Raw genomic sequence first — 54,890 nt, 5'->3', positions numbered from 1 at the left:
CGCTGAACGTGCTTGGTTTCCGCATCGTCGGCGGCATGCAGACGCTGCTGTGGCTCGCCTTCTTCGCATCCTTCGCGGTGAAAATGCCGATGTGGCCGGTCCATACCTGGCTGCCGGACGCCCACGTCCAGGCGCCGACCGCGGGCTCGGTCGTGCTGGCGGCGATCCTTCTGAAGATGGGCGGCTACGGCTTCCTGCGCTTCAGCTTGCCGATGTTCCCGATCGCCTCGGACCTTCTCGCCGGTCTCATCTTCTGGATGTCGGCCATCGCGATCGTTTACACCTCGCTCGTGGCGCTGGCGCAGTCGGACATGAAGAAGCTGATCGCCTATTCGTCCGTCGCGCACATGGGCTACGTAACCATGGGCATCTTCGCCGCGAACCAGCAGGGGATCGACGGCGCCATCTTCCAGATGCTGAGCCACGGCTTCATCTCGGGCGCGCTCTTCCTTTGCGTCGGCGTGATCTACGACCGGATGCACACGCGTGAGATCGACGCCTATGGCGGGCTCGTGAACCGGATGCCGGCCTATGCGCTGATCTTCATGTTCTTCACGCTCGCCAATGTCGGCCTGCCGGGGACCTCCGGCTTCGTCGGCGAGTTCCTGACGCTGATGGGCATCTTCCAGGTCAACACCTGGGTTGCAGCGATCGCGACCTCTGGGGTGATCCTGTCGGCGGCCTATGCGCTATGGCTCTATCGCCGGGTGGTGTTCGGCGACCTGATCAAGGAGGGCCTGCGCACGATCACCGACATGACCCGCCGAGAGAAGGCGATCTTCGCGCCCCTGGTCGCGATGACGCTGATCCTCGGCGTCTATCCGAGCCTTGTGACCGACATGATCGGGCCGTCGGTCGCGGCGCTCGTCTCCGACTACCATGCCGCCATCCCCGCCGACGCGGCGGTGCAGCTGGCCAGCCACTGAGGATAACCGCGATGATCGCTTCAGATTTCTCCGCCGTCCTTCCCGAAGTGGTGCTGATCGTCTACGGCATGGCCGCGCTGATTGGCGCGGTCTACACCGGCAAGGACGAATTGACCGGGCTCCTGACCTGGACCACCGCCGCGATCTTCGTCGCGATCGCCGCCTGGATCGGGCTGTCAGCGCCGTCCGACACGATGGCCTTCGGCGGCTCCTTCGCCGATGACGCCTTCGCGCGTTTCGCCAAGGTCACGGTGCTGCTTGCCGCCGCCGCGGTCCTGGTGATGAGCCAGGATTACATGGCGCGCCGCGGGCTCGGCCGGTTCGAGTTCCCGATTCTCGTCGCCTTCGCGGTCGCGGGGATGATGGTCATGGTATCGGCCGGGGATCTCATGTCGCTCTACATGGGGCTCGAGCTGCAGTCGCTGTCGCTCTATGTCGTGGCGAGCTTGCGCCGCGACAGCGTGAAGTCGACCGAGGCGGGCTTGAAGTATTTCGTGCTCGGTGCGCTCTCGTCGGGGCTTCTCCTTTACGGCGCCTCGCTGACTTACGGCTTCACCGGCACGACGCTCTTTTCCGGCATCATCGAGACGATCCAGGGCGGCCAGGTCTCGATCGGCCTCCTGTTCGGCCTCGTCTTCCTGATCACCGGCCTCGCATTCAAGGTCTCGGCGGTGCCGTTCCACATGTGGACGCCCGATGTCTACGAGGGCTCGCCGACGCCGGTCACCGCCTTCTTCGCCACGGCGCCGAAGGTCGCGGCGATGGCACTCTTCGCGCGGCTCGTCCATGACGCTTTCGGCGCGGCCGTCGGCGACTGGAGCCAGGTCATCGCGCTCCTGGCTGTGCTGTCGATGTTCCTCGGTGCGATCGCGGCGATCGGCCAGCGCAACATCAAGCGGCTGATGGCCTATTCCTCGATCGCCCACATGGGCTTCGCGCTGGTGGGCCTCGCCTCGGGAACCGAGGCCGGCGTGCAGGCGATGCTGATCTACATGGCGATCTATGTGACGATGAACGTCGGCACCTTCGCCTTCATCCTATCGATGGAACGCGACGGCCAGCCGGTGACCGACATCAACGCGCTTAACCTCTACTCCAAGCGGGAGCCGGTGAAGGCGCTCGCCATGCTGGTGCTGCTGTTCTCGCTCGCCGGCGTGCCGCCGATGCTCGGGTTCTTCGCGAAGTACGGCGTGCTGCTGGCGGCGGTGAATGCGGGGATGGTCTGGCTCGCGGTGGCAGGCGCGATCGCCTCGGTTATCGGCGCGTTCTACTACATCCGCATCGTCTACTTCATGTATTTCGGCACCGAGACCGACGCGCTCGACGGCCGCATGGTGCCTGTGCAGTGGCTCCTGCTGGTCGGCTCGGCGGTCGTGATGGTCGTGGGCGTCGTCAATCTCTTCGGCATCGAGGGAGCCGCGGCGCTGGCGGCCGAAGTTCTTGTCCGCTGAGCGGGCGGGCGATCCTTCGGCTTGGCCCGAGGGCGTGGCGCGCCACGTCCTCGCCGAGGTTGACAGCACCAACTCCGAGGCCCAGCGGCTCGCACCGGGTCTGACCCAGCCGACGTGGATTCTCGCTCGCCGCCAGACCGCGGCGCGCGGGCGCAGGGGCCGGGAATGGATCAGCCCCGAGGGCAACTTTGCCGCCACGCTGGTGATGCGGCCCGCGGGCGATCCGGCACGGGCCGCGCTCAGAAGCTTCGTCGCAGCGCTGGCGCTCGCCGACGCGCTGGAGACGGTCTGCGGGCCCGGTGCGACGCTGTCGCTCAAATGGCCGAACGACGTGCTCCTGAACGGCGGCAAGGTCGCGGGGATTCTCTTGGAAAGCGCGGGCCGCGGCGCCGATGTCAGCCACCTCGCCGTCGGCATCGGCGTCAACCTCGTCGCCGCCCCGCCGAAGGAGGCGGTCGAGCCCGAGGCGACGCTGCCGGTCTCGGTCCTCGGCGAGACCGGGGTCCGGATCGCGCCCGAGGAGTTCCTCACCTATCTCGCCAACGCCTTCGCCCGCTGGGAGGCCCAACTTGCCACCTACGGCTTCGGACCGATCCGCACCGCCTGGCTCGCCCGCGCGGCGAAGCTCGGCCAAAGGATCACCGCGCGGACCGCGTCCGAAACCATCGAGGGCACGTTCGAGACCATCGCCGAGGACGGCGCGCTTGTCATCGCGACGTCGCAGGGGCGACGCAATATCCCGGCCGCCGAAGTGTTCTTCTGAGGAAGGAGGTTCCCATGCTTCTCTGCATCGACTGCGGCAATACCAACACCGTCTTCTCGGTTTGGGACGGGACGACCTTCCTCTGTACGCTCAGGACCTCGACCGAGCATCAGCGCACGGCGGACCAGTATTTCGTCTGGTTCTCGACGCTGATGGAGCATCGCAAGATCGCCATCGACATCGACGCCTGCATCATCTCCTCGACGGTGCCGCGGGTCGTGTTCAACCTTCGCGTCCTCTGCGACCGCTACTTCGGCTGCCGGCCGCTCGTCGTCGGCAAGCCCGACTGCATGTTGCCGGCGCCGCCCCGGGTCGATCAGGGCACCCAGGTCGGCCCCGACCGCCTGGTCAACGCGGCTGGCGCCTTCGACCGCCACGGCGGCGACCTCGTCGTCGTGGATTTCGGCACAGCCACCACCTTCGACGTGGTTGATACTGACGGCGCCTATGTAGGCGGGGTGATCTCTCCGGGTGTCAACCTCAGCCTTGAGGCGCTGCACATGGCCGCGGCGGCGCTGCCGCATGTCGATGTCTCGATGCCCGAGGCAGTGATCGGCAAGAACACCGTCGCCTGCATGCAGTCGGGCGTCTTCTGGGGCTATATCGGCCTCGTCGAAGGGATATGCGCGCGGATTCGAACGGAGTTCGGTCGGTCGATGAAGATCATCGGCACCGGCGGGCTTACGCCCCTGTTCGCGCAGGCCACCGACGTCTTCGACTGGGTCGAGGACGACCTGACCATGCATGGCCTGACGGTCATCCACGCATTCAACAAGGAAAACGGATGAGCTCCAAAGACCGCCTGATCTATCTGCCGCTCGGCGGCGCCGGCGAGATCGGCATGAACGCCTATGTCTATGGCTACGGGCCAGCGGGCAAGGAACGGCTGATCGTCGTCGATCTCGGCGTGACCTTCCCGGACATGGACACCTCGCCCGGTGTCGACCTGATCATGGCCGACGTCGCTTGGCTCGCCGAGAATGCGGACCGTATCGAGGCGATTTTCATCACCCACGCGCACGAGGACCATGTCGGCGCGCTCGGGCTTCTGTGGCCGCAGATCAAGGCCCCGGTCTATGCCCGTGCCTTCACCGCCGCCATCGCCAATCTGAAGATGGAGGAGCAGGGCAACCCGCTTGACGTGATCCGCGTCGTCAAGCCCCGCCCCGAGACGGTCGAGGCCGGGCCGTTCAAGGTCCAGTTCGTGCCGGTGAGCCACTCGATCCCCGAAAGTGCGGCACTCGTCATCGACACGCCGGCGGGGCGGATCGTCCATTCGGGCGATTTCAAGCTCGACGGAACGCCCATCGTGGGCGAGCCTTTCGACCCCAACCAGTGGCACGAGATCGCCAACGAAGGCGCGGGCGTGAAGGTGCTGACCTGCGATTCGACCAACGTCTTCTCGCCGCTTCCGGGCCGGTCTGAGGCCTCGCTGGCCGCGCCCTTGTCCGAGCTGATCGCGGCGCAGGAGGGGATGGTGGTCGCGACCACCTTCGCCTCGAACGTGGCGCGGTTGAAGACGCTGGCCGAGGCGGGACGTGCGGCGGGCCGCTCGGTCTGCATGCTCGGCCGGGCGATGAAGAAGATGATCACGGCGGCGGCGGAGACCGGCGTGCTGACCGATTTCCCGGCGGTGATCCCGCCCGAGGAGGCCGCGGAAATGCCGCGCCGCAAACTGATGCTGATCGTCACCGGCAGCCAGGGCGAGCGGCGCGCGGCCTCGGCGCAGCTGGCGCGCGGCAAGTACCTTGGTCTGGAGATGAAAGAGGGGGACACGTTCCTCTTTTCCTCCAAGACCATTCCCGGCAACGAGCGTGGCGTGATCCGGGTGATGAACGCGTTTTCCGAGATGGGGGTCGACGTGGTCGACGACCGCGGCGGGCTCTATCACGTCTCGGGCCATGCCAACCGGCCCGACCTCGAGGCGGTGCACGATCTTCTAAGGCCGAAGATCCTGCTGCCGATGCATGGCGAGCACCGCCATCTGAGGGAGCATTGCCGGATCGCCATCGAGAAGGGAATCGCGGCGGAACTCGCGGTGAACGGCACCGTCGTCGACCTGACCGGCGATGAGCCCGAGGTGGTCGAATACATCGAAACCGGTCGGACCTACCTCGATGGCAGCGTGCTGATCGGTGCGCTTGACGGCGTGGTGCGCGACCGGATTCGCATGGCGCTGAACGGCCATGTGATGGCGAGCGTGATCATCGACGAGGATGACGAGCCTCTGGGCGATGCTTGGGTCGAGATCAAGGGTCTCTCGGACAGGACCCGCCGTAACGCCGACTTCGCCGAGATGATAGAGGCGGAGGTGAACGAGTACCTAAGCTCGGCCGCCGACAAGGTGCTTAGGGACGACGACAAGCTGGAGGAGGCGGTCAAGCGCATCGTCCGCCAGGTTGCGCTTGAGGAGATCGGAAAGAAGCCCGAGGTCACGGTCGTCACGAGCCGGCTTGTCGCCGAATAGGCGGCGACAGGTTTTATCCCGCATCCGTCCCGCCTCGCCGCACCCGCGCATCTTGATCGGAGGTAGGGCTTCCGGCGGTCACCTTCGCAGGTGACCCGCCGCAAGGGGAAGAGGCCGGGTCAGGCCTTTTCGCTCTTCAGCCCGCGCATCAGGAAATCGGGCACATGGTCGCCCATGCCGACCACCGGCGCGTCGCGGTCCTCGCGGCGGCCACGGCCCTCGCCCTTGCCCTTGCGGTCGGACCTGCGATCGTCGCGGCGCTCGGCACGCTCGGGGCGCGGTTCAACCGCCGGCTCGGGCCGGGGCTCCGGCCTTGCCTCGGCCTTGGCGGCAGCCAACGGCTGCTCTAGCGGCGCCATCGGAGCCTCTTCGCCATGCGGCTTCACCGGACGCGGCTTGCGGTCCTCGCGGCCGCCACGGCTGCGGCCACGACCCTTGCCCTTGTCGTCGTCCTTGCGCGCGGGGCGCTGCGCGGCCTCGCTGATTTCGAATCCCTCGGGGATCGCGCCGCGCGGGATCGGCTTTTTTACAAGCGCCTCGATCGCGTCCAGATACTTCTGGTCGGCCGGGGTGGCGATGGTGACGGCCACGCCCTTGCGGCCGGCGCGGCCGGTGCGGCCGATCCGGTGGACATAGTCCTCGGCATGGGAGGGCACGTCGAAGTTGAATACATGGGAGACGGCAGGAATGTCGAGGCCGCGCGCGGCGACGTCGGAGGCGACGAGAAAGCGCAAGCTTCCGTCGCGGAAGCCGTCGAGCGTCTTCATCCGCTGGCTCTGGTCGAGGTCGCCGTGGATCGGCGCCGCGTTGTAGCCGTATTTCTTCAGCGATTTCGCGAGGATGTCGACCTCGGTCTTGCGGTTGCAGAAGAGGATCGCGTTGGTGCAGGCCTCGCCCTCGGAGTCGATCACCGCGCGCAGCAGTTCGCGCTTCTGCTTGGCCGACTGGTCCTTGCGGGTAGGCGTCAGCTCGATCAGCCGCTGCTCGATCGTCTCGGAGGTCGTGGCCTGCCGCGCGACCTCGATCTTGGCGGGGTTGTGCAGGAAGGTATTGGTGATCCGCTCGATCTCGGGCGCCATCGTGGCGGAGAAGAAGAGCGTCTGGCGGGTGAAGGGCGTGAGCTGGAAGATCCGCTCGATATCCGGAATGAAGCCCATGTCGAGCATCCGGTCGGCCTCGTCCACCACCATGATCTGGACGCCGGTGAGCAGGAGCTTGCCGCGCTCGAAATGGTCGAGCAGACGGCCCGGCGTCGCGATCAGGACGTCGACGCCGCGGTCGATGAGCCGGTCCTGCTCGGCGAAGCTGACGCCGCCGATGAGGAGCGCCTTCGTGAGCTTGGTGTGCTTCGAATAGGTGTCGAAGTTCTCGGCGACCTGGGCGGCCAGTTCGCGCGTCGGCGCGAGCACGAGGCTGCGCGGCATCCGCGCCCTTGCCCGGCCGCGGCCGAGAAGCGTGATCATCGGCAGCGTGAAAGAGGCGGTCTTGCCGGTCCCCGTCTGGGCGATGCCGAGGACGTCTCGGCCTTCGAGCGCGTGGGGAATGGCACCCGCCTGGATCGGGGTGGGGGTCTCATAGCCGGCTTCGGCAATGGCTTGCAGGACCTTCGGGTCCAGCTTCAGGTCGGAGAATTTGGTCATTGGCGTCCATCGAATGCGGTATGGCACCGCAAGGGTGAAGGGACGCGACTTCCGGGCGCCCCGGCGAGTGCCCGCCGGATGCAGGCACCATCGCCCTACTGCAAAGCCGCCGAAAGGTCAATCAGCGCGAGCCGGTTCTGGCCAATGGTATGAAATGTCTGTTCCAACTTGCCCGGAGGCGGTCTAGGCTGCCGCGATGGTTTCGGCAAAGGGCGGGGTGGATGCTGCCAATCCATGTCATAAACCTTGCCCGGCGGCCGGATCGGCTGGCGCGGATCGGCGCGGAACTCGACGGGCTCGGCCTTTCGTGGCGCCGGGTCGAGGCGATCGACGCAGCAGAGAGCGACCCCGCTCAGCTTGCATCGGCATTTGGCGCCGGAGCGCTCGGGCGGGTGTTCCCGGCGACACTCGGCGACATGGCCTGCTCGCTTACCCACCAGTGCCTCTGGGGCGAGATCGCCGGGGGCGACGCCGAGGTCGCGATCGTGCTCGAGGACGATGCGCGGCTGGCGGCGGGCTTCGCCGCGCTCGCCGACGTCGATCTGGCCGGCCTGATGGGGCGGCACGGGATGGGGGCGCTGAAGCTTGAATTCTGGCCCGGTCCGCAGCGAAGCCGCAGGTTTCCTCTTGGCGAGGCGCTTGGCCAGGTCGAGGGCGAGGCTGGGCTATTCCGGATGCGGAGCAGCTTTCTCGGCACCTGCGGCTATGTTCTGACGCGCGAGGCGGCGGAGCGTCTTCTGACGCGCTATCCGCGGCTTGGCGTTCCGGTCGACCATTTTCTGTTCGGCGCGGAGGCGGGGCGCGGATATCGCTTGCTCAAGCCGGGTTTTGTCAACCCCGCGCCGGTCCTGCACGACGTGGACACTTTCGGCTCCGACATCGGCGCGGAGCGCGAGGCGGGGTTCGTCGGGCCGCGCGGCTGGCGGCGGCGGCTCAGGGACCACCGCCATCGGAAGCGGCAGCAGGCCGAACTCGAGCGCGGCTCGACGGTCCGGGTCGAGATGCGCTTTGCCGGGTAAACCCCCGCTTCAGATCATCATTTCCTTGGTCGCCGACAGCTTCAGCGTCGGGTGGTCACGGGTGATCCGGTCGATGTCCCATTGCAGCCGCGTCAGATAGACGATGTCGCCGTCATGGTCATGGGCGATATGGCCCTTGTTGGCGTTGACGAATTTCTCCACGTCGGCCTTCGGTCCGGTGACCCAGCGCGCGGAGGTGAAGGGCGAGCTTTCGAACCGCACGGGGAGCGAGTATTCGATCTCGATCCGGCTCGCGAGCACGTCGAACTGCAGCGCGCCAACGACGCCGACGATGAAGCCCGAGCCGATGACGGGCTTGAAGACCTTGGCGGCGCCCTCCTCGGCGAACTGCATCAGCGCCTTTTCGAGGTGCTTTGACTTCAGCGGATCGCCCGCACGGACGGTCTGCAGAAGCTCGGGCGCGAAGCTCGGGATGCCGGTGAAGCGCAGCGCCTCGCCCTCGGTCAGCGCGTCGCCGATGCGGAGCTGGCCGTGGTTCGGGATGCCGATGATGTCGCCCGCCCAGGCCTCCTCTGCCAGTTCACGGTCGGCGGCCAGGAAGAGGACCGGGTTCGACACCGCCATCGGCTTCTTGGAACGCACATGCAAGAGTTTCATGCCGCGCTCGAAATGGCCCGAGGCGAGACGGACGAAGGCCACGCGGTCGCGGTGCTTGGGGTCCATGTTGGCCTGCACCTTGAAGACGAAGCCCGCGACCTTGCCCTCCTCGGGCGCGATCTGGCGTTCGGTGGCGGTCTGCGGCTGCGGCTCGGGGCCGTAGTCGCCGATGCCCGACATCAACTCCTTGACGCCGAAGGAGTTGATCGCCGAGCCGAACCAGATCGGGGTCAGATGACCTTCGAGGAACGATTTCCGGTCGAAGGCCGGCAAAAGTTCCTTTGCCATTTCAAGCTCTTCGCGAAGCTTCTTCAGCTGGTCGGCGGGAACGTGCTCGGCCAGTTTCGGATCGTCGAGCCCGTCGATCCGGATCGACTCAGCGACCCGGTTGCGGTCGGCGCGGTCCATCAGCTCGAGCCGGTCGTTCAGGATGTCGTAGCAGCCGAGAAAATCGCGGCCCATGCCGATCGGCCACGAGGCCGGGGTCACGTCGATGGCGAGGTTTTCCTGGATCTCGTCGATGATCTCGAACGTGTCGCGCGCCTCGCGGTCCATCTTGTTGCAGAAGGTCAGGATCGGCAGGTCGCGCAGGCGGCAGACCTCGAAGAGTTTCCGCGTCTGGCTTTCCACGCCCTTGGCCCCGTCGATCACCATGATCGCGGCATCGACGGCGGTCAGCGTGCGGTAAGTGTCCTCGGAGAAGTCCGAGTGGCCCGGCGTGTCGACGAGATTGAACCGGTAGGGGCCGAAGTCGAACGACATGGCCGAGGCCGAGACCGAAATGCCGCGGTCCTGCTCGAGCTTCATGAAATCCGAGCGCGTGCGCCGCGCCTCGCCCTTGGCGCGGACCTGCCCGGCCATCTGGATCGCGCCGCCGAACAGGAGGAATTTCTCGGTCAGCGTGGTCTTGCCCGCATCCGGATGCGAGATGATAGCGAAGGTGCGGCGCCGGGCGATCTCGGCGGGAAGGGCGGGGCGGTTCGACTGGTCCATCATGGCGCGCGATATAGCGGCGGCGCGAGGCCGCCGCAATGGCGCTAGCCGACGCGGGTGATGAGGAGGTCGGTCGGCGCGCTCTGGACCAGCATCGTCGCGAAGCTTCCGAGCAGATGCGTGGCGAGGCCGGCGCGGGAATGGGCCCCGACCGCGATCAGGTCGGCGCCGGAGTTCGCGAGCGCCTCGGCCATTACTTCGGTCGCGGGGCCTTCCGTGATGGTGACCGAACCGAGGCTGTCGGGCAGACGTTCGGTCCGGCGCCATTCCGCCTCTGCCGCGCGCGCCTCGTTGACGAAGGGCAGGGCGCTGTCCTGCGGCATCAGCCCCCTGAACGGGACATGGAGCGCATGAACGGCGACGATCGGCGCATCGGTTGCGATCTCGGATGCCGTCCTCAGCGCGGCGGCGGAGGCGGGCGAGAAATCCGTCGCGGCGAGGACACGGCGATAGGGCTGCCCGACCGGATTGCGGACCAGGAGGACGGGGCAGGACGCCTGGCGCAGGATCCGCTGCATCGTCGTGTCGCGGAACATGTCGGCCACCGGGCGCGGACGGTGCGAGCCGATAATCAGCAGATCGACCGCCTCGCTACTGGCCAGCGTTGCGATGGTCAGGCTGGGATCGCCGCGCAGCACCCGCGTCTCATAGTCCACCGCGGCATGATCAGGGTCGGCGGCCACAATCTGCGCGAGTGATCTTTCCGCTCCGGCGGCAAGCTCGGCGCCGATCGGCGACGGCAGGTCGTCGTCGACGACACTGGCCACGATCAGACGGGCGTTGTGCGACCGGGCCAGCGCGAAGGCGCGCCTCACAGCGCGGTCCCCTCGTGCGGAAAGGTCAGTGGTTACGAGGAAAACGGACATCTGCGCCTCCAAAGCTGTTGGCGTCGCTCCTTGCAGGGGCGACAGATCAAGCGGATTCTAACTAACCTGGCAAGCTACCGGCCTGCGTCAAATCAGGCTGTCGGGATCGTTGTTTTCTGGATGAAGGCGACCCTCCGGAACAATTGGTCTCAGCCAATCTTGCGCATCCGGTCGCCGCGCCTCACGGTGCCGTCCTTTGTCACCCGCCCGTAGATGCCCCGAAGCCGGAGCGTCTTGCCCTCGCCCATGTTCACGAACAGGCAGGCATCGCGGCCATAGCGGTCGATGAAATCCTGACAGCCGTTATGCGGCGTGTCGGTGATGACAAGCTCGACGGTTCCGAGCGCCAGCCGCGTTCCCGGAGGCAGATTGGCGGGTGAGAGGTCCATGTCGATGAACAGGTTGTCTCCCGCGGCCGCCCAGTTCCCGGGCTCTCCCGCAATCGCCTCCATGCAGCGTGCGTTCATCATGCAGATCTGGACGTCGGGATGGGGCTGGCCGTCCTCGGTCGACTTCCAGCAGCCCTTGGCCCAGTGATCGCCGTGGACGCCTCCGGCGAGGCTCAGCTCGGCCTGATCGACGATCCGCCGCTCGCCCGGCGTCGGGCGGATGACGATCGCCTTGATCTCCCCGTCGTCTTTCGGCGCTGCGAGGATGTTCGGCAGCGCTTGCCGAAGCTCCTCCATTGGTCGAGGCGGTACTACGGGAGAGGGGCGGGTCATGCGGGCAATCTCCTCTTCTTCCAGTCGGACAGAACGGATCCTGTGGTCGTGTTTATCCTACAACCGCGGCCGTTCCCTGGCCAGACGGGACGCGGCTCAGAGCTGGCGGTGGCGACCGAGAATCTCGGCCCGCACAGCCTCGTCGAGAAGCTCGCGCCCGGCTTCGGTGCCGAAATGCTGTGTCTGGTTCAGGCCGGGAAAACGGGCGCGGATCTCCTCGGCGAGGTCGGGCGGCAGATGGCCGACCGTGGCCTCGTTGACCATGAGGCTTTCCGCCGGGATCCCTTCGGCATAGATGATCTCGTGGCGGTCGAAGACGAGGCTGTAATAGTCGACGAACCCGCCTTCCTGGCGCAGCACGGACTCTCCGTCGACGAGATGCTTGGCCTGGACGAGGATCTCGGCGGTGCCGCCGACTCGGTTCGCGCCGCGCTGATAGATGAAGACCCGGTGATGCGGGCTGACCACGAGATCGCCCGCATTCCCGAGCGTGCCGGCGGTGATCACGACCGGCGCGAAGCCGCCCTTGGCGCGCATAGTCGACCTGCCGATCCAGCGGATCGGCTGCGGCCCGTGGTCCCGGGTCAGCACCCGGTCGCCGGGGGCGAGGGTTTCGATCGGACGCTGGGAGCCGTCGGGAAGCGTGACCATCGTGCCGGCGCCGAAGGAAACGCACAGGACGTCACCGATCCGAAGGCCGCCGAAGTCGTCGGTCGCGGCCAGAAGCGTGTAGTCGACGCCGGGCGCGATCGGCGAGAGCGGCAGGGCGAAGCCCGCGCCCGAGGCGGCATGGCGCGCGAAAAGGAGTTCCAGCCGCTCGCCGTCCTCGGTCATCAGCGTGAACAGGGACACCAGATCGACCCGGTCGCCCGGCGCGCCGATAGCGGAGCCCTCCGCGATCGCGGCCTGCGGCTGCCGGTCCGTGGGCGGACATAGCATCATCCGCAGAGCCCGCGCCGCGGGATCGAGCCGATAGACGTCGCCGGGCTCGCAGGCGGCCGCCTCCGCGATGGGATCACGAAGATTGACGCCGCGTCTGACGCGCAGCGCCTGCGCCTCGTAAACGTGCACGGCATGGGCCGGAAAGGGCTGCGCGCCGTCGCTCATCGTCTGACCTCGCATGATGTCCCGGGGGCGGGCCGGACAGGCCTATCAAATCGCGGACGCCAGCGTCAACGCGCGTCCCGGCTCCGGGGTGGTCGCTCGGTCGCAGATCCAGTCCGCGACCGCCTGCACGGTGCGTGGAGCGGCCTTGCCCTCGCGCAACGCAAGGAAATAGCCGCGCCCGGAGCTGGCCGAAACCTCCGTCAGCCGGATCAACGCGCCGGTGGCGAGGAAGCTGTCGAGCAGGCCGGGCCAGCACAGGCAGATCCCCTGTCCGGCGAGTGCCGCGCTGACCAGCATCGCATAGGCGCTGAAGTCGAGGGTTCGCGTGCCGGCCGGGCGCGGCACACCGACGGCCTCGAACCAGCTGTCCCAGTCATACCAGTAGCGTCGGCTCGACTCGGTCTTCAGGAGCGTGTGGCCGCCAAGCTCTTTCACGGTTTCGGGGCGGCGCACGCGGCTCAGGTAAAGCGGGCTCGCGGCCGGGAAGACATCCTCTCCGAGGATCTTGGCCTCGTCGGGCTGGGTAGCGTCCGGCGCGCCGAAGCGGATCGCGATGTCACCGCGCCGGCCGGGCTCGTCATGTTCCAGGCTTATGATCCGGATCGTCGTCTCGGGGAACGCAGCCTGCAGGTCGCCGAGCCGGGGAATCAGCCAGTAGGCGACGAAGCCCGAAGGCGCCGAGACGGATACCGTCCGGCCGCTCGCCGCACGGCGGAGGCGGTCGGTCGCGGTCTCGATCATGTCGAAACCGCCCCGCAGCGCGATGGACAGCTCCCGGCCCTGTTCGGTAAGCCGAACGGGCTTGTGCGTCCGGTCGAAGAGCGGACAGCCGAGATCCGCCTCGAGCGCCGCGATGCGGCGACTGATCGCGGGCTGCGAGACGTTAAGCTCGCGTGCCGCTCCGGTCAGCGTGCCGTGCCGGACGGCGGCATAGAAGGCGGTGAGGCCGGAGAAGCTCGGAAGGCGCATCTGAATCATAACCCCAGCGTATAATGAAGATCAGCTTTAGCGCATTGAGGCGGATCGGGGAAGCCGGCTAGATGCGACCGGAAAGAGGAGGAACCCCGCCATGACCGAACCGATGACGATCCCCGATGCCGCCGAAGCGCTGATGATCGGTGCGGCCGACCTGCCGGAAGCGGTAAATTCGCCCGAGCCGCCGGCGGCTCCCGGCTTCTCGGTCGATGCGGCGAAGGTCGCGCCTGAGGGGGGCACCGATCCGGTCTTCGGCAGCGTCGCCTGGCGGACCCTGATCTGCGCTGATCGGACGCCGACGAAGGAGTTCGTGCTCGGCATCGCCGAATTCGGACCCAGGGGCACGCTCAATCCGCACCGGCACGAGCCGGCAGAGTTCTATCTCTGCATCGAGGGGGGCGGCACGGCTACGATCGACGGCATCGCCCATGCGCTGGTGCCGGGCGTGGCCGTCTATATCCCCGGAAATGCCGAGCACGGCGTGGTCGCCGGACCGGAGGGATTGCGCTTCGCATATGGTTTCGCCGAGGCGGCGTTCTCTGGCGTTACCTACCGGTTCTCCTCCGCGGCCGCCTGAACGCGGCCACTGGCCACAGCCCGCGAAATCCCTATTCTCTCTCCGCGAGTGTGGGAGGACAGGATGGATCTGGGAATTCGCGGACGCCGCGCGCTGGTCACGGCCGCATCGAAGGGCCTCGGACGGGGCTGCGCCGAGGCGCTGGCGGCCTCCGGGGTCGATCTCGTGATCAATGCGCGCGGCGCCGATGCCCTGGCGGCGACCGCCGCCGAGATCCGCGCCGCGCATGGCGTCGACGTGACCGAGGTCGCGGCCGACATCACCTCCGAGGCCGGCCGAGCCGCGGTACTCGATGCGGCCGGAGCGGTCGACATCCTCGTCACCAATGCCGGTGGCCCGCCGCCGGGGCACTGGAGCGAGTGGGCGCGCGAGGACTTCATCCGCGCGCTCGACGCCAACATGCTGACGCCGATCGCGCTGATGCAGGCGGTGCTGCCCGGCATGATGGCGCGGCGCTGGGGACGGATCGTCAACATCACCTCGCAGGCGGTGAAGGCGCCAATCGCCAGCCTCGGCCTCTCGAACGCGGCGCGGACCGGCCTCACCGGTTTCGTCGCTGGCACCGCGCGGCAGGTCGCGCCGGACGGCGTCACGATCAACAACCTCCTGCCCGGCATCCACGACACCGAGCGAGCGGCCTCGCTCGATGGCGCCGCCGCCCGCGCCGAGGGCATCAGCCCCGATGAAGCACGCGCCCGCCGCGCCGCCACGATTCCCGCGCGCCGCTACGGCACGGCGGCGGAGTTCGGCGCGGCCTGCGCCTTCCTCTGCTCGGCTCATGCCGGCTTCATCGTCGGCCAGAACCTCCTGCTCGACGGTGGCGCGACGAACACGACCCTGTGACATGTTCCCTTCTTCATTGCCGAAATACCCTGGGGGTCCGGGGGTGAAACCCCCGGTCGGTCGGCCGAGGCGCAGCCGAGGTCGAAACCCGCAATGCTTGCGGCCAGCCGGCCGGACTGCTATCCGGTCCAAAACCTGACCAATTTTCTCGGACACGGGGCATGCGCGACCTGACAGAGACACCGCCGCGACTTGAGGTCCAGAACCTCGTCCGCCACTTTGATGGCCGGACCGTGGTCGATGACGTCTCGCTTACGATTCCGGCCGGGCAGGTCACCTGCCTCCTCGGACCCTCGGGCTGCGGCAAGTCGACGACGCTGCGGATGATCGCCGGGGTCGACATGCAGGACACCGGCCGCATCCTCGTCGACGGGCGGCTGATCTGCGACACCGTGTTCCGGATCCCGCCCGAACGGCGCTCCATCGGGCTGATGTTCCAGGATTTCGCGCTCTTTCCCCATCTCAGCGTCACCGAGAACATCGCCTTCGGCCTAACCCACGGCGATGCGGCCCGGAAGCGGCGGGTCGACGCGCTCCTCGAACGGGTCTCGCTTTCCGGTTTCGGGCCGAAATATCCCCACGAGCTTTCGGGCGGCGAGCAGCAGCGGGTGGCGCTCGCCCGTGCGCTCGCACCCAATCCGCGCATCCTTCTGATGGACGAACCGTTCTCGGGCCTCGACGAGCGGCTCCGCGACGGCATCCGTGACGACACTCTGGCGCTTCTGAAAGAGGAGGGCACGGCGGTCCTTCTCGTCACGCACGAGCCGCACGAGGCGATGCGCATGGCCGACGAGATCGCGCTGATGCGCCGCGGCCGGATCGTCCAGCGCGGCGCGCCCTACAACATCTACAACGCCCCCGTCGACCGAGAGGCGGCCGCTTTCTTCTCTGATATCAACATCCTGCGCGGCGAAGTTCAGGGGGCGCTGACGGCGACCGCCTTCGGCGAATTCCTTGCCCCCGGCGTGCCCGACGGCACCGAGGTCGAGATCGTGATCCGGCCGCAGCATCTCAAGATCGACTTCGACCGGGCCGGGCGCGGCCCGAATCCGACGCCTGCCGACGGTACCCCTGCGCGGGCCGAGGTGGTGCGGGCCCGGTTCCTCGGCCGCGAGAGTCTCGTGGAGTTTCGGCTCGACTACGGCGGCGACATTCTCAAGGCGACGGTGCCCGCGGTGTTCCTGCCCAAGCCCGGAACGGTGATGTGGCTGATGATCCGCCGCGACCGCTGTTTCGTCTTTCCGCGCCGGGGTTGAGGCTCAGGCCGGCGCGATCCGGGCGAGGTAATCCTCGACCGTCTTGCCTGGTTCGGGCAGGAACGCGCCGCCGTCATGCTTGAGAGACGTTACAAGATCGACGCGAAACACTTTGAAAGAATTTGAGTATTCGCACCACGACGTCAGCGTCCAGAGCTTGCCCCAATAATCGAGGTGCAGGGGCCTCACCCTTGTCGCCGGAGCATTGCGGTACGAAAGCGCGAGCGTCAGATGCTCGCGCACGGCACGCCGGATCAGGCCGAGATGCGGCGCAGCCCGCGCCGCCTCGGCGCTCGAGAAGACGAAGGTGTCGGACCCGGTGTCGCCGGCATCGGCGGGCGAAACCGCGGCGATCTTGGCGCGCAGGCTCTCGGCCGCGCGCGCCAGCACCGGATCGGCGGCACCGGCGACCAGCGTGATGCCGAGCCGCAAGACCTCGAACTCGTCCTTGGTGATCGCCATCGGCGGCAGCGTGACCGGGTCGCGCAGGAGATAGCCGATGCCGCGTTCGCCACTGACCGGCAGGCCGCGTTCCATCAGGACGGCCATGTCGCGCCAGATCGTGCGCGGCGAGACCCCGAGCGCCTCGGCGAGGTCTGCGGCACGATGGAGCTTGCCGTCGCGCAGGATGCGCAGAAGCTGGAACAGGCGGTCGTTGCGGCGCATCGGATCCCGGAATGAGGGGGTGCAACTGACAAAATACTGTCAGTTGCGCCGCACCTTCAAGGCCTGAACCGGCCTTTCGGCGCGCGGAAAGGGCTTTGACGGAAGCCCCGGACGGACTACATCGGGCAGGTAGCAGAACGGACGCTGCGGATGCGTCCGATGGGAGACGAACATGCTCAACAATATCGGCATTCCTGGCCTTCTTCTGATCGCTGTCGTCGTGCTGGTGCTTTTCGGTCGCGGCAAGGTCTCCTCGCTGATGGGCGAGGTCGGCAAGGGCATCACCGCCTTCAAGAAGGGCGTGAAGGACGGCACCGAGGAGATCGAGAACGACACCGCCGACGCCGCCCGTGACGTGACGCCGAAACCGAAGAAGGACAAGGCCTGAGCCTTGGCCTTCGCCTGAAGGGGCGGCGCGGACATGTTGGATATCGGCTGGAGTGAGCTTCTGCTCATCGGCATCGTGGCGCTGATCGTGGTTGGTCCGAAGGATCTGCCGCAGATGTTCCGTACGCTCGGGCGCTTTACCGCGAAGGCGCGGGCGATGGGACGCGAGTTCCAGCGCGCCATGGACGACGCGGCGCGCGAGACCGGCGTCAAGGAAACCGCCGACGAGCTGAAGGCGATGACGACGAAGAAAAGCCTCGGGCTCGACAAGCTCGAACAGGCGGCCTCGAAGTTCGAGAAGTGGCAGCCGAACAAGCCCGCGGCGCCGAAGGGGCCGGCGACGCAGGCGCTGGCCGACAAGAAGGCAGCCGAAGCCGCGGCGCGGGCCGAGGCCAAGTCGGACGCACAGCCGGCCGCGACGGCGCCCGCGAAGGCGACGACAGCCGAGGTGAAGGCGGCGGAACCGGCCGCGAAGAAGCCGGCGGCTTCGACCACGAAAAAGCCGGCGGCTCCGGCCACGAAAAAGGCTCCGGCGAAGCCGAAGGCCGCGGTGGAGGCTAAACCGGCCTCCAAGCCGAAGGCGAAGACGGCGGCGGCCAAGGCCAAGCCCGCAACCAAGAAGGGCGAGGCATGATGAAGGACGAGATCGACGACTCGACGGCGCCGCTGATCGAACATCTGACGGAGCTCCGGTCGCGCCTGATCTGGTCGGTGCTGGCCTTCATCGTGGCGATGGTCGCCTGTTTCTCGGTGGCCGACCCGATCTTCACCTTCCTGACCAAGCCGATCTGCGCGGCGCTCGCCGACCGCGGGCAGGACTGCTCGCTTGCGATGATCAAGCTGCAGGAGGGCTTCTTCGTCGCGATCCGGATCTCGTTCCTCGGCGGCTTCGTGCTGTCGTTCCCGTTCATCGGCTACCAGCTCTGGCGCTTTGTCGCGCCCGGCCTCTACAAGTCCGAGAAGAACGCCTTCCTGCCGTTCCTGGTCGCCTCGCCGGGCATGTTCCTCGCGGGCGCGGCCTTCGCATATTATGCGATCCTGCCGCTGGCGTTCTCGTTCTTCCTGGGCTTCCAGAAATCTGGCCCGGTGCCGGCCGAAGGTGCGCTCGACCCGGCGGTCAGCACGGCGGCGGGCATTGCCTTCTTCGGCTCGATCGAGGAATACTTGGCGCTTACGATCAAGTTCGTCCTAGCCTTCGGCCTCTGCTTCCAGCTCCCGGTGCTCCTGACGCTGATGGGCAAGGCGGGGCTGGTGTCGAGCGCGGGGCTGGGCGCGGTGCGCAAATACGCCGTTGTTGGCATCCTCGTCCTCGCCGCGATCGCCACGCCGCCCGATGTGGTGAGCCAAGTGATCCTCTTCGTCGTGGTCTACGGGCTTTACGAAGTGTCGATCTTCCTCGTCGCACGGGTCGAGAAGAAACGCGAGGCGGAACTCAGGGCCCAGGGCTTGTGGTTCGATGACGAGGACGAGGAGGAGGCGTCAGGCGAAGGCGCGGCCAAGGAATGAGCGAGGCGTTTCTGGCCCGCATCGCCGAGGCGCTGGAGCGGATCGCTCCGGCGCCACGACGGTCGCCCGACTTCGCCGCCGCCGAAGCTTTCGCCTGGCATGTGAACCCTGACCGTATGGAGCCTGTCGCGGAGGTGAACCGCGTCGACCTGCCGCTCCTCGTCGGCATCGACCGCTCGCGCGACACGCTTCTGGCCAATACGCTGCAGTTCGCGCGCGGCCTGCCCGCGAACAACGCGCTTCTCTGGGGCGCGCGTGGGATGGGGAAGTCCTCGCTCGTCAAGGCGGTCCATGCCGAGGTGTTGCGTCAGGGCCTGCCGCTCAAGATCGTCGAGCTCAGCCGCGAGGATCTGCCCACGGTCGGCCGGCTCCTGACCCACTTGCGCGCCGCGGGCGGCCACCGCTTCGTGCTCTTCTGCGACGACCTCTCGTTCAGCCATGATGACCAGCACTACAAGAGCCTCAAGGCGGTGCTCGATGGCGGGATCGAGGGGCGGCCGGCGAACGTGGTCTTCTACGCCACCTCGAACCGGCGCCACCTCATGCCGCGCGACATGATCGAGAACGAGCGGTCGAGCGCGATCAACCCGTCGGAGGCGGTGGAGGAGAAGGTCTCGCTTTCGGACCGGTTCGGGCTCTGGCTCGGTTTTCATCCCTGCAATCAGGACGAGTACCTGGAGATGATCCGCGGCTATTGCGACGCTTACGGCGTGGCGATCGACGATGCCAGCTTGCGCGCCGAGGCGATCGAGTGGCAAGCAACGCGGGGGGCGCGGTCAGGGCGCGTGGCTTGGCAGTACTTCACAGATCTTGCCGGGCGGCGGGGCGTCACGCTCTGACGCGCCCTTGCGCCTGCGCAGAATGCGGGCGGCGTACCGATTTCACCCGGAGCCTGCGGCAGCGGCAGCCTGTGCCTCCAGGATCTTGATCTGGTTTTCCCGGACATCCAGCCGCGGTCGCCAATCGTACCGCTTGTCGGCCGCGGGGCGTGACCAGTAGAGTGTGCCACCGTAGCGCCAGGGGTCGAGGATGATCCCGTCGTACAAGGTATCGCCCCGTCGGCTGATGACTGCCGTGTGATGAATGATCCGGAACTGTTTCGGCGGCGACGTGGCCCAGTGCAGCGACAGGGTGCGAAACTGCTCCTGGTTCAGGCGCTTGAGAAGATCCTCGGTCCAGTCATTGCAAAGTCCGCGCTCTCGCTGACCGTGAAGGACCTTGTCATTGTGGATGATCGGCGGGTCGGTGATCTGGTACTCGTAGGCGAGTTGCTGCGAATAGAGGTAGGCGATGCTGGCGGCGCGTTCGGCCTCCTCGGGGGCGACGTCCGGTCCAAGCCTTTTTATTTCAAGCGCCAGTGTGTCTATGTCGTTCTGGGTGACCGTCGGTTTCGCCGCGCAGCCGCCGATCAGCAGGGCCGCCGCCGCAACCAGCAGCGATGCAAGAAACTTCGGCATCCGTTCTCCACACGAGCTTGGCGCGGAGCCAGGCTCCGGCCGGTCTTGCCCCAATATCCGTTATTGCAGATATGGCATCGGGTCGACGCTGTCGAAGCCCTGACGAACCTCGAAATGCAGGAAGGCCGGGTCGGAGGCGCGAACCTTGGCGATCGTCTGGCCGCGCGAGACCTTGGCGCCCTTGGCGACCGCGATCCCGTCGATATTGGCGTAGACGGTGAGCAGGTTGCCCTCGTGGCGGATCACCAGGATCGGCACCTGCTCAGTGTCTTTGGTGATCGCGGCGACGGTGCCATCTCCGGCCGCGGTGACCGACGAGCCGGCGCTCGCGGAAATGTCGATGCCTTCGTTCTTCTTCTTCTGGTAGCCGCGGATGATCTTGCCCTGGACCGGCATCGCCAGCTTCGAGCCCGAGGAGGCCGCGGTCTTCTCGGCGCCGAGATCCGCGGGGGGCGGGGTCTTGACCGGCGCGGCGGCCGGCGTGGTCTTCTCCGCCGGCAACGGTGTGGAAGCCGAGGGAGGCGTCGGCGTCGGCGAGCCTTGGCCGGGTGCCGTCACCGCGACGGGCGCGGGGCGGGTGGCATTCGCGACCGGGATCAGCAGGGTCTGGCCCTCGCGGAGCCCGAGATCGGGGCCGAGCCCGTTCCAGTCGGCAAGCGCCTTGACGTCGACGTTGTAGAGCCGGGCGACGGAATAGGCGGTCTCGCCACGCTGTACGCGGTGGCGAACCGGTTCGGTGCCGCTCACCGGCGCCGGGGCCGGTGCGGCGGCGGGCTGCGGTGCGGGCGTCGCAGAGGCGCGGTCGAGAGCGCCCGAGGCGATCGTGGTCACGTCGATACGGCCGCCGGGGGCGGTCGCCGGAGCGCCCATCACCGGAGCGGCGGTCACCGGCGCGGCGCCCGCGACGCGGCGCGGCAGCGCGACGATTTCGCCCTCGCGGAGCTGCATGCCGGGCTGAAGCGCGTTGTAGCCGGCGAGCTCCGCCGCAGGCAGGCCAACCCGGGCGGCGACGCTTTCAACGGTGTCGCCGCGACGCGCCACCGCGACCTGGTAGTTCGGATACGAGATGATGCCGCGTGCGTCCGGGGCCGGGCGCGCCGCGCTCGCCTGCATGGCGGCGGCGGAGGTATCGAGGCCGATCTGGCTGTAGTTGCGCAGATCCGGATCGAAGCCGCCGCCCGGCTCGCAGGCGGCGAGCGCGACGAGGCTGGTTCCGAGAAGGGCCACGCGGAGCGCGGAGATCGGGCGGGAGGTGGTCATGCTCGCATCCTCAGTTCGCGGGCCCTGTTGACCGGGCCTCGGTGGGTTCGGGCGGCGCCTCAATCCTGCGCCAGCCCCTCGACCAGCGGCACAAAGCGCACCGGCCGAAGCTCGTCGTAATCGTATCCGTGAGGCTGGCGCGTCACCTTGATCAGGCTCTGCACCGTGTCCGACTGCCCCACCGGCACCACCATGATACCGCCGATCCTGAGCTGAGCCAAGAGCGGCCCGGGGGGATCCTCCGGCGCGGCGGTGACGAGAATCCGGTCGAACGGCGCCTGGTCGGGCAGGCCGTGGCTGCCGTCGGCGGCGATCGCGGTGATGTTGGTCAGGCCGAGGCTCTGGAACACCGCCTCGGCCTCGCGCACGAGGCGGCGGTGGCGGTCGACGGTATAGACCCGGCGGGCGAGCTGGCTCAGGATCGCCGCCTGGTAGCCCGAGCCGGTGCCGACTTCGAGCACCTTGTCGCGCGGGCTCACGGCCAGCGCCTGGGTCATCAGCCCGACGACTGTGGGCTGGCTGATGGTCTGGCCGCAAGCGATGGGCAGCGGCATGTCCTCATAGGCGCGCTCGGCAAAGATGCCGCGGACGAAGGCGCCGCGGTCGATCCGCTCCATCGCGGTCAGCACACGGGCGTCGGTCACGCCCTTCGAGCGGAGCCCGTAGAGAAAGCGCATTTTCCGCTCGGCCGGTTCGGTCATGCGAGCCGCGCCTCGAGCTCGGCGAGCGTGTCATGGGCGGTGAGGTCGGCGCGCATCGGCGTGACCGAGATCCAGCCGTCGAGATTGGCCGAGACATCGGTGCCGGGTGCGGTCGGCAGGTGCTGCGGCCCGCCGGTGATCCAGAGGAACTTGCGCCCCGAGGGCGAGATATGCGGCTCGACCCCGAAGAAGGTGTCGGTGCGATAGCCCTGGGCGGTGACCTTCATTCCCTTCACGTCGCGTCCGGCCACGGGCGGGAAGTTGACGTTGTAGAAGAGCCGGTAGTCGCCCTTGTCCCAGATCCCCTTGTCGAGAAGCGCGCGCACAACTGCTATGCCGTGGTCGCGGGCGGCCTCGAACGGGGTTTCCAGGTCCTCGGTCTTCGGCCCCATGAACTGCGACAGCGCGATCGCCGGCAGGCCTTGAAGCGCGGCCTCCATCGCGCCGCCGATGGTGCCGGAATAGAGCACGTTCTCGGCAGCGTTGTTGCCGCGGTTGACGCCTGAAAGGACGAGGTCTGGCCGACCGCCCTGCAAGACGTCGTAGAGCCCGGCAAGGACGCAGTCGGCCGGGCTGCCCTCGGCGGCGTAGCGGCGGGGACCGAGCTTCAGGATCATCATCGGATGGGTGTAGGAGATGCAGTGGCCGACGCCCGACTGCTCGAAGGCCGGCGCGACGGTCCAGACCTCTCCGTCGGGGCCGGCGATCTCCTCGGCGATCGCGGTCAGGATCTCGAGCCCCGGGGCGTTGATGCCGTCGTCATTGGTGATGAGGATGCGCATGCCCGGCCCCGTGCTTCTTTGCCCCTGATTAGACGACGGGCGGCAGGGCGTAAAGCGGCGATGCCGCGACCGTGCCACGCGATACCGCCGCTGGTGCAGCCTTGCCGAAAACGATCAGAGCGCGGCGAGCAGCCGGGCGGCTTCGTCGTGGATGTCGGCGAGGCCCGCGCGATCCTCGCCCGGGAAGAAGCGGGCGCGGGTCGCGGTGGCCATGGGGCGCGGCGTTTCGATCAGGACGCGCGGGCCGATCCTGGCGGTCTCGGCCTGCCAGCTCCGGGCGAGCGCGATCTGGGCCGCCTTGGTCGCGCCGTAGGCGCCGAAGAATTTCTCGCCGCCGCGCGGGTCGTCGAGGAAGAGCGCGGTGCCGTCGCCCGCGCGCAGGAGCGGTTCGAGAAGCGGGATCAGCGTCGCGCTGGCGCCGAGGTTGCATGCGATCGACTTGTCCATGTCCTTGGCCGCAATATGGCCGGCCGGGCTCAGTGGCGCGGCGTGGATCGCGGTATGGGCCCAGAGGCCGAGCTTGCCCCAGCGGTGCGCGATCGAGGCGGCCAGATGCGCCATCGCCTTGTCGTCGGTCACGTCCATTGGCGCGAGCGTGGCGCTGCCGCCGGCGGCCTGGATGCGGTCGTCAAGCTCCTCGAGACCTCCTGAGGTGCGGGCGACGGCAAGCACATGCCAGCCGGCTTCCGAGAGCGCGGCGGCAAGCGCGAAGCCAAGTCCGCGCGAGGCGCCGGTGACGAGGGCGAGCGGTTTGCTCGTGGGATCGGTGGCTACGGTCATGGCGTCCGTTTCGCACCCCGCGCGGGGGCTTGCAACGGATATTGTTGACTTATGGCAGGGTAGGGTCGAGATTCCGGGCGAACAGAACCGGGGAAAGGTCCGATCATGACACTTTCAGACGCTCTCTTCCCGACCCGCTCGCTGCTCGCGCGCGCGCTCATGGTGCTTGGCGGCTCGGTCTTCATCGCCCTCGCCGCGCAGGTTTCGGTGCCTATGGTGCCGACGCCGATGACATTGCAGACATTGGCAATCCTGATCGTGGGTTTCGCCTATGGCGCGCGGATGGGTGCGGTGACGCTTCTGGCCTATCTCGCCGAAGGCGCGGCGGGGTTGCCGGTTTTCGCGAACGGGCTGAACGTCGTGGCCTTCGCCGGGCCGACGGCGGGGTTCCTGATCGGCTTCGTGGGCCTTGCCTGGCTCGCCGGCCTCGCCGCGGATCGCGGCGTGAAGGGCGTGGTCGGCCTCTCGCTCGCGGGCATCGCCGCCTCGGCGCTTCTCTATCTGCCGGGCGTGGCCTGGCCGATGGGCGTTGCCGGCGCCGTCGGGATCGAGGCCGGCTGGGTCGGCCTGCCCGCGGACAAGATCTGGGCGGGTTTCGTGGCACCGTTCCTGATCGGAGACGCGGTCAAGGCGGTGATCGCCGCCCTGGTCGTTACCGGTGGCTGGGCGGCGTTGAAGAACAGCAAGGCCTGATTTCAGGCCTTTTCGCCTTGGCGAATAGTCGTGAGCGCCGCCTTTCGGGGCGGCGTTTTCGTTGGCTGGAGACCCGCAAAACTGCTACGCTTCCGTCGGACAAGGCGTTTCCGTTCCGACCCCGCTGCGCTTCTGTTCTGCGCGCGGTCGTATCATCTTGGTGGCGACGTCCACATTGGGAGATGCGCTCATGCCGACGTCGTTCGTCCTCGTTCATGGTGCCTTCGGATCTCCGGCGGAGCTAGCCCCGGTCGTCCCGTATCTCGAAGCCCGCGGGCATCGCGTGGTCAACGTCGATCTGCCTTGCGAACGCGCCGAGTCGACGCTCGAGGATTATGCGGCCGCGGTCGTGCGCGCGATGGAGGGAACAAGCCGTCCTCGCATCCTAGTCGCCCATTCCGCGGGCGGTGCGACCATCCCCCTTGTCGCGTCCCTGTTACCGGTCGACCGGCTGGTCTTCGCAGCTGCCATTGTACCGGAACCGGGGCTTTCGATTTCGGAGGTCGTGGGGCCGGACGTTGCGGTAACGATCGCTGCGGTCACCATCGACAACGGCGATGGGACGCGGTCGTTCAATTTGGACCTGCTTGCCTCTCTGGCACCGCCGGAGGAACGCGACGCCTATCTCGAGTTCCTGACCCGAACGCAGCGAAGCCAAGGCTGGCTGGCGATCAACCAGCCCTGGCCAGGAGCAGGGATCCCTGAGATCCCGCGCGATTATATCCTTTGCACCGACGATCAGATCATCCCTCCAGACCGGCAGCGGGCCTTCGCGGCCAAGCTGGGGGTTAGTCCGATCGAGATCGCGTCCGTTCACGCGGTCTTCACGTTCATGCCACGTGAACTTGCCGATCTTCTCGTTTCGCTGGCGGGGTGACGGACGCGCGTTGCTCTGGAGTCCGGTGCCGCGAGTGGTGTTGCTTCATGCGTGTGAACCGCCCACCTCCCCAGAGGCAAGAGGTCACTGCGGGGCTGCTCAGCCGGCGTCTGAGTGAAGCCGCCGCAGGGCTGCCTCGCACATGCCGTAGGGCTCCCATTCGCAGCCCTGGCAAAGGGTCTTGAGACTTCCCGGCGGCACGTTGTCGCGGATCCGCGCCTTGGCCTCGCCCCAGGTCAATGTCTCGCGAGGTTCCAGCCTGAGGGCGGCGGCGTGGGCGCGGTCGAGGACCTTGATCTTCGGCTCGTTGGTGCAGGCCCGGCCGCGCCGCTTGGGGCAGGGGCCGCAGATGTCGTCGGTGGCGCCCGTGACCTCGATCTCGGCCGCGTCGCCGTTCTCGGCCCGGAGCCGACCCATGACGATCGCCGTCATGTTCGCGGTGAAGTCGGGCGAGTAGCCCTTGCCCTCGAAGCCGAGCGAGCAGAGGAAATGGTGCGGGCGGTAGCGGATCGGGCTGCCGCTCACTCCGCCGCCTTCATCGCAAATCCCTTGGCGATCTGGTCCGATGGGGCCACCGGATAGTCGCCCGAGAAGCAGGCGTCGCAGTATTGCGGGCATTTGGCATCTCGGCCCCCGGCCTCGCCTGCCGCACGGTAGAGCCCGTCGAGCGAGACGAACTTGAGGCTGTCGACCCCGATCCAGTCGCGCATTTCGTCCTCGCTCATCGTCGCGGCGAGCAGCTTCTCGCGCTCGGGCGTGTCGACGCCGTAGAAGCAGGGCCAGGCGGTCGGGGGCGAAGCGATGCGGAAATGCACCTCGGCGGCGCCGGCATCGAGGATCATGTCCTTGATCTTGCGGCTCGTCGTGCCGCGCACGACGCTGTCATCGACGAGGATAACCCGCTTGCCCTTGATCAGCGCCCGGTTGACGTTGAGCTTGAGCCGCACCCCCATGTTGCGGATCTGCTCGGTCGGCTCGATGAAGGTGCGGCCCATGTACTGGTTGCGGATGATGCCCATCCCGAAAGGAATGCCGCTTTCGGCGGCAAAGCCGATCGCCGCCGGTGTGCCCGAATCCGGCACCGGGCAGACGAGGTCGGCCTCGACCGGCGCCTCGCGGGCGAGTTCCACCCCGATCTGGCGCCGGGTCTCGTAGACCGAGCGGCCACCGAGGATCGAATCCGGGCGCGAGAAATAGACCTGCTCGAAGATGCAGAACCGCGATTTTGCCGGGCCGAAGGGCCGCGAGGTTTCGACCTTGCCCTTCGAGATCACCACCATCTCGCCCGGCTCGACCTCGCGCAGGAACTCCGCGCCGATGATGTCGAGCCCGCAGGTCTCCGACGAAAGCGCATAGCCATCCTCGCCGACTTTGCCGAGGACGAGCGGGCGTACGCCCAGAGGGTCGCGCACGCCGATGAGCTTGGTGCGAGTCATGGCGATGACTGAGAAGGCGCCCTCGACGGCGCGAAGCGCGTCCTTCATCCGCTCGGGGATCGACTTCTGGATCGAGCGCGCCATGAGATGGATTATGCATTCCGAATCCGAGGAGGACTGGAAGATCGCGCCGCGCTCGATCAGGTCGCGGCGGAGCTGCGCGGCATTGGTGAGGTTGCCGTTATGCGCGATCGCCGCGCCGCCCATCGCAAACTCGCCGAAGAAGGGCTGGACGTCGCGGATCGCGGTGTTGCCCTTGGAGCCGGCGGTGGAGTAGCGCACATGGCCGATGGCGAGCGGGCCGGGCAGCATCTGCATCACGTCGGGCTTGGTGAAGTTGTCGCGGATGTAGCCGAAGCGGCGGACGTTGTTGAACCCGTCCTTCGGGTCGTAGGCGACGATGCCGCCCGCTTCCTGGCCGCGATGCTGGAGCGCGTGCAGTCCGAGGGCGACGAAGTTCGCGGCATCGGGTACGCCGATCACGCCGAAGACGCCGCATTCTTCCTTCAACTTGTCATCATCGAAGGGGTGGGCGAGGAAGGGACGCATGGGGCCTGGCTCCGATTCCGGGATTTGCCCCCCATTTAGAGCCAAGCCGGCCGTATGTCACGCCCATGTAACGGCGCAAGCGATCACAATCGTCCGGTTGCCAGAGTCAATTCGTTGTCGAGGGTGCCGTGAGCGACTTGGCGCCGCTGCCGTTGGCCTCCTCGGTGGCGGGAGCCGGAGCAACGCCGCATTCACCGACGAGCTCCTCGTAGCGGGCCATGACCCATGCGGGCGCGTCCTGGGGCATCTCCTTGTTGAGCTTGTCCTCGAGCGAGGCGAAGACCACGGCCGAGCGGGACTGGTCGACGACCGGGACCGTCGCGGCCACGAGCACGCGGTTGTAGACCACGAAAGCCACCGCGACGAGAAGGATGCCGCGCAGGACGCCGAAGAGGAAACCGAGACCCTGGTCGACGCCACCGAGCGCGGACCGCTGGACCGCCGAGGCGAAGAGCGGCGTGAAGACAGACATCACGATCAGCGCCAGCGCGAAGACCGCGGCGAAGGAAGCGATGATCGACAGTTCGCAGCTTTCGCCGAGATAGGTGTCGAGAACCGGGATCTGCTTGATCAGCGGCTCGGCCTGCGGCGCGAACATGAAGGCGAGCACCGCAGCGACGACCCAGCCGAGGATCGCCAGCGACTCGCGGACGAAGCCGCGACTGTAGGCGAGCACCGCCGAGACCAGAATGACGACGGCAACGACGGCGTCGACGATCGTGAAACCTTCCATGTTCCTGCTCCTCGCTCTCAGCCCGCCGCGAACATTTCGCCGACGAACGTCGTCAGATCGGGCATCTTGCGCACCCTGATCCCGTCCTCGCCCTCCATCTTGCTGCGTTCCGGGGCGACTGCTTGTGAGAAACCAAGTTTTCGCGCCTCTTTCAACCTGTTTTCGGTCTGGCCGACCGGGCGGAGCGCGCCGGAGAGTGAAATCTCGCCAAAAACCACCATGTCGGGCGGCAGGGCGACGTCCTCGCGCGCCGAGAGGAGCGCCGCCGCGACCGCGAGATCCGCGGCGGGTTCGGCGACGCGCATCCCGCCCGCGACGTTGAGAAACACGTCGAGCCCGGCGAAGGGGATGCCGCAGCGGGATTCGAGCACCGCGAGGATGGTCGAGAGCCGCCCCGAATCGAGCCCGACCACCGTGCGGCGCGGGGTGCCAAGCGGCGAGGGCGCGACCAGCGCCTGGATCTCGGTCAGCACTGGCCGCGTGCCCTCGATCCCGGCGAAGACCGCCGAGCCCGGATGCGCCTGGCCACGTTCGGAGAGAAACAGCGCGGACGGGTTGGCGACCTCGGCGAGCCCACCGCCGGTCATCTCGAACACGCCGATCTCGTCGGCCGGGCCGAAACGGTTCTTGACCGCGCGCAGGATGCGGAACTGGTGGCCGCGCTCGCCCTCGAAATAGAGAACCGTGTCGACCATGTGCTCGACGACGCGGGGGCCGGCGATCTGGCCCTCCTTGGTGACGTGGCCGACGAGGACCACCGACGTGCCGCGCTTCTTGGCGAAGCTCACCAGCTCATGCGCGGCGGCGCGGACCTGCGAGACGGAGCCCGGCGCCGCCTCGACATGGTCGGCCCACATGGTCTGGATCGAGTCGATGATCGCGAGATCGGGGCGGGCGGCATCGAGCGTGGTCAGGATATCGCGCAGGTTGGTCTCGGCACCGAGCCGGACAGGCGCATCGGCAAGGCCGAGCCGCTGGGCGCGCATCCGGACCTGGGCCGAAGCCTCCTCGCCGGAGAGGTAGAGGCAGGAAAGACCGACGCGGGCGAAGCTCGCCGCCGCTTGCAGAAGCAGCGTCGACTTGCCGATGCCGGGATCGCCGCCGACGAGGATCGCCGAAGCCGGCACCAGCCCGCCGCCGAGAACGCGGTCGAGCTCGCCCATGCCGGAGGCGGCGCGCGGCGGCGGGACTTCCGTCGTTGCGAGCGTGGTGAGTTCGATCTGGCGGCCTTTCGCGGCACCGAGCGTCTTCGCGGCCGGACCGGCCGAGAGCGGGGCTTCCTCGACGATCGAGTTCCAGGCGCCGCACGCGTCGCAGCGCCCGGTCCATTTCTTGTGGACCGCGCCGCATTCCGTGCATGTGAAGGACGGGCCTGCTTTCGCCATGCACTCTTCCTGCCCGATGCCGTGCGCGGCGGCAAGGGGGTGGGGGCGCCCCCCTTCGCCTTGGGCGTGGATGCACTCCGGGAGTGTTTTCGCGCAGAAGGTGAGGCCGTTGACGACACTCCTCAGGCCGGATAGCTGAACGCCATGGCACGCGCACCGCTTCTCCAGCTTTCCGGCATCACGCTTACCTTCGGTGGCAATCCCGTCTTCGACGGGCTCGATCTCGTCGTTCAGCCGGGGGACCGGGTGGCGCTGGTCGGGCGCAACGGTTCGGGCAAGTCGACGCTGATGAAGGTGATGGCGGGGCTAGTCGAGGCCGATGCCGGTGACCGGGTCGTGCCGCCTGGCGTGACCGTCGGCTACATGGAGCAGGAGCCGGACCTCGGCGCCTTTGCGACGCTTGGCGATTTCGCCGCCTCGGGCCTGCCCGAGGGCGAGGCCTACCGCGTCGCGGTCGTGGCCGAGGGGCTGAAATTCGACCCCGCGACGCCGGTGGCGGCGGCCTCTGGCGGAGAACGGCGGCGCGCCGCGCTCGCCAAGCTGCTGGCCGAGGCGCCGGAGCTGATGCTTCTCGACGAGCCGACGAACCATCTCGACATCGAGGCGATCCGCTGGCTCGAGGAGGAGTTGAAGGAGACCCGCGCGGCCTTTGTCCTCATCAGCCACGACCGGGCCTTCCTGAGGGCGCTGACGCGCGCAACGCTCTGGATCGACCGTGGCGCGGTCAGGCGAAGCGAGAAGGGATTCGAGGCTTTCGAGGACTGGCGCGAGTCGGTCTGGGCCGAAGAGGATCAGGCGCGCCACAAGCTCGAGCGCAGGATCAAGTCCGAGGGGCGATGGGCGGTCGAGGGGATCTCGGCGCGGCGCAAGCGCAACCAGGGGCGGCTTCGCGCCTTGCAGGCAATGCGGGCGGAGCGGTCGGCGATGATCCGGCGCCAGGGGACGGCGGACATGGCGCTCGAGTCCGGGCAGGTCTCGGGCAAGCTGGTGATCGAGGCCAAGGGAATCGCCAAGGCGTTCGGGGACAAGCGGATCCTCCGGCCCTTCGATCTGAAGGTATTGCGCGGCGACCGGGTGGCCTTCGTCGGGCCGAACGGTGTCGGCAAGACAACGCTTCTGAAGATGCTCACGGGCGAGGTTGCGCCGGACGAGGGGACGGTGCGGCTTGGCACCAATCTCGAGATCGCGGTCTTCGACCAGGCACGGGCGGCGCTCGACTTCACGACGACGCTCTGGGACGGGCTCGTGAACGATCCCGACATGGCGGTCTCGGGGCGCTCGGACCAGGTCATGGTGCGCGGCACGCCGAAGCATGTCGTGGCCTATCTCAAGGACTTCCTCTTCGACGAGGCGCAGGCGCGGGCGCCGATCGGGTCGCTCTCGGGCGGCGAGCGGGCGCGGCTTCTGCTCGCGCGGATCATGGCAAAGCCCTCGAACCTCCTGATCCTCGACGAGCCGACCAACGATCTCGACGTCGAGACGCTGGATCTGTTGCAGGATCTTCTCGGCGATTATGACGGCACCGTGCTTCTGGTCAGCCACGACCGGGATTTCATCGACCGGGTGGCGACCACGACGATCGCGATGGAGGGTGACGGACGCGCCGTGATCTATGCCGGCGGCTGGACGGATTATCAGGTGCAGCGTGGGGCGGAAGAGCCGGCCAAGGTGGCGAAGCCGGCGCCGAAACCCGCGCCCGCGCCGGTGCGTGAAGTGAAGAAACCCGCGCAAGGGCTTACCTTCACGGAGAAACATCGGCTTCAGGCGTTGCCGGACATCATCGAGAAGCTCGAGGCCGAGATCGGCAAGCTCAGCGATTTCCTCTCCGATCCGAACCTTTTCACGCTGCATCCGGACAAGTTCCGCCGCGCCTCGGAAGGGCTGGCAGAGCGTCAGGCGTCCCTCGCCGCCGCCGAGGAGGAATGGCTGATGCTGGAAGAGAAGGCCTCGGCGTGACCGGGCCGCTCGACGGGCTCAGGATCATCGAGATTGCCGGGCTCGGGCCCACGCCCTTCGCGGCGATGGTGCTGGCCGACATGGGGGCCGAGGTGGTGCGGATCGAGCGGCCGGGGAACCGGTCTCTCCTCGGGCTCGACTATGACATCCTCAACCGCGGCCGGGGCTTCGTGACGCTGGATCTGAAGTCTGCCGAGGGACGCAACACGGCGCGGCGGCTCATCGGGCGGGCCGACGGGCTGATCGAGGGGCTGCGCCCCGGCGTGATGGAACGGCTGGGGCTCGGCCCCGATGATTTCGCCGGTAATCCGCGGCTGGTCTACGGGCGCATGACCGGCTGGGGGCAGGCGGGGCCGCTCGCCGAGGCCGCCGGGCACGACATCACCTACATCGCCCTGTCGGGGGCGCTTCACGCGATCGGGCCGGCCGAGCGGCCGGTGCCGCCCCTGAATCTCCTGGGCGATTTCGGCGGCGGGGGCATGTATCTCGCCTTCGGCATGGTCTGTGCCTTCCTGGAAGCGGTGCGGAGCGGGAAGGGGCAGGTAGTGGATGCCGCGATCAGCGACGGCACCGCGCACCTGATGTCGATGATTCAAGGGATGGCCTCGGGCGGGCAGTGGCAGGCCGCGCGCGAGGCCAACGTGCTCGACGGCGCGGCGCCGTTCTACCGGGTCTACCAATGCAAATGTGGCGGCTTCGTCGCCGTGGGCGCGATCGAGCCGAAATTCTGGACTGAACTCGTGGAGCGCCTCGGGCTCGACCTTGCCGAACTGCCGGCGCAGATGGACCGGTCGCGCTGGCCGGAGCTGCGCGCGGTCATCGCCGCCCGAATCGCCGAGAAAAGCCGCGACGAATGGGCCGCGCTTATGGAAGGCTCGGATGCCTGCCTCGCGCCGGTCCTCACGCTCGCCGAGGCGCCGGACCATCCCCATAATGCCGCGCGGGGTACTTATGTGCGGCACGAGGGTGTGACCCAGCCCGCGCCGGCGCCGCGGCTTGGCCGCACTCCGGGGCGGATAGCGGAAGAGTCGCAGGTGCGGGCAATGGACCCGGAAGAGGTGCTGAAGGCCTGGGGTGCCTGACGCGTCGGGTGCCCGTGCATTTTCGGAACGGATACGGGCGGCTGCTCACCCCCCGTTGATCACGGTTGAAACGAGCTGGGCGCCGGTCGCGACGCCTGTCGGCGCGCCGCCCTCGGGTTCGAGCGTGACGGCGAGCGTGGTGCCGGCGGGCAGGGTCGCGATCGGGATCGTCAGGTCTCCCTCGCGGACAAGGCCGATCGAAATCGGTGCCGCGCCCTCTGGGATGAGCCAGAGTTCGTAGTCCTGACCGGGTTCGGCGGCCGGGCCGGCGCTGCGGGCGACCGTCAGTTCGGCCGCCTCCGGATCGAAGCGGGCCTCGATGACGAGGGGCTGGTTCTCGCCGGTCAGCGTCACGGCGACCTCGGCCGGCGGCCGGGCCATTGGTAGGAACGTGACGAGGGCGAGCGTGGCGAGCGCGGCCGCGGCGAGAACGCCCCAGAGCCACGGGCGTCCATGTGGCGCCTCGGGTGCAGGAAAGAGCCGATTCTCGACCGCCTCCATAAGGCCTGGCGGCGGCGATGCCGGCGCGTATCCGGCGTTGAGCGGGGAGAGCCTGTCCCGCCACTCATCGACCAGCCGGGCGAAGTTCGTGTCGCTGTCGACCAGCGCCTCCGCCGCGAGCCGCTCGGGCAGGGCGAGCGTGCCGAGGACGTATTCGGCCGCAAGCGCCTCGCGTTCTGGCATGTGGCCGGCGGGTTCGTTCATGCCTCCATGCACTCCTTCAGTTTCGCCAGCCCCTGGCGGAGCCAGGACCGCATCGTGTCGAGGGGCACGTCGTGTTGGCGCGCGAGGTCTTCGGTGCTCAACCCGCCGAGATAGGCGCTGCGCAAGGCGGTGGAGCGGGCCGGGTCGATCAGTTCGAGGCAATCGGCGAGGCGCCGCGCCTCGCCCTTTGCGGCCGGCGCTTCGGGATCGGGCAGGGCGTCGGCACGCTCCGGCGGCGCGCTGTCGCCCTCGGCCCGGGCCGGGCGGGCGCGGAGCCGGTCGATGGCATGATCGCGGGCGATCGCGACGAGCCAGACCATGCCATCGCCTTTCGACGCGTCGAAGCGGCGGGCGTTCTGCCAGGCCCGCGCGAAAACTTCCTTGAGTGCCTCCTCGGCCTCGCTCCGGTCTCCGAGGATACGGAGGCAAACCCCGAAGAGTTTGCCTCCAGTCTCGGAGTAAAGCCTGCGAAAGTCATCTCGGTCGACGCGGGCGACGCCCGCGAGCAGTTCGGCGATCGGATCCGCCGTCATCCTCTCCGGCGGCGGCGGCCGCCGTCGGCGCCCGAACCCGCGGTGTTGAAGCTGACGTCCGGCAGGGTGACGATCGCCGCAAGTTCTGGAAATGGTGCGGTCGCGTGCGGGATCGCGTTGGCGGCCACGAAATGCTCCTGGAAACGCGGCTCGATCGCGGTCTCGACCTTGTAGATGCGGCCGACCTCCTCCTCGATCGCCGCGCGCGCGGCGATGTTGCTGAGCGCGATGCGTGCGCCGGTGCCCGCGGCGTTGCCGGCGGAGGTCACCTTGTCCAGGGGGCAATCGGGTATCATGCCGAGAACCATAGCATGTTTCGGCGAGATGTGTGCACCGAACGCACCGGCGAGCACAACCCGGTCGACCTTTTCGATGTTCAGCTCGTCCATGAGGAGCCGCGCGCCCGCGTAGAGCGCCGACTTGGCGAGCTGGATCGCCCGGATGTCGCCTTGCGTGACGGTGATCAGCGGCCCGCCGCTGGCGGTGCCGTCATGGAGCACATAGGCATTGGTCCGCCCCGTCGCGACGCAACGCTCGGTCCCGACCTGTTCGGCCGAACCGATCAGCCCGCCGGCGTCGAGGATGCCCGCCATCCGCATCTCGGCCACGACCTCGATGATGCCCGAGCCGCAGATGCCGGTGATCCCCGTCTGGGCGGTCGCCTCGGCGAAGCCCTCGTCGGTCGACCAGAGGTCGCAGCCGATGACGCGGAAGCGCGGCTCCTTGGTCGCGGGGTCGATCTCGACCCGCTCGATGGCGCCGGGCGCGGCGCGCTGGCCCGCGCTGATCTGCGCGCCCTCGAATGCGGGGCCGGTGGGCGAGGAGCAGGCGAGCACGCGGTCCTTGTTGCCGAGAAGGATCTCGGCATTGGTGCCGACATCGACGATCAGCACCATGTCCTCGGACTTGTTCGGCTCTTCCGAGAGCGCCACCGCGGCGCAGTCGGCGCCGACATGGCCGGCGATGCAGGGCAGCACATAGACCCGCGCATTGCGGTGGATCGCGGTAAGGTCGAGATCGCGGGCAGCGAGCGACAGGCTCTCGGAGGTCGCGAGCGCGAAGGGCGCCTGGCCGAGCTCCACCGGGTCGATGCCCAGAAGCAGGTGGTGCATGACCGGGTTGCAGACGAAGACCGTCTCGACGATCTGGCCGGGATCGATATGCGCCTCGGTGGCGATCGCCTGGGCAAGCCCGTTGATCGCGGTGCGGACGGCATTGGTCATTTCCCGGTCACCGCCCGGGTTCATCATCGCGTAGCTCACCCGGCTCATCAGATCCTCGCCGAAGCGGATCTGGGGGTTCATGAGGCCCGACGAGGCGAGCACGTTGCCATTCCGAAGGTCGCACAGATGCGCGGCGATGGTGGTGGAGCCAAGGTCGATCGCGAGCCCGTATAGCCGGCCCTCCCAGAAGCCCGGCCAGATGTCGATGATGCGCGGCTTGTTGCGGTGGTCGCGGTGGATCGCGACCGTGACCTTCCACTCGCCCTTCCTCAGTACCGGCTGGAGCTTGCCGAGAAGGCTCGCTTCGGCCTCGAGCCCCTCTATCTGCCACTGGTCGCGAAGCGCGTCGCAGAGGCGCTGGAAGTCGCCCGAGGGTTCGTGCATGTCGGGCTCGACGACCTCGACGTAATAGGCGTGCGTGGCCGGGTCCATCGTGATGTCCCGAATGGTCGCGGACTTGCGGATCACCTGGCGGTGGACCTGGCTCTCCGGCGGCACGTCGACGACCACGTCGCCGCAGATCTTGGCCTGGCAGCCGAGGCGGCGGCCTTCCTTGAGACCGCGGATGCGGTCATAGCGGGCCTCGACCTCGTTCCATTCGCTGAGCGCGCCCTCGCTCACGGTGACGCCGTGCTTGGGGAACTCGCCGTAGCCGGGCGTGATCTGGCATTTCGAGCAGATGCCGCGCCCGCCGCAGACCGAATCGAGGTCGACGCCGAGCTGGCGCGCGGCGGTCAGGACCGGCGTTCCCTGGGGGAACCGCCCGCGTTTTCCTGAAGGCGTGAAGATCACGAGGGGATCGTCGGTCATGGCTCTCTCCGGATGTCCTGGCGCATAGCCTTTCTAGGCCAGAGTGGCGCCAAGGCAAGGCCTGTCCGCGTCAGATGGCGGCTCAACTCCGTCAGAATTGGCGGTTCTGTCGCACGGAGGGCCGTTCAGTCGAGATGGGATTGCCAGAGGCAGCGGTCGAAGGCGGTGTAGCGCAGAAGCACGTCCGCGCCGTCGGGCGGCACGAGCCGGGTGCAGCCTTCGAGGCTGTCCTCGGCCTCATAGACGCTGACCCGGCCCGCCCCCGCACCCTCGGCGCAGAGCCGCCCGCTGGGGTCGAGCCAGGCGATCACGCGAGTCCCGCTGTCAGTCTCGGCGACGAAGAGAAGGCGCGTCCTGTCGGCGTTGGTGACGCAGATATCGGCGCTGACCGGACCGGCGGGGAAAATGTGTGCTGCAAGAAGCGCAAGGGCGAGATGCATCGGTTCGACCTCCGCGAGCAATCTGCGCCTGCGACACGCGCCTGTCGATGCACGATCTCTCACGAGCTCGTGGCCGGTCACGCGATCGTGCCAACGGCTCATCGCGGCTTGAACCGCCGTGAATAGGGTCTCGGCTACCCTTATGGGACGCGAAACCGGACCTGGGAGGGAAGCATGAGACACCTTGTCATGACCGCCGCGGCAGCGGCTTTCTCGGCGACCGGCGCGGTGGCGCAGGACGCCCCCTTCGGCAGCGAGGAGGATGCGGCCTATGCGGCGCTGCTGTGGGACGTGATGGTGGCCGAGCGGCTCGCGGGCGACAACGCGATCATAGCCTTTCCCTACGAGGGCTCCGATCCTCACGGCATGATGCTTGAAACCTTCTACACCCGCGCGACGGTCGACGGCCACGAGGGCCGGCTGATCGTCAAGCGCAACTACGGCCCCGCGGGCGTGAGCGTCGACGAGGTGCTCGGTGATCCGGCGGGCCATCTCGGTGCCGTAACGGTGATGTTCCAGCGCGCCGAGGGCTATGACGACGAGACCGGAAACTGGTTCTGGGTCAAGTACCTGCCCGACGGATCGCTCGACAAGAATCCCGCGGGGATGCAGTTGGCCGGCCTTGTCGGCAAGGGTGCTGATGCCGGTTGCATCGCCTGCCACATGGGGGCGGGCGGCGAGGACATGATCTTCACCACCGATGCCGACGTGGCGATGATGATGAAGTGAGGCTGCGGCCCGCCAGGGTCACGCGGCCCCGGCGCCGAGCCCGTCCAGTATCGCCCGTGTCGGGTCGTCGGCCGGAAACATCATCTCGATCTTCAGATCGGCGAGCGTGACCTCCTCGGCAGTGCCAAACTGGGCATAGGTCGAAAAGAGCGAGAGCCGGAGTTCGCCCGCCCGGTAGATCGTCGGCAGCACAGCGGGCACGGTCTCGGCGGGGATCCAGCCGGCGACCGCCGGATCGCGCGAAAGCGTCCCGGCAGCGCGGTCGAGTGCGTCCAGGCCGCCCGCCCGCAGGCTTTCGGCACGCAGCCTCAGCATCGTGTGATAGCCGACCTCGGCCCAGTTCTCGATGTGGCGCGCCGCGTCCGGCAGCGCGTCGAGAAGGCTCGATCCGGGGCCGAGGCCGAGCGGCGTAAAGATCATGGCCGCCGGCCGGTTCAACGCCACGAGCCGCCAAAGCCGGTCCATGATCACCGCCGGATAGGGCTCGTGCCGGGCGATGGTCCGTTCCATCGCGGCGCGCAGGGGCGCGAGGCGCGCGTCGTCGGGCGGCAGGTCGGGATAATGCGGCGCGAAGCCCGCCGCGCAAAGCAGCGCATTGCGTTCGATCCGTGGCACCGAGAGCGCCTCGGCCAGCCTGAGCACCATCGCCTTCGAGGGCTGCGCGCGGCTGCTTTCGAGGAGCGACACATGCCGCGCCGACACCTCGGCGGCGAGTGCGAGGTCGAGCTGGCTCAGCCGCCGTTTCCACCGCCAGGCCCGCATCTCTCCAGCGAAATCCGGCATCTCCCGACTCCCGTCAGTGAAGCGTCAAACGAGGCGTACACGGGAAACACTTGCCTCGCGAGTGTTTGTTTCACGATCGCCTTCGCCGCCATTGCGGACCTGCCTTTGGACGGGAGGAAGCGATGGTGCTGGAACGGGTGCAGACATGGTTGAGACTGGCCTACGCCGCGGCGGTCGGCTTCGGCGTATTCATCGCACTTCCGTGCCGACGGGACCGGTGGCCATCCTCGCCGATCTTCTCCTCTGGCCGCTCCGGTGCCTGCCAGAGCGGACGGCCTGAGTCTCAGCCCCTGTCGAGCCAGTCCAGAACCGTCGCCCGGTCGCCGTCGAGCGCCGGGGCCGGCCCGCGCGGGGCGGGGTCCGCCAGGCCGGTCATCTTGATCGGGTTGCCGGCGGCAGTGAAGGCGGCGCCGCCGGGGCGGGCAGGGATATCGGTCACCATGTGGCGGGCGCGAAGCTGCGGATCGGCGAGCACCTCGGACATGTTCTGGACCTGGCCGGTCGGCACGCCCGCCACCTCCAGCGTGGCGATCCAGTGGGCACGGGGGCGGTCGAGCGTCACCGCCTCGATCAGGCGCTTGAGGAGATGCACGTTCTCGCAGCGCGCGGCGTTGCTCGCGAAGCGCGGATCGGCGGGCAGGTCGTCGAGCCCGAGCGCGGCGCAGAGCTTCGCGAAAAGCGCGTCGTTGCCGGCAGCGATGACGAAGAAGCCGTCCGATGCGCGGTAGGTGGAAAAGGGCGTGATCGTCGGGTGCCGCGCGCCGGTCGGGCCGGGCGGCTGACCGGTAACGGAAGTGATAGCGACCGCGTGCTCCATGATCGCGAGCTGGGCGTCGAGCATCGAGATATCGACCTTGGCACCCTGTCCGTCGCGGTCGCGCCGCAGGAGCGCGGCGAGCACCCCCTGCACCAGGTACATTCCCGCGACGATATCACCGATCGAGGCGCCGACGCGCACCGGCGGCCCGCCTTCCTCGCCCGTGATCGACATCACACCGCCGCGCGCCTGCACCACCATGTCATAGGCGGGTTTCCCGGCCTCCGGCCCGGTATGGCCGAAGCCCGACACCGCGCCGTAGATCAGCCGCGGGAAGCGCGCCGAGAGAGCCTCCCATCCATAGCCGAGCTTTTCCATCGTGCCGGGTCGGTAGTTTTCGAGGATCACGTCGGCGCGGGCGAGGAGCCGGTCGAAGATCGCCCGGTCGGCCTTGGCTTTCAGGTCGAGCGCGATCGAGAGCTTGCCGTGGTTAAGCCCGGCGAAATAGGCGCTCTCCTCGCCCTTGAACGGCGGAAAGGCGCGGGTGTCGTCGCCGGTGCCGGGCCGTTCGACCTTGATCACATGGGCGCCGAGATCGCCGAGCGTGGCCGTCGCGAAGGGACCGGCGAGAACATGGGTAAGGTCGAGGACGGTGATGCCGTCGAGGGGGGCGGTCATGGCGGGATCCTGTCGCTGCTGCTTGCCCCTTGGAGCAGCCACCCGCGCCGAACGCCATGATCTGTGTCAGATGCGGGGCGGTGGGGGAGGTCGCAAGTCGGCCGGCGGAGGGCGCGAATGGAGAAGGATTCGCGCACCGCCGCGCCAATGATCGCGCCGGCCGGCCCCTCCGGCATTCAGGGCAGAGATTTCAAGAATGCACGGAAATTCAACCGCCTCCGGCGCAGATGCCCGCGTGAAGCCACTCGACTACCGCCTCGTCGCGCCGGGGATCTGCATCGTGGCCACGAGCTACGGGCTCGCGCGCTATGCCTACGGGCTTTTCCTGCCGGTCTTCCGCGAGGTCTTCGATCTCGGCGACCGCCTGCTCGCGCTCACGGCGGCTGCCTCCTACGCGAGCTACTTTCTCGTCACGCTGGCGGGCATCTACCTTTCCGCCCGGGTCGGGCCGCGCCTCTCGGTCCTGCTCGGCGGGCTTGCGGCGACACTTGGCATGGCGCTGATCGCGGGCGCGACGGTGCCCTGGATGCTGATGCTCGGCGTTGCCGTCGCGGGCGTCAGCCCCGGCCTCGCCTATACGCCGCTTTCCGAGATCATCGTCACGCTCGTCAGCGCGCCGCGGCGCAAGGGGATCTATGCGATCATCAATTCCGGTACGAGCCTCGGGGTGATGCTGAGCGGTCCGGTGGCGATCCTGATGGGCGAAAGCTGGCGCATGGCCTGGGCAATATTCGCGGGGTTCGGGCTTCTCTCCACGCTATGGTGCGTGGCGATCCTGCCGCCGGTCTCGGCGCGCAATTCCGGGGAATTCGGGCAGTTCGACTGGCGCTGGATGACAACTGGCGCGCGCGGACGGCTCTTCGCCATCGCTTTACTGATCGGCATCGCGACCTCGATCTAATGGACCTTCTCGGTCGATCTGGTGACGGCCGGGCGGGCCACAGTCACGCTTGCCGGCCACAGGTTCGATCCGGCGACCTTCGGCCAGGTCTTCTGGAGCCTCGTCGGCCTCGCGGGCTTCGCTGGTGCCCTCGCGGGGCGGATCGTCGGCCGCATCGGCCCGGTCCGGGCGCTCGCGCTTTTCGAGGCGGGGATCGCGGCGGCGACATTGACGCTGGCGCTGGGGCAGGGGGTGGCTGCGGTTCTCGCCTCTGGCCTCGCCTTCGGCGCCCTCTTCGTCTTCATGGCCGCGACGCTCGGGATGTGGAGCCTCGACGTCTCGGCCGAGGCACCGGCCGTCGGATTCGGCCTGACCTTCCTCCTGCTGTCGGCGGGGCAGTTCGCCGGGCCGATGCTGGTGGGGCTGATGATCGACTGGGTGACGCTGCCCGCGCTCTTTGTCCTTGCGGGCGGCGCCTCGCTCGCCGTGCTGGCGCTCTTGCCGCGACGGGCCGGTCCGGCTCTGGCGGAAGGGGCCTGAGCCTGCGACTGAGCCTTCAGCCGCGTTCCTCGGCGACGATCGCCTGCATGGTCGCGAGCGGCGCGTAGCCGCGCAGCATCTGGCCGCCCATGACGAAGGTGGGCGTGCCCGAGATCTGCATGCGCTGGGCGAGCAGGTGGTTCTCCTCGATCACCTTCGTCACCTCCGGCGCGTTCATCCGCGCCAGCACCGGCGCAGGATCGAAGCCGAGGTCTTCGGCGAAGGATTTCAGCGTCGCCTCGGTCACGTCGCCCCGGAAGCTCTCGTAGAAGCCCGCGTTGACCTTTTGGTAGACCTCCTCGCCATGCGTCTGGAGCGCGGCGATGGCGAAGCGCGAGGCGATCATCGACTGTTCGCCGAGGATCGGGAATTCCTTCACGATGTAGCGGATGTCGCCGTCCGAGGAGATAAGTTCTGCCACCTCGGCATGGGCCTTGCGGCAGTATCCGCAGCGGTAGTCGATGAACTCGACCAGGGTCAGGCTGCCCTCGGGATTGCCGCCGACAAAGGAATGGCCGTCGGCGAAGAGGTCTTTCTCGTTGGCCTTCACCAGAGCGAGATCCTGGTTCGCGGCGGCTTCCGCCTGGCGCGACTGCAGGACGTCGATCGCCTCGGTGAGAACCTCGGGGTTTTCCAGGAGATAGGAGCGAACCTCGGCGCGGAACGCCTCGCGTTCGGCATCGCTCATCGACGAGACGTCGAAGGCGGCGACAGGGGTGGCGAGAGCGGCGGCGAGCACCAGCGGGGCGAGTTTCATGCACGATTCCTCAATGTGGGCGCGGTTTCGCCGCGCCCGGTCGCGTCACTGGTCTCGCCCTTTCCGGCCTCGCGCGCAACCCCGGCCCCTTGGGGCATTGACGCCGCGCGCCGGGGCTGGAATGAACGGACCCGGTTCGGGGCCAAGATAGAGAGGGGCAGATGCGCTTATCAAGCCGTGCCGCGGTCGATCCCTTCATTGTGATGGACGTGATGGAGGCCGCACGCGCCGAAGAGGCGGCAGGCCGCCATGTCATCCACATGGAGGTGGGCCAACCCTCGACCCCGGCGCCGGAGGGCGCTCGCGCCGCGCTCGCCGCCGCGATGGAGCGTGACGCGCTCGGCTATACCGTGGCGCTCGGGCTTCCCGCCCTGCGCGAGGGCATCGCGCGGCTCTACAAGCGGTGGTACGGGATCGAGCTCGATCCCGCCCGCGTCGTGGTCACGGCGGGCTCCTCGGCCGCGTTCCTCCTGGCCTTCACCGCGCTCTTCGACGCGGGCGAGAAGGTGGTGCTCGGCGCGCCGGGCTACCCGTCCTACCGGCAGATCCTCAAGGCCCTGAGCCTGACGCCCGTCGATCTCGAGACCCGGCCCGAGGACCGCTACCAGCCGCGGGCCGAGGACATTCCCGACGACATCAAGGGGCTGATCGTCGCCTCGCCGGCCAATCCCTCGGGCACGATGCTCGACCGCGCGGGGCTCGCGAAGCTCGTCGAGGCCGCCCATGCGAAGGGCGTCGCCTTCGTCTCGGACGAGATCTATCACGGGCTCCACTACGAGGGGCGCGCGGTCTCGGCGCTGGAGATCTCGGACGACGTCTATGTGATCAATTCCTTCTCCAAGTATTTCTCGATGACCGGCTGGCGGATCGGCTGGATGGTGGTGCCGCCCGACCATGTCCGCACCGTGGAGCGGCTGGCGCAGAACATGTTCATCTGCCCGCCCCATGCGAGCCAGGTCGCCGCCCTTGCCGCGCTCGACTGCGAGCCGGAACTGGAGGCCAACCGCGCGGTCTATGCCGAGAACCGGCGGCTGATGCTGGAGGGGCTGCCGAAGGCCGGGTTCACGAAGATCGCGCCGCCGGACGGGGCGTTCTACATCTATGCCGATGTCTCCGACCTAACCGACGACAGCCTCGGCTTTGCCGCCGAGATCCTGCGGGAGGCCGGCGTCGCGGTGACGCCCGGGCTCGACTTCGACCCGGCGCGCGGGGCGCGGACCCTGCGCTTCTCCTACGCGCGCTCGACCGCCGATATCCGCGAGGGGCTGGCGCGGTTGCAGGCCTTCATGGCGGCGCGGCGCGGGGACCGGGCCTGATGCTTCGCCGCGGGGTCCGGGTGGCGCTCGCCGGGGCACTTTGTGCCGTCGCGGCGTTCGCGGCGCAGGCCGAGGAGCCTGCGTCGCTGGCAGAGCTCGACCCCGCCGCGTCGCGCGTGGCCGACGAGGGCGCAGGCGTGGCGCTCGATCTCTCGATCAGCGAGCCGGTGCCTTACCGGGCCTTCCTCCTCGCCGAGCCGCCGCGTCTGGTGCTCGACTTCGCCGAGGTCGATTTCGCGGCGGCGCGGCCAGCGGAGCTCGACAGCGCCGCGCGGGTGACGGAGCTTGGCTGGGGGCCGATCCGCGCCGGCTGGTCGCGGCTCGTGGCCGCGCTCGATGGCCCCTACCGGATCGCCAGCGCCGAGGAGCGCATCGCGGGCGACCGCAGCGCGGCGATCCGGGTGCGGCTTGAGCCGGTGCCGGTGGCCGAGTTCGCGGTGCTTACGGCGGGCGGTGTGCCCGAGGGCGCGCGCTGGGCGGATCCGGCGCCCGTGCCCCAGGGCGCGCCGAAACGGCGCCAGACCGGCGAGGCGCCGTTGATCGTGGTGCTCGACCCCGGCCATGGCGGCATCGACCCCGGGGCCGAGGTGGGCAAGATCCTCGAAGCCGATGTGACGCTGTCCTTCGCGCAGGAACTGGCCGAGCGGCTGCGGCACGAGGGAATGACCGTGGTGCTGACCCGCGAGGCCGACGACTTCGTTCCGCTGGAAGCGCGGATCAGCGCGGCGCGCGCGGCCTCGGCGGACGTGTTCCTGTCGCTCCATGCCGACGCGCTGGCCGAGGGCGAGGCGATCGGCGCCACGGTCTACCTGCTGGCCGAGGAGGCGAGCGACGCGGCTTCGGCGAAGCTCGCCGAACGCCATGACCGGGCCGACCTCCTGGCCGGGGTGGACCTGAGCGGCCAGGACGACGTCGTGGCCTCGGTGATGATGGACATGGCGCGCGCCGAGACCCGGCCGCGCACCGAGCGTCTGGCGCGCGAACTGGCCGCGTCGATCAGCGCCACAGGCGGCAGGATGCACCGCCACCCGATCCAGGAGGCTGAGTTCTCGGTGCTGAAATCGGCCGACATTCCCTCGGTGCTGCTGGAACTCGGTTTCCTGTCCTCCGAGGCCGACCGCAGGCGGCTTGCCGATCCGGTCTGGCGCGCTGCGATGCAGGAGGCGATTCTGGCGGCGCTAAAGGATTGGGCCGTCGCCGACGCCGCGGAGGCGCGGCTGATCCGGCGCTGACCTTGCGGCAGGGGGCCGCCGGGAACGGTTGCGGGGCGGAAGTTGTTTTGACCGCCCGGCGCCGGCGCTGTATAGACGGCCCGTTAAGAAATGGGGTTTCCCTTGATCCGGTTCATCCTGTCGTTCTTCGGCGCCTTCTTCAGCTGGCTCGTCACGGGCATGGTCTTTGCGGCGCTGTCGGTGGGCGCGGTGTTCTGGATGTATGGCCGCGACCTGCCGGACCACGAATACCTCGCGCAGTACACGCCGAAGACGATCAGCCGGATCTATTCCGGCGAGGGGCGGCTGATGGACGAGTTCGCCACCGAGCGGCGGATCTTCGCGCCGGTCGAGGAAATCCCGGATATCGTCAAAGAGGCCTTCATTTCGGCCGAGGACAAGAATTTCTACACCCACAAGGGTTTTGACGCGCGCGGCATGGCCGGCGCGCTCTGGGACGCGATCCGCACGCGCGGCAAGACCCTGCGCGGCGCCTCGACGATCCCGCAACAGGTGGCGAAGAACTTCCTTCTTGGCGGCGAGCGCACCGCCGAGCGCAAGGTCAAGGAACTGATCCTCGCCACCCGGCTCGTCGACACGCTGTCCAAGGACAAGATCCTCGAGCTATACCTCAACGAGATCGACCTTGGCTTCCTCTCGTTCGGCGTTGCGTCGGCATCGCAGACCTATTTCAACAAGACGCTCGCGGAGCTGACGCCCGGAGAGGCGGCCTACCTCGCGGCGCTGCCCAAGGCGCCCTACAGCTATCACCCGGTGAAAAACAAGGACGCCGCGGTAGAGCGGCGCAACTACGTGCTGCGGGAAATGTTCCAGAATGGCTACATCGACCGGGCGACACTCGATGAAGAAACGGAGGCTCCGCTCAAGACGGTGCAGGCGGGAGACTATCCTTCGTTCAAGGGCAGCCTGCCGCCGCGCGACTACTTCACCGACGAGATCCGCCGCCAGCTCTCCAAGAGCTTCGGCGAGGCGGAGTTCTTCGGCGGCGGTCTGACCATCCGTGCCACCGTCGATCCCGAGATGCAGGGCCAGGCGGCGGTCGCGCTGCAGGAAGCGCTCGAAAGTTTCGACCGGCGGCAGGGGATCTGGCGCGGCACCCGCAAGGTGCTCAAGCCTGAGGAACTGGAGAGCGAAGCGAGCTGGCGCGCCGCGCTGGCGGCCGTGGACGTGCCGCGCGACGTGGAGGGCTGGCTGCCGGCGGTGGTGCTCGAGGTCGGCGAAAGCGCCGCGCGGATCGGCATCGAGGGCGTCTCGGACGACGAGGACGGCCACTGGATCCCGGCCGAGGACGTGACCTGGGCGAAGAAGCGCCAGGCCGACGGCCGGCTCGGGCCGAAGGCGAAGGTCGCGGGCGATCTCGTCTCGAAGGGCGACGTGGTGCTGGTCGCGGCCCTCGCCAAGGACGACGGCTCGTTCCAGCGCTGGTCGCTGCGCCAGGTGCCGCAGGTGCAGGGCGGCTTCATGGCGATGGACGTGAATACCGGCCGGGTGCTCGCGATGCAGGGCGGGTTCTCCTACCAGTCGTCGGTCTTCAACCGCGCGACCCAGGCGCAGCGCCAGCCGGGCTCGGCCTTCAAGCCCTTCGTCTATGCGGCGGCACTGGATTCGGGCTTTTCGCCCTCGACGATCGTGGTCGACGCGCCGATCGAGGTAAACACGCCGCAGGGGCTCTGGCGGCCGAAGAACGCCTCGAACAAGTATTACGGCCCGACACCGATGCGGACCGGGATCGAGCAGTCGCGGAACCTGATGACCGTCCGGATCGCCCAGGAGGTCGGCATGGACACGGTCGCGGGCTATGCCGAGCGCTTCGGCGTCTATGATCGGCTGTCTCCCTACCTCGCGAATGCGCTCGGCTCGCAGGAGTCGACGCTGTTCAAGATGGTCGCGGCCTACGCGATGTTCGCCAACGGCGGCGAGCGGGTCGAGCCGACGCTGGTCGACCGGGTGCAGGACCGCTGGGGCCGCACGATCTACCGCCACGACCAGCGCCAGTGCGACGATTGCCGGCTCGCGAGCCTCGATCCCGGCGCGGCGCCGCGGATCGTCTCGAACCGCGAGCGGGTTATGGACGCGGTCACCGCCTACCAGCTGACCTCGATGCTGCAGGGCGTCGTGCAGCGCGGTTCGGGCTCGGGGGTGAAGCTGCCGGTGCCGGTCGGGGGCAAGACCGGCACGACGAACGATGCGAAGGACGTCTGGTTCATCGGCTTCACCTCGAACATCGTCGCGGGCTGCTACATGGGCTACGACCAGCCGCGCACGCTCGGCCAGGGTGCCTATGGCGGTACGCTCTGCGTGCCGGTCTTCAACGCCTTCATGGAAGAGGCGGTGAAGAAATACGGCGGCTCGGAGTTCAAGGTGCCGCCGGGCGGGCATTTCATCAACATCAACCGCTTCACCGGCGAGAGGCTGCCCGACGGCGTTTCCGGCGACTTCGTCCAGGCCGAGTTCTTCCGCGACGGCGCGGTCCCGATCTTCGGCCTCGGCGCGATGGTCGACGGCGGCTTCGCGATGGGCCAGAACTTGCCGCTCTATGCCTATGGCGAGGTTGGCGGGGACGAGGGTGGCACGACCGTGACGACTTCGACCGGCCAGAAGAAGGTGATCCCGAAGAAGGCGGATTTCGGCACGCTGAGTTCGGGCGGGCTGTACTGATCGGCGGCGGATGCGACGGGGCTATCTGCCCAGTCGTTCTCCGGGCGCGGACCAAAGGCGCACCAATGGAGGTCGCCCGGGGATACTCGAGGCAAGATGATGGGGATGGCCGCCCTTGCCGGGGGCGGGCGGCTCGGCTATCACGCCGGGCGAACGAACGGAAGGACGACGGCCATGCGCGCCGAGATGGAAAACATTGTCGCGGCGATCGGAAAGTCGCTGAAGCTCCTTGGCCAGCGGATGGACTGGGAGACGGCGCCGCACCGGCTCGAAGAGTTCAACGCGATGATCGAGGACGGCGACCTGTGGTCGGATCCGGCGCGGGCGCAGAAGCTCATGCGCGAGCGGCAGATGCTGATGGACGCGGTCGAGACCTATCGCCGGATCGAGCGCGAGCTGAACGACAATGTCGAGCTGATCGAGCTTGGCGAGATGGAGGGCGACAAGGACATCGTGGCCGAGGCCGAGGCGTCCTTGAAGGCGCTGAAGGAGGTTGCTGCGGCGAAGGAGCTCGAGGCGCTTCTCGACGGCGAGGCGGACGGCAACGACACCTTCCTCGAGATAAATGCCGGCGCCGGCGGCACCGAGGCCTGCGACTGGGCGCAGATGCTGCAGCGGATGTATGTCCGCTGGGCCGAGAAGCGCGGCTACACGGTCGAGCTGCAGTCCGAGGAACCGGGGGCCGAGGCCGGGACCAAGTCCTGCGCCTACAAGATCTCGGGGCCGAATGCCTATGGCTGGCTCAAATCCGAAAGCGGCGTGCACCGGCTGGTGCGGATCTCGCCCTTCGGCAAGGGCACGCGGGAGACGTCATTCGCGAGCGTCTGGGTCTATCCCGTGGTCGACGACAACATCGAGATCGAGGTGGCCCCGAACGACATCCGCATCGACACCTACCGCTCCTCGGGGGCGGGCGGCCAGCACGTCAACACCACCGACTCGGCGGTGCGGATCACCCACCTGCCGACCGGGATCGTCGTGACCAGTTCCGAGAAGTCGCAGCACCAGAACCGCGACATCGCGATGAAGGCGCTGAAGTCGCGGCTCTACCAGATGGAACTCGACAAGCGCAACGCCGACATCAACGCCGCGCACGAGGCCAAGGGCAGCGCCGGTTGGGGCAACCAGATCCGCTCTTACGTGCTGCAGCCCTACCAGATGGTGAAGGATCTGCGCACCGGGCACGAGACCTCGGACACGCAAGGGGTGCTCGACGGCGATCTCGACGCCTTCATGGCGGCGACGCTGGCCATGGACGTCGCGGGCAAGAGCCGCGCCGAGGCCCGCGCCGAGGATTAATCCCCGGCATCAAACACTTGCCAGACTCCGGCCGGGTGGCCTAGCCTTTCTCTCAGGGCGAGAGAGAGGAGGAGGAGACATGGAACAGGTGGAGCGCGGACCCGATCCGCTGCCGGAAATCCGGCAGGTCGAGCGGTCTGACATCGGCGCGGTCCTGAGGCTCGGGCTCAAGGATTTCCTGCGCGCGCCGCTCTTCGGGCTGTTCTTCAGCGCGGTCTATGTCGCGGGCGGGCTTCTGCTCTACTATGTCTACGGTCTTGCGGGCCAGCAGTGGTGGCTGGCGCCGGTCGTGGTCGGCTTCCCGCTTCTCGCGCCCTTCGCGGCGGTCGGGCTCTACGAGGTTAGCCGCCGCATCGAGGCGGGCGAGCCGCTTGCCTGGGGAGAGGTGCTCGGCGTGGTCTTCGCCCAGAAGGACCGCCAGATCCCGGCGATGGCGGCGGTTATCATCGTGATCTTCCTCTTCTGGGTCTTCGTGGCGCATGCGCTTTTCGCGCTGTTCATGGGGCTCAGGGCGTTCACCTCCGGGCTTGACCTGATGAGCCTGTTTTTCGAAGGCAACGGCCCGGTGATGCTTCTGATCGGCGGGGCGATCGGCGCGGCTTTCGCGGCGGTTCTCTTCGCGATCACGGCGGCCGGCCTGCCGCTGCTCCTGGAGAAGGAAATCGACTTCGTCACGGCGATGGTGCACTCGGCGAAGGCGGTGATGGCCAATGCGCCGGTGATGGCGGTCTGGGGATGCGTGATCGCGGCCCTCATGTTCGTCGGGATGGTGCCGATGTTCCTTGGGCTGTTCATCGTCCTTCCGGTGCTCGGTCATGCGACCTGGCACATGTACCGCCGACTGATGGCGCACTGAGACGGAAACGACAAAGGGCATCCCCGGGGGATGCCCTTATGAAACCAGCCGGTCTGGCGCGTCAGGTCGCCGCGGTGGCTGGCGCCGCCGGTTTCGGCGCGGGTGTCTTCGACGATCCCTGGGCGAGCGGATCTTCCTGGCGCTGCACCGAGCCTTCGAAATGGGCGCCAGACTCGATCGCGATTGTCTTGTGGATGATGTCGCCTTCGACCCGCGCGGTGGAGGTCAGACGCACTTTCAGCCCGCGAACCCGGCCAACCACGCGGCCGTTCACGACGATGTCGTCTGCGACGATCTCGCCCTTGATCGTGGCGGTTTCGCCAACGGTCAGGAGATGGGCGCGGATGTCGCCCTCCACCACGCCCTCGACCTGGATGTCGCCGGTGGTCTTGATGTTGCCGGTGATCGTGAGGTCCGAGGACAGGACCGATGCCGGCGGCTTGGCCTTGGGCGTGCTCGCCGCATAGTCGAAGGCAGGCTTGGTAGCTGCGGGCTCGGGGGCCTTGGGCTGTTCGGCCTCGGTGCCCGCTTTCGGTCCGGGCTCGTTGATCCTGCTTTTAGAAAACATTGTTGGCTGCCTTGATATACGTCATCGGATTGATCGCCGTCCCGTTCACGCGCACTTCGTAGTGCAGATGCGTGCCGGTCGAGCGGCCGGTATTCCCCATATCACCGATCCTGTCCCCGCGCGAGACCTTTTGGCCCACCTTCACGCGGACTTTCGACATATGCCCGTAGCGGGTTTCGATGCCGAATTCGTGGCGGATCTTCACGAGGTTGCCGTAGCCGGATTCCCAGCCGGCATGGATCACGGTGCCGTCGGCGGTGGCGAGGATCGGCGAACCGTGTGCCCCGGCCAGATCGGTGCCCTCGTGCATCCGCCCCCAGCGCCGGCCGAAACCCGATGTATAGCGATAGGAGGTCTTGAGCGGCATCGCGAAGGGCGCCTTTTCCACCGCGATCCGGTAGAGGTTCATCCGGTCGAGCCCTTCGAGGATCTTCGCTGCACGGGCGGCATCAGCATCGCCGCCGGGCAGGGCCGCCGGGGCGAGCGGCCCAAGCGGGCCGCCGAGGCCGGAATAGCCGCGGCGGACCTTTTCAAGCAACTCTTCCGGATCGAGCCCGGCGGAGGAGAACATCTTGTCAAGGGGCTCCATCGACACCGTGACCGCCTCTTCGAGCTGGGCGAAGATGTCGTTGTTGCGCTGCTCGAGCAGTTTCAGCTCGTAGGCGATCTCGTCGGCCTCGTCCTTCGCGTCGAGGGCCTTGCGGGCCATCTCGTCGCGCTCGGTCGCGGTGCGGTCGAGCGCGGCGGTGACGAAGTCGAGCGTCTCGGTCACGTCCTCTCCGCGCGGGCTGCCGGCGGGAGCGAGGGCGGGACCTTCCGAAGCGGCGGCGGCCAGCTCCGTGACCTTGCCGCGCGCGGCGTCGCGCTCGGTCATGGTGCGGCGCAGCGTTGCCTGGATCACGCCGATGCCAGTTTCAAGCTCCTTGCGGCGTTCCTCGGAGGCGAGAAGGGCGGACTGCATCGCCGAAACCTGGCCAAGAGCCAACGCAAAGCGCTCCTGGGCGGCGGCGGCTTCCTCGGCGCGCTTGTCGCGCTCGGTCGAGAGCGCGTCGAGCCGGGTCTCGTAGGTGGCCTGTTCGAGGCGGGACTGTTCGCGGGCGCTTCCCGATCCGATCGAATCCATCAAGAGGACGGCGGTCGCGACGATCGACCAGGCGAGAACCAGTGCCGTGCCGGACAGCGCCACCGCCTGGGTGACGGGTTTCAGGCGAATGAAGCGGGTTTCGGTATCGGAACGCAGGAACAGACGCTGTTCCGGCAGGCGGCGTTCAATTGCCGCATGCATGCGGCCGAGTAGACGTGTTGGCAATCCTGTCCCCGTTGATTGGCTCATCCAGAGAGCGTGCCCCATCCCCTAATGGCGCTTGGGCAGGGGCTTACCAATCGTGTGGCCATGCCGCAACTTCTTTGGCCCTGAGCGGGCGGGCATCGGCCGGAACACGCCGGAATCGGCAAGAAGTCGCCGATTTCGCCGCAGGGGATCAGCGGAATCCGGCGGTGCCCGGCGCGTCTTTGACCTCATCGGCGAGCGGCCAGTAGAAGTCGGGCGGCAGTCCCGCCTCGGCCCGCTTTTCCTCGTTGAAGGGCGGTTTCAGCTGACCGTGGAAATACCTGCGCACGAGGCCGTGGAAGAACTCCTTGGGATCGAGCCCGTCGCGGCCGCAGAGCCAGTTGAACCATTTCACGCCATAGGCGACGTGGCCGACCTCCTCGGCATAGATCACGCGCAGGGCCTCGGTCGCGGCGGCCTCGCCCGCGCGCTCGAAGATCTCGATCATGCCCGGCGTCACGTCGAGTCCGCGCGCCTCAAGGACCATCGGCACCACGGCCAGCCGGCCAAGAAGATCCTCCGCCGTATCCTCGGCCGCGCGCCACATGAAGGCATGGGCGGGCAGCGCGCCGTAATGGCTGCCCCAGCTTTCGAGGCAGTCGGAGAGGAGGTTGAAGTGCTTGGATTCCTCGTCGGCGGACTTCACCCAGTCGTCGTAGAAGCCCATCGGCATCGGCACATGCGAAAAGCGCGCGATGATGTCCCAGTGCAGGTCCACGGCATTGAGTTCGATATGCGCCAGCGCGTGGAGGAGCGCGATCCGTCCTTGCGCGGTCCCGGTGCGGCGGCGCGGCACCTCGCGCGGCGGCAGAAGCTCCGGCCTCTCGGGCCGCGCCGGGCGCATCGGCGGTTCGGCCCGGCCCACGGCGAGCGGGCTGCCGGTCGCGCGGGCCTCGCGCCAGCGCGCCGCATGGGCGTGCGACAACGCGGTCTTGGCGCGTCCGTCCGCAGTGGTCAGCACTTCCACCGCCATCTCCGCGAGCGTCGGCGTCACAGCGCGCGCGCCGCGTCCAGGACCTCGGCCGCGTGACCGTTGACCTTCACCTTGCGCCAGATCCGGGCGATGCGCCCGGTCCCGTCGACGAGAAAGGTCGCGCGCTCGATCCCCATGTACTTGCGGCCGTACATCGCCTTCTCGACCCAGACGCCATAGCGTTCGCAGGTGTTGCCTTCGGCGTCCGAGGCAAGGATCACCCCGAGTCCGTGCTTGGCGCAGAACCGCTCGTGCTTCGTCATGCTGTCCTTGGAGATGCCGATGACCACGGCGCCGGCGGCGTCGAACTCGTCTGCGAGGCGGGTGAAATCCAGCGCCTCGGTCGTGCAGCCCGGCGTGTCGTCCTTGGGGTAGAAGAAGAGCACGGTCTTTCTCGGTGCGAAGCCCGAGAGCGTGACCGTGCCGCCGCCGGTGCGGGGCAGGGTGAAGTCCGGGGCCTGGTCTGTGGGCTCGAGCATATGATGCTATCCTTTGGCGGTGCGATCGGGCTTCTGTTTTACTTCGCTTTCGTGAAAGATAAAGGGAGCCCCGGAAGCGGGCCGCCCGGCGGGGCGGGAACCGGGAAACGGCGGCAGGATGGACGAGCAGGGCAACAGCGTTGACACTACCATCAAGACGCCGCGTCGGCGGCGCGCCGGCGCATGGCTGATTCTCGGCCTCGCGTTGGTCGCGGTGCTGCTGTCCGTAGCGGTGCTTGGCCTGACAGGGCGGGTCGTTCCGGCGCCGGCCTGGGCGGTGGAGCGGATCGAGGCGCGGGCGAACCGGGTCCTGGCGGGCAAGGTCTCGGCGCGGATCCTCAATGTCGAGCTTCTCGTCGACGAGGGCTTCGCGCCGCATGTGCGGCTCAGCGGGGTCGAGCTGTTCTCGCCGCGCGGGGACCGGATCGCGGTCTTGCCGGAAGTCACGACGACGCTCTGGGCTGAACCGCTCCTGAGCGGCCGAATCGAACCGCGCGCGCTCGCACTCGGCGGCACCCGGATCGCGCTGCGGCGGCTTGTGGACGGAAGCCTTGATGTCGATGTCGGCGCCGGGGCAGCGGCCGGGAGTGCGGCGCTCAGCCCGGAGGCGCTGCTCGACGGGATCGACCAGCTCTTCTCGCTGCCGGTCCTGAAGGATATCGAGACGGTCACGGTCGACGGGATGGAGGTCGAGTTCGAGGATCTTCGCGCCGGCCGCGTCTGGCGTGCGAGCGACGGCTTTCTCACCTTCGAACAGGATGCCAAGCGGATCGAGATCGACCTGTCGATCGGGCTGGCCGAGGGCAGCGGCCCAGCGGCGCTGGCGAAGATCGGCCTCATATCGGACAAACGCTCGCCGGCAGCCAGCCTCACCGCCGAGATCACCGATATCTCGGCGCGCGACCTCGCCGCGCAATCGCCCGCGCTGGCCTGGCTTGGCGCGCTCGACGCGCCGATCTCGGGCTCTATCCGTTCCGAGGTCGATGCAGAGGGCCGGGTCGGCCTGCTTAGATCGACGCTGGTGATCGGCGCCGGGGCGCTCAGGCCCACGGCCGACACCAAGCCGGTCGGCTTCGAGCGGGTCCGGCTCGACATGGCCTACGATCCCGAGCGCGCGGCGCTGAATCTCGCCGATGTTGAGATCGACGGGCCGGCCCTGCGGGTCCGCGCCTCCGTCAAGGCCTGGCTCAAGGACATGGAGGAAGGCCTGCCTCAGACATTGATCGGGCAGGTCGCGATTAGCGAGCTCAAGGCCGATCCCGAAGGTGTTTTCGCCGATCCGGTCACGATCTCGCAGGGCGCGATGGATTTCCGGCTCCGGCTCGACCCGTTCACATTCGATCTTGGTCAGCTCGTGCTGGTGGACGAAGGCGGCAAGATCAGTGCCCGCGGCCGGGCCGCGGCCGAGCCCGAAGGCTGGGCCGTTTCGGCGGATGTCACGGTGGACGCGATCGAGAGCGAGCGGCTCATGGCGCTCTGGCCGGTCGCGGCGGTGCCCAAGACCCGGGCCTGGCTCAAGGAGAACGTGGCGACGAGCATGCTGTCGGAGGTCAAGTCGGCCTTCCGCCTGCGGCCGGGACACGAGCCGCATTTCACGCTTGGCTGGGAATACAGCGACACCGAGGTGCGGATCCTCAAGACACTGCCGCCGATCGAGAACGGCGCGGGCCATGCGTCGATAAACGATTATACCTACACGCTTGTCGTCGATCGCGGTCATGTCTCGGCGCCCGAGGGAGGCGAGATCGACGTCGCGGGTTCGGTGATGGAGATCCCCGATCTGCGGATCAAGCCCTCGCCGTCGAGGTTCACGCTGCGAACCGAAAGCACGATCACCGCAGCACTTTCGCTGCTGGACCAGCCTCCGTTCCTGTTCCTGACCAAGGCCGGCCGGCCTGTCGACCTGGCCGAGGGGCGTGCCCGGATCGAGACCGTTCTTTACCTTGTCCTGATGCGCAGGATCAATCCCGCGGATGTCGACTACAAGGTCTCGGGGACGCTCTCGAACGTGCGCTCCGACAAGCTCGCGCCGGGGCGCGTTCTGATGGCCGGATCGCTCGACCTTACGGCCTCGCGGGCGGGGATGGCTATTTCCGGTCCGGCCACCTTCTCGGGCGTGCCGGTGGAGATGACCTGGCGGCAGAACTTCGGTCCCGAGCATCGCGGCAAGAGCCGGGTCGAGGGTACGGTCGAGCTTTCGCCCCGTGCGTTGGAGGCCTTCGCGATCGCGCTGCCGCCGGGATCAGTGCGCGGCAGCGGCGCCGGGCGGATGTCGATCGACTTCGAACGCGGCAAGCCTGCAGAGTTCGAATTCGTCTCGGATCTCGAGGGGCTCGCGCTGGGAATTCCCCCGATCGGCTGGAGCAAGCCCGCCGAGCGAAGCGGCCGGCTGATGCTGCGCGGCCGGCTCGGCCAGCCGGTGGATGTCGACCGGATGGAGTTCGAGGCAGCGGGGCTGAAGGTCGCGGGCGACATCGCGCTGAAGCCGAATGGCGGGCTCGACGCGGTGCGGCTTGGTACGGCGCGGCTTGGCGACTGGTTCGACGGCCGGCTCGAGCTTCGGGGCCGAGGAAAGGGCGCGCCGGTGGGTGTCGTCGTCCAGTCAGGCCGGCTCGATTTGAGCAAGGCGCAGCTGGGCGGCGCGGGCAGCGGCCAGACCGGGGCGCCGCTCTCGGTGGCGCTCGACCGGTTGCAGATATCCGAAGGGATCTCGGTGACGGATTTCCGCGGCAACTTCACGACAGGGTCCGGGCTGGCAGGCGACTTCATCGGCCGGGTCAACGGCGAGGCTCTGATCTCCGGGACTGCCGAGCCATCGGGTGCTCGGAGCGGTTTCCGGATCATGAGCAGCGACGCCGGCGCGGCGCTGCG

At 67.9% G+C, this 54,890-nt stretch carries 53 protein-coding genes (1 of these 53 running past the window's edge); 26 read left to right on the top strand and 27 right to left on the bottom strand.

The genetic code is table 11. The features are described 5' to 3' along the window. The 5 genes in view from R5H32_RS02275 to R5H32_RS02255 are tightly spaced (at most 14 nt apart) and all read left to right on the top strand, a layout consistent with a single transcriptional unit that may run on beyond the window. Positions 1–926: the 3' portion of an NADH-quinone oxidoreductase subunit M gene (locus tag R5H32_RS02275; RefSeq protein WP_318337060.1), read on the top strand. 613 nt of this gene lie to the left of the window's left edge; only the last 926 of its 1,539 coding nucleotides appear in the window; the start codon falls outside the window, past its left edge; its stop codon occupies positions 924–926. Positions 927–937: 11 nt separating this feature from the next. After that, entirely contained in the window at positions 938–2,377 is a 1,440-nt protein-coding gene (gene nuoN, locus R5H32_RS02270) for an NADH-quinone oxidoreductase subunit NuoN (RefSeq protein ID WP_318337059.1), read from the top strand. Beyond that, positions 2,367–3,140 carry a biotin--[acetyl-CoA-carboxylase] ligase gene (locus R5H32_RS02265; RefSeq protein WP_318337058.1) on the top strand — a complete coding sequence of 258 codons (774 nt, stop codon included), beginning with the start codon at positions 2,367–2,369 and terminating at the stop codon, positions 3,138–3,140. Before nuoN ends, R5H32_RS02265 begins: the two co-directional genes overlap by 11 nt. A gap of 14 nt (positions 3,141–3,154) precedes the next feature. Further along, positions 3,155–3,928, top strand: coding sequence for a type III pantothenate kinase (locus tag R5H32_RS02260; protein ID WP_318337057.1), 774 nt, complete (start codon positions 3,155–3,157; stop codon positions 3,926–3,928). Next, positions 3,925–5,607 (top strand): ribonuclease J, encoded by a 1,683-nt coding sequence (locus R5H32_RS02255; RefSeq protein WP_318337056.1) that lies wholly within the window; start codon positions 3,925–3,927, stop codon positions 5,605–5,607. Before R5H32_RS02260 ends, R5H32_RS02255 begins: the two co-directional genes overlap by 4 nt. 119 nt (positions 5,608–5,726) lie before the next feature. Here R5H32_RS02255 and R5H32_RS02250 read toward each other — a convergent pair whose 3' ends face one another. Continuing rightward, entirely contained in the window at positions 5,727–7,247 is a 1,521-nt protein-coding gene (locus tag R5H32_RS02250; RefSeq protein WP_318337055.1) for a DEAD/DEAH box helicase, read from the bottom strand. A 221-nt stretch (positions 7,248–7,468) separates the two neighbouring features. Here R5H32_RS02250 and R5H32_RS02245 point away from each other — a divergent pair, with 221 nt between their 5' ends. After that, positions 7,469–8,266, top strand: a complete 798-nt coding sequence (locus R5H32_RS02245; protein ID WP_318337054.1) for a glycosyltransferase family 25 protein — start codon at positions 7,469–7,471, stop codon at positions 8,264–8,266. A 9-nt stretch (positions 8,267–8,275) separates the two neighbouring features. Here R5H32_RS02245 and R5H32_RS02240 read toward each other — a convergent pair whose 3' ends face one another. The 5 genes from R5H32_RS02240 to R5H32_RS02220 all read right to left on the bottom strand — a co-directional run bounded on the left by R5H32_RS02240 (position 8,276) and on the right by R5H32_RS02220 (position 13,550). Beyond that, positions 8,276–9,880: a peptide chain release factor 3 gene (locus R5H32_RS02240; RefSeq protein WP_318337053.1), complete on the bottom strand. Its 1,605-nt coding sequence runs from the start codon at positions 9,878–9,880 to the stop codon at positions 8,276–8,278. 41 nt (positions 9,881–9,921) lie between these two features. Continuing rightward, positions 9,922–10,743 (bottom strand): universal stress protein, encoded by an 822-nt coding sequence (locus R5H32_RS02235; RefSeq protein WP_318337052.1) that lies wholly within the window; start codon positions 10,741–10,743, stop codon positions 9,922–9,924. 149 nt (positions 10,744–10,892) lie between these two features. After that, positions 10,893–11,429, bottom strand: coding sequence for an MOSC domain-containing protein (locus R5H32_RS02230; RefSeq protein WP_318337051.1), 537 nt, complete (start codon positions 11,427–11,429; stop codon positions 10,893–10,895). 132 nt (positions 11,430–11,561) lie between these two features. Continuing rightward, positions 11,562–12,587: a Hint domain-containing protein gene (locus R5H32_RS02225; RefSeq protein ID WP_318337050.1), complete on the bottom strand. Its 1,026-nt coding sequence runs from the start codon at positions 12,585–12,587 to the stop codon at positions 11,562–11,564. A 30-nt stretch (positions 12,588–12,617) separates the two neighbouring features. Continuing rightward, positions 12,618–13,550, bottom strand: coding sequence for a LysR substrate-binding domain-containing protein (locus tag R5H32_RS02220; protein ID WP_318337049.1), 933 nt, complete (start codon positions 13,548–13,550; stop codon positions 12,618–12,620). A gap of 91 nt (positions 13,551–13,641) precedes the next feature. On the opposite strand from R5H32_RS02220, the gene R5H32_RS02215 reads away from it, so the two are divergent. The 3 genes from R5H32_RS02215 to R5H32_RS02205 all read left to right on the top strand — a co-directional run bounded on the left by R5H32_RS02215 (position 13,642) and on the right by R5H32_RS02205 (position 16,223). After that, positions 13,642–14,124, top strand: a complete 483-nt coding sequence (locus R5H32_RS02215) for a cupin domain-containing protein (protein ID WP_318337048.1) — start codon at positions 13,642–13,644, stop codon at positions 14,122–14,124. A 63-nt stretch (positions 14,125–14,187) separates the two neighbouring features. After that, the gene (locus R5H32_RS02210) at positions 14,188–14,967 is read left to right on the top strand and encodes an SDR family oxidoreductase (RefSeq protein WP_318337047.1); all 780 of its coding nucleotides are present in this window, start codon (positions 14,188–14,190) and stop codon (positions 14,965–14,967) included. A gap of 161 nt (positions 14,968–15,128) precedes the next feature. After that, positions 15,129–16,223 carry an ABC transporter ATP-binding protein gene (locus tag R5H32_RS02205; protein ID WP_318337046.1) on the top strand — a complete coding sequence of 365 codons (1,095 nt, stop codon included), beginning with the start codon at positions 15,129–15,131 and terminating at the stop codon, positions 16,221–16,223. A gap of 3 nt (positions 16,224–16,226) precedes the next feature. On the opposite strand, the gene R5H32_RS02200 is transcribed toward R5H32_RS02205, so the two are convergent. Continuing rightward, entirely contained in the window at positions 16,227–16,889 is a 663-nt protein-coding gene (locus R5H32_RS02200; protein ID WP_318337045.1) for a helix-turn-helix transcriptional regulator, read from the bottom strand. A 172-nt stretch (positions 16,890–17,061) separates the two neighbouring features. Between R5H32_RS02200 and R5H32_RS02195 the strand changes: the two genes are divergently transcribed. From R5H32_RS02195 to R5H32_RS02180, 4 genes are read left to right on the top strand one after another with little or no spacing between them, the layout of a single operon-like run. Continuing rightward, entirely contained in the window at positions 17,062–17,277 is a 216-nt protein-coding gene (locus R5H32_RS02195; RefSeq protein WP_318337044.1) for a twin-arginine translocase TatA/TatE family subunit, read from the top strand. A gap of 33 nt (positions 17,278–17,310) precedes the next feature. After that, on the top strand, positions 17,311–17,910 hold the full coding sequence (gene tatB / locus R5H32_RS02190) for a Sec-independent protein translocase protein TatB (protein WP_318337043.1): 600 nt from the start codon (positions 17,311–17,313) through the stop codon (positions 17,908–17,910). Then, entirely contained in the window at positions 17,907–18,782 is an 876-nt protein-coding gene (gene tatC, locus R5H32_RS02185; RefSeq protein WP_318337042.1) for a twin-arginine translocase subunit TatC, read from the top strand. Before tatB ends, tatC begins: the two co-directional genes overlap by 4 nt. Further along, entirely contained in the window at positions 18,779–19,621 is an 843-nt protein-coding gene (locus tag R5H32_RS02180; protein WP_318337041.1) for an ATP-binding protein, read from the top strand. Before tatC ends, R5H32_RS02180 begins: the two co-directional genes overlap by 4 nt. A 42-nt stretch (positions 19,622–19,663) precedes the next feature. Here R5H32_RS02180 and R5H32_RS02175 read toward each other — a convergent pair whose 3' ends face one another. The 5 genes from R5H32_RS02175 to R5H32_RS02155 form a co-directional block, all read right to left on the bottom strand. Further along, on the bottom strand, positions 19,664–20,239 hold the full coding sequence (locus R5H32_RS02175) for a hypothetical protein (protein ID WP_318337040.1): 576 nt from the start codon (positions 20,237–20,239) through the stop codon (positions 19,664–19,666). Positions 20,240–20,299: 60 nt separating this feature from the next. After that, on the bottom strand, positions 20,300–21,499 hold the full coding sequence (locus R5H32_RS02170) for a M23 family metallopeptidase (protein WP_318337039.1): 1,200 nt from the start codon (positions 21,497–21,499) through the stop codon (positions 20,300–20,302). A gap of 59 nt (positions 21,500–21,558) precedes the next feature. Further along, positions 21,559–22,200: a protein-L-isoaspartate(D-aspartate) O-methyltransferase gene (locus R5H32_RS02165; RefSeq protein WP_318337038.1), complete on the bottom strand. Its 642-nt coding sequence runs from the start codon at positions 22,198–22,200 to the stop codon at positions 21,559–21,561. Beyond that, complete coding sequence (surE, locus tag R5H32_RS02160) at positions 22,197–22,982, bottom strand: 5'/3'-nucleotidase SurE (RefSeq protein WP_318337037.1); 786 nt, start codon at positions 22,980–22,982, stop codon at positions 22,197–22,199. The genes R5H32_RS02165 and surE overlap by 4 nt, the downstream gene beginning before the upstream one ends. 114 nt (positions 22,983–23,096) lie before the next feature. Beyond that, positions 23,097–23,762 carry an SDR family NAD(P)-dependent oxidoreductase gene (locus tag R5H32_RS02155; RefSeq protein WP_318337036.1) on the bottom strand — a complete coding sequence of 222 codons (666 nt, stop codon included), beginning with the start codon at positions 23,760–23,762 and terminating at the stop codon, positions 23,097–23,099. Positions 23,763–23,867: 105 nt separating this feature from the next. On the opposite strand from R5H32_RS02155, the gene R5H32_RS02150 reads away from it, so the two are divergent. Together R5H32_RS02150 and R5H32_RS02145 are read left to right on the top strand one after the other, a co-directional pair. Next, positions 23,868–24,455 (top strand): biotin transporter BioY, encoded by a 588-nt coding sequence (locus R5H32_RS02150; RefSeq protein ID WP_318337035.1) that lies wholly within the window; start codon positions 23,868–23,870, stop codon positions 24,453–24,455. Between the two features lie 190 nt (positions 24,456–24,645). Next, the gene (locus tag R5H32_RS02145) at positions 24,646–25,332 is read left to right on the top strand and encodes an alpha/beta hydrolase (RefSeq protein ID WP_318337034.1); all 687 of its coding nucleotides are present in this window, start codon (positions 24,646–24,648) and stop codon (positions 25,330–25,332) included. A gap of 99 nt (positions 25,333–25,431) precedes the next feature. Here the strand turns inward: R5H32_RS02145 and R5H32_RS02140 are convergent, their stop codons facing one another. The 4 genes from R5H32_RS02140 to radA all read right to left on the bottom strand — a co-directional run bounded on the left by R5H32_RS02140 (position 25,432) and on the right by radA (position 29,435). Further along, positions 25,432–25,857, bottom strand: a complete 426-nt coding sequence (locus tag R5H32_RS02140; protein ID WP_318337033.1) for a DUF1284 domain-containing protein — start codon at positions 25,855–25,857, stop codon at positions 25,432–25,434. Continuing rightward, on the bottom strand, positions 25,854–27,317 hold the full coding sequence (gene purF, locus R5H32_RS02135; protein WP_318337032.1) for an amidophosphoribosyltransferase: 1,464 nt from the start codon (positions 27,315–27,317) through the stop codon (positions 25,854–25,856). The genes R5H32_RS02140 and purF overlap by 4 nt, the downstream gene beginning before the upstream one ends. A 106-nt stretch (positions 27,318–27,423) precedes the next feature. Continuing rightward, the gene (locus R5H32_RS02130; RefSeq protein WP_318337031.1) at positions 27,424–28,050 is read right to left on the bottom strand and encodes a CvpA family protein; all 627 of its coding nucleotides are present in this window, start codon (positions 28,048–28,050) and stop codon (positions 27,424–27,426) included. Between the two features lie 17 nt (positions 28,051–28,067). Beyond that, positions 28,068–29,435 carry a DNA repair protein RadA gene (radA, locus tag R5H32_RS02125; RefSeq protein ID WP_318337030.1) on the bottom strand — a complete coding sequence of 456 codons (1,368 nt, stop codon included), beginning with the start codon at positions 29,433–29,435 and terminating at the stop codon, positions 28,068–28,070. 144 nt (positions 29,436–29,579) lie between these two features. Between radA and R5H32_RS02120 the strand changes: the two genes are divergently transcribed. Together R5H32_RS02120 and R5H32_RS02115 are read left to right on the top strand one after the other, a co-directional pair. Beyond that, a complete protein-coding gene (locus R5H32_RS02120; RefSeq protein WP_318337029.1) occupies positions 29,580–31,391 on the top strand; it encodes an ABC-F family ATP-binding cassette domain-containing protein in 1,812 nt (603 codons plus the stop codon). Then, positions 31,358–32,473 (top strand): CaiB/BaiF CoA-transferase family protein, encoded by a 1,116-nt coding sequence (locus tag R5H32_RS02115; protein WP_318337028.1) that lies wholly within the window; start codon positions 31,358–31,360, stop codon positions 32,471–32,473. Before R5H32_RS02120 ends, R5H32_RS02115 begins: the two co-directional genes overlap by 34 nt. Before the next feature lie 45 nt (positions 32,474–32,518). On the opposite strand, the gene R5H32_RS02110 is transcribed toward R5H32_RS02115, so the two are convergent. The 4 genes from R5H32_RS02110 to R5H32_RS02095 form a co-directional block, all read right to left on the bottom strand. Next, positions 32,519–33,178, bottom strand: coding sequence for an anti-sigma factor domain-containing protein (locus R5H32_RS02110; RefSeq protein WP_318337027.1), 660 nt, complete (start codon positions 33,176–33,178; stop codon positions 32,519–32,521). Beyond that, positions 33,175–33,711 carry a sigma-70 family RNA polymerase sigma factor gene (locus tag R5H32_RS02105; protein WP_318337026.1) on the bottom strand — a complete coding sequence of 179 codons (537 nt, stop codon included), beginning with the start codon at positions 33,709–33,711 and terminating at the stop codon, positions 33,175–33,177. Before R5H32_RS02105 ends, R5H32_RS02110 begins: the two co-directional genes overlap by 4 nt. Continuing rightward, positions 33,708–35,744, bottom strand: coding sequence for an ASKHA domain-containing protein (locus R5H32_RS02100; protein ID WP_318337025.1), 2,037 nt, complete (start codon positions 35,742–35,744; stop codon positions 33,708–33,710). The genes R5H32_RS02105 and R5H32_RS02100 overlap by 4 nt, the downstream gene beginning before the upstream one ends. 125 nt (positions 35,745–35,869) lie before the next feature. Next, positions 35,870–36,184 (bottom strand): hypothetical protein, encoded by a 315-nt coding sequence (locus tag R5H32_RS02095; RefSeq protein WP_318337024.1) that lies wholly within the window; start codon positions 36,182–36,184, stop codon positions 35,870–35,872. Positions 36,185–36,358: 174 nt separating this feature from the next. Between R5H32_RS02095 and R5H32_RS02090 the strand changes: the two genes are divergently transcribed. After that, a complete protein-coding gene (locus R5H32_RS02090) occupies positions 36,359–36,913 on the top strand; it encodes a cytochrome P460 family protein (RefSeq protein ID WP_318337023.1) in 555 nt (184 codons plus the stop codon). A gap of 18 nt (positions 36,914–36,931) precedes the next feature. On the opposite strand, the gene R5H32_RS02085 is transcribed toward R5H32_RS02090, so the two are convergent. Then, entirely contained in the window at positions 36,932–37,696 is a 765-nt protein-coding gene (locus tag R5H32_RS02085) for a helix-turn-helix transcriptional regulator (RefSeq protein ID WP_318337022.1), read from the bottom strand. A gap of 283 nt (positions 37,697–37,979) precedes the next feature. Beyond that, positions 37,980–39,131, bottom strand: coding sequence for a CoA transferase (locus tag R5H32_RS02080; RefSeq protein WP_318337021.1), 1,152 nt, complete (start codon positions 39,129–39,131; stop codon positions 37,980–37,982). 196 nt (positions 39,132–39,327) lie between these two features. Here R5H32_RS02080 and R5H32_RS02075 point away from each other — a divergent pair, with 196 nt between their 5' ends. Together R5H32_RS02075 and R5H32_RS02070 are read left to right on the top strand one after the other, a co-directional pair. After that, the gene (locus R5H32_RS02075; protein ID WP_318337020.1) at positions 39,328–40,032 is read left to right on the top strand and encodes an MFS transporter; all 705 of its coding nucleotides are present in this window, start codon (positions 39,328–39,330) and stop codon (positions 40,030–40,032) included. 21 nt (positions 40,033–40,053) lie between these two features. After that, entirely contained in the window at positions 40,054–40,551 is a 498-nt protein-coding gene (locus R5H32_RS02070) for a hypothetical protein (protein WP_318337019.1), read from the top strand. 16 nt (positions 40,552–40,567) lie between these two features. Here R5H32_RS02070 and R5H32_RS02065 read toward each other — a convergent pair whose 3' ends face one another. Further along, entirely contained in the window at positions 40,568–41,308 is a 741-nt protein-coding gene (locus R5H32_RS02065) for a DsbA family protein (protein WP_318337018.1), read from the bottom strand. A gap of 161 nt (positions 41,309–41,469) precedes the next feature. Here R5H32_RS02065 and R5H32_RS02060 point away from each other — a divergent pair, with 161 nt between their 5' ends. The 5 genes from R5H32_RS02060 to R5H32_RS02040 all read left to right on the top strand — a co-directional run bounded on the left by R5H32_RS02060 (position 41,470) and on the right by R5H32_RS02040 (position 48,669). Next, positions 41,470–42,624, top strand: coding sequence for a pyridoxal phosphate-dependent aminotransferase (locus R5H32_RS02060; RefSeq protein WP_318337017.1), 1,155 nt, complete (start codon positions 41,470–41,472; stop codon positions 42,622–42,624). After that, entirely contained in the window at positions 42,624–43,856 is a 1,233-nt protein-coding gene (locus R5H32_RS02055; protein WP_318337016.1) for an N-acetylmuramoyl-L-alanine amidase, read from the top strand. The genes R5H32_RS02060 and R5H32_RS02055 overlap by 1 nt, the downstream gene beginning before the upstream one ends. A gap of 102 nt (positions 43,857–43,958) precedes the next feature. After that, the gene (locus R5H32_RS02050; protein ID WP_318337015.1) at positions 43,959–46,514 is read left to right on the top strand and encodes a PBP1A family penicillin-binding protein; all 2,556 of its coding nucleotides are present in this window, start codon (positions 43,959–43,961) and stop codon (positions 46,512–46,514) included. A gap of 174 nt (positions 46,515–46,688) precedes the next feature. Beyond that, the gene (gene prfB / locus R5H32_RS02045) at positions 46,689–47,813 is read left to right on the top strand and encodes a peptide chain release factor 2 (protein ID WP_263338944.1); all 1,125 of its coding nucleotides are present in this window, start codon (positions 46,689–46,691) and stop codon (positions 47,811–47,813) included. Positions 47,814–47,892: 79 nt separating this feature from the next. Next, on the top strand, positions 47,893–48,669 hold the full coding sequence (locus R5H32_RS02040; RefSeq protein WP_318337014.1) for a DUF2189 domain-containing protein: 777 nt from the start codon (positions 47,893–47,895) through the stop codon (positions 48,667–48,669). A 61-nt stretch (positions 48,670–48,730) separates the two neighbouring features. Here R5H32_RS02040 and R5H32_RS02035 read toward each other — a convergent pair whose 3' ends face one another. The 4 genes from R5H32_RS02035 to R5H32_RS02020 form a co-directional block, all read right to left on the bottom strand. Next, the gene (locus R5H32_RS02035) at positions 48,731–49,237 is read right to left on the bottom strand and encodes a polymer-forming cytoskeletal protein (RefSeq protein WP_318337013.1); all 507 of its coding nucleotides are present in this window, start codon (positions 49,235–49,237) and stop codon (positions 48,731–48,733) included. Next, positions 49,227–50,546: a DUF5930 domain-containing protein gene (locus R5H32_RS02030; RefSeq protein ID WP_318337012.1), complete on the bottom strand. Its 1,320-nt coding sequence runs from the start codon at positions 50,544–50,546 to the stop codon at positions 49,227–49,229. Before R5H32_RS02030 ends, R5H32_RS02035 begins: the two co-directional genes overlap by 11 nt. 172 nt (positions 50,547–50,718) lie before the next feature. Beyond that, the gene (locus R5H32_RS02025) at positions 50,719–51,540 is read right to left on the bottom strand and encodes a ferritin-like domain-containing protein (RefSeq protein WP_318337333.1); all 822 of its coding nucleotides are present in this window, start codon (positions 51,538–51,540) and stop codon (positions 50,719–50,721) included. A 17-nt stretch (positions 51,541–51,557) separates the two neighbouring features. Further along, positions 51,558–52,019 carry a peroxiredoxin gene (locus tag R5H32_RS02020; protein ID WP_318337011.1) on the bottom strand — a complete coding sequence of 154 codons (462 nt, stop codon included), beginning with the start codon at positions 52,017–52,019 and terminating at the stop codon, positions 51,558–51,560. 118 nt (positions 52,020–52,137) lie between these two features. Between R5H32_RS02020 and R5H32_RS02015 the strand changes: the two genes are divergently transcribed. Beyond that, a partial coding sequence (locus R5H32_RS02015) for a hypothetical protein (RefSeq protein ID WP_318337010.1) occupies positions 52,138–54,890 on the top strand: 2,753 nt, incomplete at its 3' end.

The sequence above is a fragment of the Defluviimonas sp. D31 genome (assembly GCF_033436765.1).
Taxonomy (GTDB): domain Bacteria; phylum Pseudomonadota; class Alphaproteobacteria; order Rhodobacterales; family Rhodobacteraceae; genus Albidovulum.
Note: the sequence above shows the minus strand (reverse complement) of the source record. Positions and strands in the feature narration are given on the sequence as shown.

What these genes read in the sequence shown, in the direction of transcription:
- nuoN (WP_318337059.1), top strand. Translation starts at nt 938, where the DNA reads ATGATCGCTTCAGATTTCTCCGCCGTCCTTCCCGAAGTGGTGCTGATC.
- R5H32_RS02260 (WP_318337057.1), top strand. Translation starts at nt 3,155, where the DNA reads ATGCTTCTCTGCATCGACTGCGGCAATACCAACACCGTCTTCTCGGTT.
- R5H32_RS02255 (WP_318337056.1), top strand. Translation starts at nt 3,925, where the DNA reads ATGAGCTCCAAAGACCGCCTGATCTATCTGCCGCTCGGCGGCGCCGGC.
- R5H32_RS02250 (WP_318337055.1), bottom strand. Translation starts at nt 7,247, where the DNA reads ATGACCAAATTCTCCGACCTGAAGCTGGACCCGAAGGTCCTGCAAGCC.
- R5H32_RS02245 (WP_318337054.1), top strand. Translation starts at nt 7,469, where the DNA reads ATGCTGCCAATCCATGTCATAAACCTTGCCCGGCGGCCGGATCGGCTG.
- R5H32_RS02240 (WP_318337053.1), bottom strand. Translation starts at nt 9,880, where the DNA reads ATGATGGACCAGTCGAACCGCCCCGCCCTTCCCGCCGAGATCGCCCGG.
- R5H32_RS02235 (WP_318337052.1), bottom strand. Translation starts at nt 10,743, where the DNA reads ATGTCCGTTTTCCTCGTAACCACTGACCTTTCCGCACGAGGGGACCGC.
- R5H32_RS02230 (WP_318337051.1), bottom strand. Translation starts at nt 11,429, where the DNA reads ATGGAGGAGCTTCGGCAAGCGCTGCCGAACATCCTCGCAGCGCCGAAA.
- R5H32_RS02225 (WP_318337050.1), bottom strand. Translation starts at nt 12,587, where the DNA reads ATGCGAGGTCAGACGATGAGCGACGGCGCGCAGCCCTTTCCGGCCCAT.
- R5H32_RS02220 (WP_318337049.1), bottom strand. Translation starts at nt 13,550, where the DNA reads ATGATTCAGATGCGCCTTCCGAGCTTCTCCGGCCTCACCGCCTTCTAT.
- R5H32_RS02215 (WP_318337048.1), top strand. Translation starts at nt 13,642, where the DNA reads ATGACCGAACCGATGACGATCCCCGATGCCGCCGAAGCGCTGATGATC.
- R5H32_RS02210 (WP_318337047.1), top strand. Translation starts at nt 14,188, where the DNA reads ATGGATCTGGGAATTCGCGGACGCCGCGCGCTGGTCACGGCCGCATCG.
- R5H32_RS02205 (WP_318337046.1), top strand. Translation starts at nt 15,129, where the DNA reads ATGCGCGACCTGACAGAGACACCGCCGCGACTTGAGGTCCAGAACCTC.
- R5H32_RS02200 (WP_318337045.1), bottom strand. Translation starts at nt 16,889, where the DNA reads ATGCGCCGCAACGACCGCCTGTTCCAGCTTCTGCGCATCCTGCGCGAC.
- R5H32_RS02195 (WP_318337044.1), top strand. Translation starts at nt 17,062, where the DNA reads ATGCTCAACAATATCGGCATTCCTGGCCTTCTTCTGATCGCTGTCGTC.
- tatB (WP_318337043.1), top strand. Translation starts at nt 17,311, where the DNA reads ATGTTGGATATCGGCTGGAGTGAGCTTCTGCTCATCGGCATCGTGGCG.
- tatC (WP_318337042.1), top strand. Translation starts at nt 17,907, where the DNA reads ATGATGAAGGACGAGATCGACGACTCGACGGCGCCGCTGATCGAACAT.
- R5H32_RS02180 (WP_318337041.1), top strand. Translation starts at nt 18,779, where the DNA reads ATGAGCGAGGCGTTTCTGGCCCGCATCGCCGAGGCGCTGGAGCGGATC.
- R5H32_RS02175 (WP_318337040.1), bottom strand. Translation starts at nt 20,239, where the DNA reads ATGCCGAAGTTTCTTGCATCGCTGCTGGTTGCGGCGGCGGCCCTGCTG.
- R5H32_RS02170 (WP_318337039.1), bottom strand. Translation starts at nt 21,499, where the DNA reads ATGACCACCTCCCGCCCGATCTCCGCGCTCCGCGTGGCCCTTCTCGGA.
- R5H32_RS02165 (WP_318337038.1), bottom strand. Translation starts at nt 22,200, where the DNA reads ATGACCGAACCGGCCGAGCGGAAAATGCGCTTTCTCTACGGGCTCCGC.
- surE (WP_318337037.1), bottom strand. Translation starts at nt 22,982, where the DNA reads ATGCGCATCCTCATCACCAATGACGACGGCATCAACGCCCCGGGGCTC.
- R5H32_RS02155 (WP_318337036.1), bottom strand. Translation starts at nt 23,762, where the DNA reads ATGACCGTAGCCACCGATCCCACGAGCAAACCGCTCGCCCTCGTCACC.
- R5H32_RS02150 (WP_318337035.1), top strand. Translation starts at nt 23,868, where the DNA reads ATGACACTTTCAGACGCTCTCTTCCCGACCCGCTCGCTGCTCGCGCGC.
- R5H32_RS02145 (WP_318337034.1), top strand. Translation starts at nt 24,646, where the DNA reads ATGCCGACGTCGTTCGTCCTCGTTCATGGTGCCTTCGGATCTCCGGCG.
- purF (WP_318337032.1), bottom strand. Translation starts at nt 27,317, where the DNA reads ATGCGTCCCTTCCTCGCCCACCCCTTCGATGATGACAAGTTGAAGGAA.
- R5H32_RS02130 (WP_318337031.1), bottom strand. Translation starts at nt 28,050, where the DNA reads ATGGAAGGTTTCACGATCGTCGACGCCGTCGTTGCCGTCGTCATTCTG.
- radA (WP_318337030.1), bottom strand. Translation starts at nt 29,435, where the DNA reads ATGGCGAAAGCAGGCCCGTCCTTCACATGCACGGAATGCGGCGCGGTC.
- R5H32_RS02120 (WP_318337029.1), top strand. Translation starts at nt 29,580, where the DNA reads ATGGCACGCGCACCGCTTCTCCAGCTTTCCGGCATCACGCTTACCTTC.
- R5H32_RS02115 (WP_318337028.1), top strand. Translation starts at nt 31,358, where the DNA reads ATGGCTGATGCTGGAAGAGAAGGCCTCGGCGTGACCGGGCCGCTCGAC.
- R5H32_RS02110 (WP_318337027.1), bottom strand. Translation starts at nt 33,178, where the DNA reads ATGAACGAACCCGCCGGCCACATGCCAGAACGCGAGGCGCTTGCGGCC.
- R5H32_RS02105 (WP_318337026.1), bottom strand. Translation starts at nt 33,711, where the DNA reads ATGACGGCGGATCCGATCGCCGAACTGCTCGCGGGCGTCGCCCGCGTC.
- R5H32_RS02100 (WP_318337025.1), bottom strand. Translation starts at nt 35,744, where the DNA reads ATGACCGACGATCCCCTCGTGATCTTCACGCCTTCAGGAAAACGCGGG.
- R5H32_RS02095 (WP_318337024.1), bottom strand. Translation starts at nt 36,184, where the DNA reads ATGCATCTCGCCCTTGCGCTTCTTGCAGCACACATTTTCCCCGCCGGT.
- R5H32_RS02090 (WP_318337023.1), top strand. Translation starts at nt 36,359, where the DNA reads ATGAGACACCTTGTCATGACCGCCGCGGCAGCGGCTTTCTCGGCGACC.
- R5H32_RS02085 (WP_318337022.1), bottom strand. Translation starts at nt 37,696, where the DNA reads ATGCCGGATTTCGCTGGAGAGATGCGGGCCTGGCGGTGGAAACGGCGG.
- R5H32_RS02080 (WP_318337021.1), bottom strand. Translation starts at nt 39,131, where the DNA reads ATGACCGCCCCCCTCGACGGCATCACCGTCCTCGACCTTACCCATGTT.
- R5H32_RS02075 (WP_318337020.1), top strand. Translation starts at nt 39,328, where the DNA reads ATGCACGGAAATTCAACCGCCTCCGGCGCAGATGCCCGCGTGAAGCCA.
- R5H32_RS02065 (WP_318337018.1), bottom strand. Translation starts at nt 41,308, where the DNA reads ATGAAACTCGCCCCGCTGGTGCTCGCCGCCGCTCTCGCCACCCCTGTC.
- R5H32_RS02060 (WP_318337017.1), top strand. Translation starts at nt 41,470, where the DNA reads ATGCGCTTATCAAGCCGTGCCGCGGTCGATCCCTTCATTGTGATGGAC.
- R5H32_RS02055 (WP_318337016.1), top strand. Translation starts at nt 42,624, where the DNA reads ATGCTTCGCCGCGGGGTCCGGGTGGCGCTCGCCGGGGCACTTTGTGCC.
- prfB (WP_263338944.1), top strand. Translation starts at nt 46,689, where the DNA reads ATGCGCGCCGAGATGGAAAACATTGTCGCGGCGATCGGAAAGTCGCTG.
- R5H32_RS02040 (WP_318337014.1), top strand. Translation starts at nt 47,893, where the DNA reads ATGGAACAGGTGGAGCGCGGACCCGATCCGCTGCCGGAAATCCGGCAG.
- R5H32_RS02035 (WP_318337013.1), bottom strand. Translation starts at nt 49,237, where the DNA reads ATGTTTTCTAAAAGCAGGATCAACGAGCCCGGACCGAAAGCGGGCACC.
- R5H32_RS02025 (WP_318337333.1), bottom strand. Translation starts at nt 51,540, where the DNA reads ATGGCGGTGGAAGTGCTGACCACTGCGGACGGACGCGCCAAGACCGCG.
- R5H32_RS02020 (WP_318337011.1), bottom strand. Translation starts at nt 52,019, where the DNA reads ATGCTCGAGCCCACAGACCAGGCCCCGGACTTCACCCTGCCCCGCACC.